At 72.2% G+C, this 46,747-nt stretch carries 43 protein-coding genes and 1 pseudogene; 18 read left to right on the forward strand and 26 right to left on the reverse strand.

Annotation, left to right across the window (positions count from 1 at the left end; all coding sequences use genetic code 11):
- Positions 1 to 135 precede the first annotated feature (135 nt).
- On the forward strand, positions 136 to 3,276 hold the full coding sequence (locus ACFXI4_RS34100) for an ATP-binding protein (protein ID WP_384998302.1): 3,141 nt from the start codon (positions 136 to 138) through the stop codon (positions 3,274 to 3,276).
- Here the strand turns inward: ACFXI4_RS34100 and ACFXI4_RS34105 are convergent.
- Together ACFXI4_RS34105 and ACFXI4_RS34110 are read right to left on the reverse strand one after the other, a co-directional pair.
- Complete coding sequence (locus ACFXI4_RS34105; RefSeq protein ID WP_362726151.1) at positions 3,254 to 4,063, reverse strand: ABC transporter permease; 810 nt, start codon at positions 4,061 to 4,063, stop codon at positions 3,254 to 3,256. The genes ACFXI4_RS34100 and ACFXI4_RS34105 overlap by 23 nt on opposite strands.
- Positions 4,060 to 5,046 carry an ATP-binding cassette domain-containing protein gene (locus ACFXI4_RS34110; protein ID WP_384998305.1) on the reverse strand — a complete coding sequence of 329 codons (987 nt, stop codon included), beginning with the start codon at positions 5,044 to 5,046 and terminating at the stop codon, positions 4,060 to 4,062. The genes ACFXI4_RS34105 and ACFXI4_RS34110 overlap by 4 nt, the downstream gene beginning before the upstream one ends.
- 468 nt (positions 5,047 to 5,514) lie before the next feature.
- On the opposite strand from ACFXI4_RS34110, the gene ACFXI4_RS34115 reads away from it, so the two are divergent.
- From ACFXI4_RS34115 to ACFXI4_RS34125, 3 genes are all read left to right on the forward strand, one after another.
- Entirely contained in the window at positions 5,515 to 5,883 is a 369-nt protein-coding gene (locus ACFXI4_RS34115) for a peptidoglycan-binding protein (RefSeq protein WP_384998308.1), read from the forward strand.
- A gap of 198 nt (positions 5,884 to 6,081) precedes the next feature.
- Complete coding sequence (locus ACFXI4_RS34120) at positions 6,082 to 6,552, forward strand: cation:proton antiporter regulatory subunit (protein WP_384998395.1); 471 nt, start codon at positions 6,082 to 6,084, stop codon at positions 6,550 to 6,552.
- Positions 6,553 to 6,559: 7 nt separating this feature from the next.
- On the forward strand, positions 6,560 to 7,801 hold the full coding sequence (locus tag ACFXI4_RS34125; protein ID WP_384998311.1) for a cation:proton antiporter: 1,242 nt from the start codon (positions 6,560 to 6,562) through the stop codon (positions 7,799 to 7,801).
- Between the two features lie 274 nt (positions 7,802 to 8,075).
- Here the strand turns inward: ACFXI4_RS34125 and ACFXI4_RS34130 are convergent, their stop codons facing one another.
- Entirely contained in the window at positions 8,076 to 8,807 is a 732-nt protein-coding gene (locus ACFXI4_RS34130; RefSeq protein ID WP_384998314.1) for a TIGR03943 family putative permease subunit, read from the reverse strand.
- A complete protein-coding gene (locus ACFXI4_RS34135; protein WP_384998317.1) occupies positions 8,804 to 9,847 on the reverse strand; it encodes a permease in 1,044 nt (347 codons plus the stop codon). Before ACFXI4_RS34135 ends, ACFXI4_RS34130 begins: the two co-directional genes overlap by 4 nt.
- 171 nt (positions 9,848 to 10,018) lie before the next feature.
- Between ACFXI4_RS34135 and ACFXI4_RS34140 the strand changes: the two are divergent.
- Positions 10,019 to 11,860, forward strand: a pseudogene (locus tag ACFXI4_RS34140) (NAD-binding protein); the annotation flags it as partial.
- Positions 11,861 to 11,965: 105 nt separating this feature from the next.
- Here ACFXI4_RS34140 and ACFXI4_RS34145 read toward each other — a convergent pair.
- On the reverse strand, positions 11,966 to 13,774 hold the full coding sequence (locus tag ACFXI4_RS34145) for a prolyl oligopeptidase family serine peptidase (protein WP_384998320.1): 1,809 nt from the start codon (positions 13,772 to 13,774) through the stop codon (positions 11,966 to 11,968).
- 146 nt (positions 13,775 to 13,920) lie between these two features.
- On the opposite strand from ACFXI4_RS34145, the gene ACFXI4_RS34150 reads away from it, so the two are divergent.
- The gene (locus ACFXI4_RS34150) at positions 13,921 to 14,715 is read left to right on the forward strand and encodes an SURF1 family protein (protein ID WP_384998323.1); all 795 of its coding nucleotides are present in this window, start codon (positions 13,921 to 13,923) and stop codon (positions 14,713 to 14,715) included.
- A gap of 37 nt (positions 14,716 to 14,752) precedes the next feature.
- Here the strand turns inward: ACFXI4_RS34150 and ACFXI4_RS34155 are convergent, their stop codons facing one another.
- From ACFXI4_RS34155 to ACFXI4_RS34175, 5 genes are all read right to left on the reverse strand, one after another.
- A complete protein-coding gene (locus tag ACFXI4_RS34155) occupies positions 14,753 to 15,292 on the reverse strand; it encodes a GNAT family protein (RefSeq protein ID WP_362715513.1) in 540 nt (179 codons plus the stop codon).
- Positions 15,293 to 15,380: 88 nt separating this feature from the next.
- Entirely contained in the window at positions 15,381 to 16,463 is a 1,083-nt protein-coding gene (locus ACFXI4_RS34160; RefSeq protein WP_384998326.1) for a hypothetical protein, read from the reverse strand.
- Positions 16,464 to 16,675: 212 nt separating this feature from the next.
- Positions 16,676 to 17,251, reverse strand: a complete 576-nt coding sequence (locus ACFXI4_RS34165) for a SigE family RNA polymerase sigma factor (RefSeq protein ID WP_362715523.1) — start codon at positions 17,249 to 17,251, stop codon at positions 16,676 to 16,678.
- A gap of 561 nt (positions 17,252 to 17,812) precedes the next feature.
- Positions 17,813 to 18,892 (reverse strand): aspartate-semialdehyde dehydrogenase, encoded by a 1,080-nt coding sequence (locus ACFXI4_RS34170; RefSeq protein WP_384998329.1) that lies wholly within the window; start codon positions 18,890 to 18,892, stop codon positions 17,813 to 17,815.
- Positions 18,889 to 20,160: an aspartate kinase gene (locus ACFXI4_RS34175; protein ID WP_362715520.1), complete on the reverse strand. Its 1,272-nt coding sequence runs from the start codon at positions 20,158 to 20,160 to the stop codon at positions 18,889 to 18,891. The genes ACFXI4_RS34170 and ACFXI4_RS34175 overlap by 4 nt, the downstream gene beginning before the upstream one ends.
- A 275-nt stretch (positions 20,161 to 20,435) precedes the next feature.
- On the opposite strand from ACFXI4_RS34175, the gene ACFXI4_RS34180 reads away from it, so the two are divergent.
- A complete protein-coding gene (locus tag ACFXI4_RS34180) occupies positions 20,436 to 20,747 on the forward strand; it encodes a hypothetical protein (RefSeq protein ID WP_384998332.1) in 312 nt (103 codons plus the stop codon).
- Here the strand turns inward: ACFXI4_RS34180 and ACFXI4_RS34185 are convergent.
- The 3 genes from ACFXI4_RS34185 to ACFXI4_RS34195 form a co-directional block, all read right to left on the reverse strand.
- Positions 20,734 to 21,393 carry a DUF5063 domain-containing protein gene (locus ACFXI4_RS34185; RefSeq protein ID WP_384998335.1) on the reverse strand — a complete coding sequence of 220 codons (660 nt, stop codon included), beginning with the start codon at positions 21,391 to 21,393 and terminating at the stop codon, positions 20,734 to 20,736. The two genes, ACFXI4_RS34180 and ACFXI4_RS34185, sit on opposite strands and share 14 nt — an antisense overlap.
- The gene (gene recR / locus ACFXI4_RS34190; RefSeq protein ID WP_362715501.1) at positions 21,386 to 21,985 is read right to left on the reverse strand and encodes a recombination mediator RecR; all 600 of its coding nucleotides are present in this window, start codon (positions 21,983 to 21,985) and stop codon (positions 21,386 to 21,388) included. The genes ACFXI4_RS34185 and recR overlap by 8 nt, the downstream gene beginning before the upstream one ends.
- A gap of 107 nt (positions 21,986 to 22,092) precedes the next feature.
- The gene (locus ACFXI4_RS34195) at positions 22,093 to 22,455 is read right to left on the reverse strand and encodes a YbaB/EbfC family nucleoid-associated protein (protein WP_362715498.1); all 363 of its coding nucleotides are present in this window, start codon (positions 22,453 to 22,455) and stop codon (positions 22,093 to 22,095) included.
- A 278-nt stretch (positions 22,456 to 22,733) separates the two neighbouring features.
- Here ACFXI4_RS34195 and ACFXI4_RS34200 point away from each other — a divergent pair, with 278 nt between their 5' ends.
- Both ACFXI4_RS34200 and ACFXI4_RS34205 read left to right on the forward strand, forming a co-directional pair.
- Positions 22,734 to 23,486 (forward strand): SLATT domain-containing protein, encoded by a 753-nt coding sequence (locus ACFXI4_RS34200; RefSeq protein WP_384998339.1) that lies wholly within the window; start codon positions 22,734 to 22,736, stop codon positions 23,484 to 23,486.
- A 167-nt stretch (positions 23,487 to 23,653) separates the two neighbouring features.
- Positions 23,654 to 24,808 carry a Gfo/Idh/MocA family protein gene (locus ACFXI4_RS34205; RefSeq protein ID WP_384998342.1) on the forward strand — a complete coding sequence of 385 codons (1,155 nt, stop codon included), beginning with the start codon at positions 23,654 to 23,656 and terminating at the stop codon, positions 24,806 to 24,808.
- Between the two features lie 158 nt (positions 24,809 to 24,966).
- Here ACFXI4_RS34205 and ACFXI4_RS34210 read toward each other — a convergent pair whose 3' ends face one another.
- Complete coding sequence (locus ACFXI4_RS34210) at positions 24,967 to 26,769, reverse strand: serine/threonine-protein kinase (RefSeq protein WP_384998345.1); 1,803 nt, start codon at positions 26,767 to 26,769, stop codon at positions 24,967 to 24,969.
- Between the two features lie 210 nt (positions 26,770 to 26,979).
- Between ACFXI4_RS34210 and ACFXI4_RS34215 the strand changes: the two genes are divergently transcribed.
- The 4 genes from ACFXI4_RS34215 to ACFXI4_RS34230 all read left to right on the forward strand — a co-directional run bounded on the left by ACFXI4_RS34215 (position 26,980) and on the right by ACFXI4_RS34230 (position 32,339).
- A complete protein-coding gene (locus tag ACFXI4_RS34215; protein WP_384998348.1) occupies positions 26,980 to 28,335 on the forward strand; it encodes an aspartate aminotransferase family protein in 1,356 nt (451 codons plus the stop codon).
- Between the two features lie 145 nt (positions 28,336 to 28,480).
- A complete protein-coding gene (locus ACFXI4_RS34220) occupies positions 28,481 to 29,179 on the forward strand; it encodes a GntR family transcriptional regulator (protein ID WP_362721835.1) in 699 nt (232 codons plus the stop codon).
- Positions 29,176 to 31,599: a dolichyl-phosphate beta-glucosyltransferase gene (locus ACFXI4_RS34225; RefSeq protein WP_362721832.1), complete on the forward strand. Its 2,424-nt coding sequence runs from the start codon at positions 29,176 to 29,178 to the stop codon at positions 31,597 to 31,599. The genes ACFXI4_RS34220 and ACFXI4_RS34225 overlap by 4 nt, the downstream gene beginning before the upstream one ends.
- 89 nt (positions 31,600 to 31,688) lie before the next feature.
- Positions 31,689 to 32,339, forward strand: a complete 651-nt coding sequence (locus ACFXI4_RS34230; protein WP_362721829.1) for a hypothetical protein — start codon at positions 31,689 to 31,691, stop codon at positions 32,337 to 32,339.
- Positions 32,340 to 32,382: 43 nt separating this feature from the next.
- On the opposite strand, the gene ACFXI4_RS34235 is transcribed toward ACFXI4_RS34230, so the two are convergent.
- From ACFXI4_RS34235 to ACFXI4_RS34255, 5 genes are all read right to left on the reverse strand, one after another.
- Positions 32,383 to 32,796, reverse strand: coding sequence for a hypothetical protein (locus ACFXI4_RS34235; RefSeq protein ID WP_384998353.1), 414 nt, complete (start codon positions 32,794 to 32,796; stop codon positions 32,383 to 32,385).
- Complete coding sequence (locus ACFXI4_RS34240) at positions 32,793 to 33,056, reverse strand: hypothetical protein (RefSeq protein WP_351317429.1); 264 nt, start codon at positions 33,054 to 33,056, stop codon at positions 32,793 to 32,795. Before ACFXI4_RS34240 ends, ACFXI4_RS34235 begins: the two co-directional genes overlap by 4 nt.
- A gap of 75 nt (positions 33,057 to 33,131) precedes the next feature.
- Complete coding sequence (locus ACFXI4_RS34245; RefSeq protein ID WP_384998356.1) at positions 33,132 to 33,479, reverse strand: hypothetical protein; 348 nt, start codon at positions 33,477 to 33,479, stop codon at positions 33,132 to 33,134.
- A gap of 7 nt (positions 33,480 to 33,486) precedes the next feature.
- Positions 33,487 to 33,978 carry a hypothetical protein gene (locus ACFXI4_RS34250; protein ID WP_384998359.1) on the reverse strand — a complete coding sequence of 164 codons (492 nt, stop codon included), beginning with the start codon at positions 33,976 to 33,978 and terminating at the stop codon, positions 33,487 to 33,489.
- A 176-nt stretch (positions 33,979 to 34,154) separates the two neighbouring features.
- Positions 34,155 to 34,880, reverse strand: a complete 726-nt coding sequence (locus ACFXI4_RS34255) for an SDR family oxidoreductase (protein ID WP_384998399.1) — start codon at positions 34,878 to 34,880, stop codon at positions 34,155 to 34,157.
- 128 nt (positions 34,881 to 35,008) lie between these two features.
- Between ACFXI4_RS34255 and ACFXI4_RS34260 the strand changes: the two genes are divergently transcribed.
- Positions 35,009 to 35,881 carry a LysR family transcriptional regulator gene (locus tag ACFXI4_RS34260; protein WP_384998362.1) on the forward strand — a complete coding sequence of 291 codons (873 nt, stop codon included), beginning with the start codon at positions 35,009 to 35,011 and terminating at the stop codon, positions 35,879 to 35,881.
- 66 nt (positions 35,882 to 35,947) lie between these two features.
- Here ACFXI4_RS34260 and ACFXI4_RS34265 read toward each other — a convergent pair whose 3' ends face one another.
- Complete coding sequence (locus ACFXI4_RS34265; RefSeq protein WP_384998365.1) at positions 35,948 to 37,777, reverse strand: bifunctional metallophosphatase/5'-nucleotidase; 1,830 nt, start codon at positions 37,775 to 37,777, stop codon at positions 35,948 to 35,950.
- A 163-nt stretch (positions 37,778 to 37,940) separates the two neighbouring features.
- Positions 37,941 to 39,224: an adenylosuccinate synthase gene (locus ACFXI4_RS34270; protein WP_362728012.1), complete on the reverse strand. Its 1,284-nt coding sequence runs from the start codon at positions 39,222 to 39,224 to the stop codon at positions 37,941 to 37,943.
- Positions 39,225 to 39,421: 197 nt separating this feature from the next.
- On the opposite strand from ACFXI4_RS34270, the gene ACFXI4_RS34275 reads away from it, so the two are divergent.
- The gene (locus ACFXI4_RS34275; RefSeq protein ID WP_384998368.1) at positions 39,422 to 40,264 is read left to right on the forward strand and encodes a diacylglycerol kinase family protein; all 843 of its coding nucleotides are present in this window, start codon (positions 39,422 to 39,424) and stop codon (positions 40,262 to 40,264) included.
- A 99-nt stretch (positions 40,265 to 40,363) separates the two neighbouring features.
- Here the strand turns inward: ACFXI4_RS34275 and ACFXI4_RS34280 are convergent, their stop codons facing one another.
- Positions 40,364 to 40,864 (reverse strand): GbsR/MarR family transcriptional regulator, encoded by a 501-nt coding sequence (locus tag ACFXI4_RS34280; RefSeq protein ID WP_384998371.1) that lies wholly within the window; start codon positions 40,862 to 40,864, stop codon positions 40,364 to 40,366.
- 74 nt (positions 40,865 to 40,938) lie between these two features.
- Here ACFXI4_RS34280 and ACFXI4_RS34285 point away from each other — a divergent pair, with 74 nt between their 5' ends.
- Both ACFXI4_RS34285 and ACFXI4_RS34290 read left to right on the forward strand, forming a co-directional pair.
- Positions 40,939 to 41,835, forward strand: coding sequence for an ATP-binding cassette domain-containing protein (locus ACFXI4_RS34285; RefSeq protein WP_384998374.1), 897 nt, complete (start codon positions 40,939 to 40,941; stop codon positions 41,833 to 41,835).
- Positions 41,832 to 43,400: an ABC transporter permease gene (locus tag ACFXI4_RS34290; protein ID WP_384998377.1), complete on the forward strand. Its 1,569-nt coding sequence runs from the start codon at positions 41,832 to 41,834 to the stop codon at positions 43,398 to 43,400. Before ACFXI4_RS34285 ends, ACFXI4_RS34290 begins: the two co-directional genes overlap by 4 nt.
- A 10-nt stretch (positions 43,401 to 43,410) precedes the next feature.
- Here ACFXI4_RS34290 and ACFXI4_RS34295 read toward each other — a convergent pair whose 3' ends face one another.
- From ACFXI4_RS34295 to ACFXI4_RS34310, 4 genes are all read right to left on the reverse strand, one after another.
- Positions 43,411 to 43,575 carry a hypothetical protein gene (locus ACFXI4_RS34295; RefSeq protein ID WP_384998380.1) on the reverse strand — a complete coding sequence of 55 codons (165 nt, stop codon included), beginning with the start codon at positions 43,573 to 43,575 and terminating at the stop codon, positions 43,411 to 43,413.
- 336 nt (positions 43,576 to 43,911) lie between these two features.
- Positions 43,912 to 45,117 (reverse strand): cytochrome P450, encoded by a 1,206-nt coding sequence (locus ACFXI4_RS34300; RefSeq protein WP_384998383.1) that lies wholly within the window; start codon positions 45,115 to 45,117, stop codon positions 43,912 to 43,914.
- An 89-nt stretch (positions 45,118 to 45,206) separates the two neighbouring features.
- Positions 45,207 to 45,635: an MHYT domain-containing protein gene (locus tag ACFXI4_RS34305; protein ID WP_384998386.1), complete on the reverse strand. Its 429-nt coding sequence runs from the start codon at positions 45,633 to 45,635 to the stop codon at positions 45,207 to 45,209.
- A gap of 54 nt (positions 45,636 to 45,689) precedes the next feature.
- Positions 45,690 to 45,944 (reverse strand): MHYT domain-containing protein, encoded by a 255-nt coding sequence (locus ACFXI4_RS34310; RefSeq protein ID WP_384998389.1) that lies wholly within the window; start codon positions 45,942 to 45,944, stop codon positions 45,690 to 45,692.
- Positions 45,945 to 46,060: 116 nt separating this feature from the next.
- Between ACFXI4_RS34310 and ACFXI4_RS34315 the strand changes: the two genes are divergently transcribed.
- Positions 46,061 to 46,591: a GNAT family N-acetyltransferase gene (locus ACFXI4_RS34315; RefSeq protein ID WP_362728474.1), complete on the forward strand. Its 531-nt coding sequence runs from the start codon at positions 46,061 to 46,063 to the stop codon at positions 46,589 to 46,591.
- Positions 46,592 to 46,747 lie beyond the last annotated feature (156 nt).

The raw sequence follows: 46,747 nt of genomic DNA on the forward strand, positions 1-46,747 counted from the left end.
GGCTCGCTGCTCGACGCGCTCGGCGCCGCCGGGCTGACCGTCGTACCGGCGCGTCGACCGGCGGTCGCGTCCGGGCGGCCCGGACCACTCCGTCGTCTCCGTACGGCGGTGCCGGGGGGTGGCTACTCTGCACGGGTGACCACCGAGCTGATCCTGCTGCCCCGTGTCTCCTGCCGCGGACGGGAGATCACCGCACCCCGGCTGCGCGGACTGCTGGCCCTGCTCGCGACGGATCTGCGCGGGGGGTGCAGCACCGGCCGGCTGGTGGAGGGGCTGTGGGCGGAGGAGCTGCCGGAGCGGCCCGGCAAGGCCGTGCAGATCCTGGTGTCGCGGCTCAGGTCGCAGCTGGGCGGCGAACTGGTCGTGAGCACACCGACGGGATACCGGCTGGCGCTGGAGGAGACGCAGGTCGACAGTTCCGCGCTGCTGGTGTGCGAGGCCGCGAGTGCCGAGCGCGCCCGGGCCGGGGACCACGAAGGCGCCCTGGCGCAGGCCGAGGCCGGGCTGGCGCTCTGGGACGGGAGCGTGGGCGCCGGTGCGGGTGAGGACCTGCACGATCCGCTGGTGGCGCTGCGCGCCGGGCGGGTCGGGGCGTATCGCGCGCTGGTCCGGGGCCGGGCGCTCGCGCTGGCCCGGCTGGGGCGGCGCGCCGAGGCCGTGGCACCGCTCGCCGCGCTGGCCCGGGAGCTGCCGCGGGACGAGCAGGTGCTGGCGGAGCTGCTGCGGTGCGAGGCCGAGACGGCCGGGCGGGCCGCGGCGCTGACCCGGTACGACGCCTACCGCCGCAGGCTGCGGGACGAGCTGGGGACCGATCCGGGGCCCGGGCTCGGGTCCGTGTACCAGGAGCTGGTGCGGGCGGACGTGCCGAGGGTCCGGCACGGGGTGCCGCACGAACCGAATCCACTGCTGGGGCGGGACGCGGACGTCACCGCCGTGGGCGGGCTGCTGCGGACGTCCCGGGTGGTCAGCGTCGTCGGTCCCGGCGGTCTCGGCAAGACCCGGCTCTCCCACGCGGTGAGCCGTGCGGCCGGGCAGCCCGTGGTGTACTTCGTCACCCTCGCCGGTGTCCTCGCCGACGACGACGTGGCCGACGAGGTGGCCTCGGCCGTCGGCGCCGGGGAGGGCGGCCGGTTCGGCGGCGGCGCGGACGCGGTCAGCGGCATCGTGGCCGCGCTGGGCGGCGGACCCGCGCTGCTGGTGCTGGACAACTGCGAGCAGGTGATCGCCGGTGCCGCCGGTCTCGTCCAGGCGCTGGTCTCGCGCTCCAGGGAGTTGCGGGTGCTGGTCACCAGCCGGGCTCCGCTGGGGCTGACCTCGGAGTCCGTGTACGCCCTGCCGGAGCTCTCGCCGACGACGTCGGCCGAGCTCTTCGGGCAGCGGGCGCGCGCCGCCCGGCCGGGTGTGGAACTGCCCGCCGACCGGGTCGCCGAGATCTGCCGGCACCTGGACGGACTGCCGCTGGCCGTGGAGCTGGCCGCGGCACGGGTGCGGGTGCTGTCCGTGGCCGACATCGCGCGCCGCCTGCAGGACCGTTTCACGCTGCTGCGCGGCGGTGCCCGCGATGCGCCCGAGCGCCATCGCACGCTGCACGCCGTGGTCGAGTGGAGCTGGAACCTCCTGGAGCCCGACGGCCGCGCCGCGCTGCGCGCCCTGTCGGTGTTCCCCGGCGGCTTCACCGAGGAGGCGGCCGGGTACCTGCTCGGGGAAGGCGGGGACGTGCTGGCCCTGCTGGAGCAACTCGCCGGTCAGTCCCTGCTCAAGGTGGGCGACAGCCCTTCGGGGGTGCGGTTCCACATGCTGGAGACGCTCCGGGAGTTCGGTGCCGTCCGGCGTGCCGAGGCCGGCGAGGAGGAGGCGGTGACCGGCCGGTTCCTGCTCTGGGCCCGGGACTTCGGGCGGGCCCACCACGACCTGCTGTTCAGCCACCGGCCGGGGGCCGCCTGGCGCCGTATCCGCACCGAGCAGGACAACCTCCTCCTGGCCCTGCGGCACGCGCTGGCCCGCGCCGACGGACCCACCACCGCGGCCGTCACCGCCGTCCTGTCCTCCCTGTGGTCCACCGGTTCCCACTACGGCCGGCTGGCCTCGCTGGCCACCGACACCGCGGGCCCCCTCTCCCGCTTCCGGCCCGAGGACCCCGCGGACGTGGAACCGGCCCGCAGCGCGGCGGCGGTGTGCGCGGCGAGCCTCTTCATGGGCCACGGTCCGCACGCCGTACGCCAGTTGGTGACCCTGCGACGGCTGCCGCCCGCCCGGCCGGACACCGTGCTGCGGGCCCTGGCCGTCGTCCTGTGCGCCGTACCGGAGATGAGGCCGCCGCAGTTCGCGCGGCTGAACGAGTTGTGCGAGGCCGACGAGCCGATGCTGGCGGGCATCGCCTCGGCCGTCGCCAGTTACGTCTGGGCGGCCGGGCACGACACGGAGCGGGCCCTGGAGAGCGCCCGCCGGATGCTCGACGCGCTCGCCCCGCTGAACAACCCGGCCATGCACCTGCTCAGCCACGGCCGGGTCAGCGAGCTGTGCCTGCAGTCCGAACGGGGCGCGGAGGCGTACGACCATCTGTGTGCCGCGCTGACCGCGCTCGACGCGTTCGGCGACGGGGCGGACACCCTCGGCGTCCGCTGGGGGCTGGTGCTGGCCTGTCTGCACAGGGGCGAGATCGACGAGGCCGAGTACTGGCTGGGCCTCGCCGTCGCGGACCAGCCGCTGGAGTCGGACCAGATATTCAGCCCCGAGCTGCCGGCCAGGGCGGAGATCGCGCTGGCCCGGGGGCTGACCGAGGTCGGGCTCGGGCTGTGGCGCCGGGCCGCGGAGCGGGTACGGGAGGCGGGCGCCCTGTTCGCCGACGATCCCTTCGTGGACTCGTGGGTCCTGCAGTTGCAGTCGGCGGCGGTGGCCGCGCACGCGCAGCACGGCCGGCCGGATCCGGTCGCCGCGCTCACGGCGGAGTTGGAGGGGTACCTGCTGCGGCTGCTGGCCGGCGGCCCGGCCGACGGGTCCCCGGTGGAACTGCCGGTGCACGGCACGCTGGTGCTGGCGCTGGGGCACGCCCGGCTGGCCCTGGGCGATCCGGCGGCCGTACGGCTGCTGGCGCTGTCCGAACGGATGCCGGTGGTGAGGGAGTTCCCCGCGCTGTCCACGGCCCGCTCCCGGGCGGCGGCCGAGCACGCGGACCGGGCCGCGTACGCCGACGCGAGGTCGGAGTACGCGGCCCTGGGGCGGGATCAGCTGCGGGTCGCGGCGCTGCACGAGCTCACTGCCGGGGCTCGCGGGTGAACCGCGCCCTGGACCACAGGTAGCCCAGCACCACCAGCCCCAGGCCCCAGGCCACGGCCAGCACGGCGTTCTTCGTGCCGATCTCGCTGCCCAGCAGCAGACCGCGCAGGGTCTCGATGAAGGGCGAGAAGGGCTGGTACTCGGCGAACCAGCGGAACCAGCCCGGCATGGCGTCCACCGGCACGAACGCACTGGACAGGAACGGCAGCATGACCAGCGGCGTCCCGATGTTGCTGGCCCCCTCGGGGTTGGGGCTGATCAGGCCGATGCCGACCGCGAGCCAGGTCAGCGCGAGACTGACCAGGGCCATCAGCCCGACCGCCGCGATCCACTCGACCGGCGTCGCGTCGGGCCGGAAGCCGATCGCCAGTCCGATGCCCAGGACCACCACCAGCGCCGCCATCGTCTGGATCACGCTGCCGATCACATGGCCGACGAGTACGGAGGCGCGGGAGATCGCCATGGTGCGGAACCGGGCCATGATGCCCTCGGTCATGTCGGTGCACACGGACACCGCGGTGCCCAGGGAGGTCATCGCCACGGTCAGGAAGAGGATGCCGGGGACGAGGTAGGCGACGTAGTCGGACCGGTCGGCGTGGCCGCCGGTGATGCCGGCGCTCATCACGTTGCCGAAGACGTAGACGAAGAGGAGCAGCAGGATGACCGGGGTGAGCAGGAGGTTCAGGGTGAGGGAGGGGTAGCGGCGGGCGTGCAGGAGGTTGCGCCGCAGCATGGTGAGGTTGTCGCGGAACGGGTTGGCCCGCAGGGGCTGGGGTGCGGTGCTCATCGGACGGTCTCCTTGTCGGTGATGGCGGTCTCCTGGCCGGTGACGGCCACGGGGTTGCCCGTCAGGGCGAAGAACACGTCGTCCAGGTCGGGCGTGTGCACGGAGAGTTCGTCGGCCTCGATGTCCGCCGCGTCGAGCCAGTCGAGGATGGCGCGCAGTTCGCGCTGGGTGCCCCCGCTGGGGACCTGCAGGGCGAGCGCCTCGTCGTCCCGGGTGGCCTCGCGCAGTGCGGTGGCCGCCTGCTCGTAGGCCCCCGGGTCGGAGAACCGCAGGCGCACGTGACCGCCGGGGACGAGCCGCTTGAGTTCCTCCGCGCTGCCCTCGGCGACGAGCCTGCCGCCGTTGAGCACCGCGATGCGGTCGGCGAGCTGGTCGGCCTCCTCCAGGTACTGGGTGGTGAGGAAGACGGTGGTGCCGCCGGAGACCAGCTCGCGGATGATCTGCCACATGGTGTGGCGGGAACGCGGGTCCAGGCCGGTGGTCGGCTCGTCGAGGAAGATGATCCGCGGGCTGCCGACCAGGGTCATGGCGATGTCGAGGCGGCGCTTCATGCCTCCGGAGTAGGCGGCCGCGGGCTTCCGCGCGGCCTCGGTGAGGTCGAAGCGCGCCAGCAGTTCGGCGGTGACCCGCCGCCCCTCGCTCCGGGAGAGATGGTGCAGGTCGGCCATGAGGAGCATGTTCTCCTCGCCGGTGATCAGGCCGTCCACGGCGGAGAACTGTCCGGTGACCCCGATGGCGGCCCGTACCGACTGGGCCTGCGCGCCGATGTCGTGGCCGCCGATCCGGGCCTGGCCGCCGTCGGCGGAGATCAGGGTGGACAGGATGTTGACCACCGTGGTCTTGCCGGCGCCGTTCGGCCCGAGGAGGGAGAAGATCGTGCCGGCCGGTACCCGGAGGTCGATGCCGTCGAGGACCGTCCTGTCCCCGTAGGCCTTGCGCAACCCGGTCGCCGCGATGGCGAGTTCGTCGTCTGTCGTCGTCATGCCGCAGAGCTTGCGGCCGCGGCGGTTCAGCGCGGCTTCAGCCGGGTTTCAGCGCTGGGCGGGCGGTTTCAGCGCGGTGCGGGAGGTTCCGGCGGACCGTCCGAGGGAGACGGACCGCGTGGTTCCATACCTTTCCCATAGGAATGGTGTCCAAGGTCCGCCGCATGGATTCCACCGGCCCGATCTCGGGTCCGTCGTCTCCAGCCGGGCCGCCGGCGGCGCGGCGCGCTGGGCGCCGGTCGTCCTGCTGACCGGGGCGGGGCTGTCTGAAGGCGTCGTCCACCGTCATCGTGCTCATCTGCCTGGGGACGGCCCTGCTCGGCGGAGGTCGCCATGACCGCCGATCACGGCCGCACCGGCCAGATCGTTCCGCCGGAAGCCACCCCGCCTCCCGCGCCTCCGTGTCCAAGTCGCGGAGGTCGCCGCCCGCGCGCGACCATGGCATGAGTCGGCCTTGAAGGAGCGCGCATGCGACGGAACCGACTGCTCACCTCGGCCGCGGCACTGAGCGCGGCCGCCGCACTGGGCCTGGCGGTGCCGCACACCGCCGCGGCCGCCACCGGGCACGGCTGTTCCTACGTGTCGTCGGATTACCGGCCCATGCTCACCTACGGCGACACCGGGGCCGCGGTCCGGCAGGCACAGTGCCTCAGCAACGCCTGGGGCGGCGAACCTCCCCAGCTCGCCTCCAACGGGCTCTACGGCGACCGCATGCTGAAGAAGATCGAGTGGATCCAGGTCTGCCACGGCCTCCCGGAGAGCGGTGTGATCGAGGGCCGCACCTGGCAGGTCCTGTACCACCCGCTGCTGGACTGTCACGTGCCGTACCCGAGCTGACGGCACCTGTCGCTGCCCTGCCCCGCCCTGCCCCTGCCCCTGTCCCCGCCGCCCGAATCGCCGGTCCCCCGCGCCTTCCCGCCCGAACCGACGGCCGGTGTCATCCGGTTCGGCCGTTAGGGTGTCGTTAAAGAAATCGCAAAGGGATCGCGGGACGAGACAGACGAGACAGGGGAGACAGCCTTGGGGGCTCCACGCCTGAGCAGGACGCCGTTGCCGGGAATCGGCGTGCGATACGACCTCACCACACGGGAGCAGCGCAGGCTCTCCGTGGTCGCGCACCGGGACGGTTCGCGGATCGTGAGCGCCTACCACCAGGACGATCCCGACGCCTGCGCCCTGTCGGTGCGGTTGTCCTCGGGCGAGGCGGACGCGCTCATCGACGCGCTGATGCCGACGCACCACAGCCCGAATCTGCTCTCCACCACCGATCTCGGCCTGGTGGCCGAGCGGATCGAGCTGGGCGCGACGTCGTACTGGAACGGCAGGCTCCTCGGCGAGACCCGGATGCGCACGGAGACGGGGGTGTCCATCGTGGCCGTGCTGCGCCGCGCCGAGGCGGTCCCCTCCCCCGCGCCCGACTTCCGGCTCGCCGGCGGGGACACGCTCATCGTGATCGGCACCCACGAGGGCGTCGAAGCGGCCGCCTCCATACTCGGACGGGAGTGAGGCCGCCGTGCACGACTCCGCCGTCTTCCTGATCGAGTTCGGGGCGATCATCCTCGGCCTGGGGCTGCTCGGCCGCCTCGCCGGACGCTTCCGGTTCTCGCCCATCCCCCTCTACCTGCTGGCCGGGCTCGCCTTCGGCAACGGCGGGATCTACCCGCTGGGCACCAGCGAGGAGTTCGTCGCGATCGGCGCAGAGATCGGTGTCGTCCTGCTGCTGCTCATGCTCGGCCTGGAGTACACGGCCAGCGATCTCGTCTCCAACCTCAAGACCCAGTACCCGGCGGGCCTGGCCGACGCCGCGCTCAACGCGCTGCCGGGCGCCGCCATGGCCCTGCTGCTGGGCTGGGGCCCGGTGGCGGCCGTGGTGCTGGCCGGTGTCACCTGGATCTCGTCGTCCGGGGTCATCGCCAAGGTCCTCGGCGACCTGGGGCGGCTCGGCAACCGGGAGACCCCGGTGATCCTGAGCATCCTGGTCCTCGAGGACCTGTCCATGGCGGTCTACCTGCCGATCGTGACCGCGCTGCTCGCCGGGGCCGGCCTGGCCGCGGGCAGCCTCACGCTGGCGATCGCCCTCGGGGTGGCGGGAGTGGTGCTGGTGGTGGCGGTGCGCTACGGCAGGCACATCTCCCGGTTCGTCTCCAGCGACGACTCGGAGAAGCTGCTCCTCGTGGTGCTGGGCCTGACGCTGCTGGTCGCCGGAGTGGCACAGCAACTCCAGGTGTCCGCCGCGGTCGGCGCGTTCCTCGTCGGCATCGCGCTCTCCGGCGAGGTGGCGGAGGGCGCGCATCATCTGCTCGCACCCCTGCGGGACCTGTTCGCCGCCGTCTTCTTCGTCTTCTTCGGCCTGCACACCGACCCGGCGAGCATTCCGCCGGTGCTGCTGCCCGCCCTCGCCCTGGCGGTGGTCACCGCGCTGACGAAGATCGCCACCGGCTACTGGGCCGCGAAGCGCGCCGGAATCTCCGCCAGGGGCCGCTGGCGGGCCGGCGGCACGCTGGTCGCCCGCGGCGAGTTCTCCATCGTCATCGCGGGTCTCGCCGTCACCGCCGGCATCGAACCCTCGCTCGGCCCGCTGGCCACGGCCTACGTCCTGATCCTCGTCATCCTCGGCCCGCTCACCGCCCGCTGGACCGAACCCCTGGCCCGCCGCCTCACCCGAGCATCCGGGACGACGGAGCCCCTTCCGGCCGAGGGCACGATCCCCGTCCAGGCCACCGCGGAGGAACCGGACCCGGTCCGCCGGGCGTGACGGTACGCCGCCCCGACGGTGTCCTCGCCGAGGTGCTCTCGGTGTGCCGGGCACCGGCCCGGTGACGCCGGGTCTGGAAGCGGAGGCACCGGCCCGGTTCGGCCGGGGCGACCGTGACGGTCGGCTTGGCCTCGGCCGTGTGGTGGCAGACGCGGTAGCGGGCAGCGCCGGGTCGACGGGAGTACCGTCGGCGGCTGCCATCGTCGCCGCGAGCGTGGCCGTCAGCGCGGCCGTCAGCGCGGCCGCCGGCAGCAGGGCCCCGTCACGGGACAGGTCACTTGTTCCAGGTCTCGTCGTACGGGTCGGCCGGTGTCGGGACGGGCTTGGCCTCGGAGACCGTGAGGAACGGGACCGGGCCGCCGTTCACCGGGTCGCGGGTCCGCCGGGCGGTGTAGGTGCCCGTCACCTGGAGCCAGGCGTCCGGCTGCAGGACCGGGGGGATCCTGCCGGTCAGCGCCACCTTCACCGGCTGGGCGTCCGCCGCGCAGCAGTTGAGGGCCATGCGCACCAGGTAGGGGGTGCCGGCGCCGTCCACGGCCACGAAGCCGGAGATACGGACACGGTGGCCGTGGAGCGAACGTCCGTGGTCGTACACCGCCCGGCCCGCGTAGTCGACCAGGTTGAGCGGGATCGGGTCCCCGGCGGGCAACGTGTCGTAGCCGTACGGCTGTTGCAGGGCCGTGCCCGCGCGCAGCGCGCTGTAGGAGCCGAGCGCGGGCGGGGCGATGAGGATCAGGGCCAGCAGGGGGAGGACCAGCAGCCAGGAGATCCGGGGTTCGGGGTGGCTGTGGCCGGTGGCGGCGGAGGCGGAGGCGGTACGCCGGCGGCTGCGGCGCCACTCGTACCAGGCCGTCGCCAGGGCCGAGACGATCAGGACGGCGCCCGCCGCCAGCAGCAGCGGGCGCAGGCCCGCCTTCACGTAGCGCAGATACAGGTCGGTGGCGCCCGCGTGCAGCAGGGCCACCCCGACCAGGAACATCATCGCCGCCTGGGCCTGCCGGTTCACAGCAGCACCGCCCCGGTCAGGACCGCGCCCGCGATCGCGGCGGCGAAGGTGGCCGGGGCGAAGCGCAGGGCGAAGCCACGGCCGAAGGTGCCCGCCTGCATCGCGAAGAGCTTGAGGTCGATCATCGGGCCGACGATCAGGAACGCCAGCTTCGCGGTGAGCGAGAACTGGGTGAGGGACGCGGCCACGAACGCGTCCGCCTCCGAGCAGATGGACAGGAGCACGGCCAGGACCGACAGGGCGAGGACGGCGATCACCGGGTTGGCGGCGGCCGTGCGCAGCCACTCCGCAGGGGCCACCGCCTTCAGCGTCGCCGCGGCCATCGCGCCGAGGACCAGGAAGCCGCCCGCGTGCACGGTGTCGTGGCGGACCGAGTCCCAGAACGCCTCCGCCCTGGTCTCGCCCTCGTGGTGGGCGTGGGCCGGCAGGCGCAGCCAGTCGGTACGGCCCAGGCGCTGCCACAGCCAGCCCATCCCGCACGCCACCAGCAGGCTGCCGGCGAACCGCGCCAGCACCATCTCGGGGTCGCGCGGGAACGCCACCGCCGTCGCCGTCAGCACGATCGGGTTGATCGCGGGGGCGGAGAGCAGGAAGGCGATGGCCGCGGCCGGGGTGACGCCCCGGCGGACCAGGGCACCGGCCACCGGCACGGACGCACACTCACAGCCCGGCAGAACCGCGCCGGCCAGCCCCGCGACCGGCACGGCCAGAGCGGGACGGCCGGGCAGGGCGCGGGCGAAGAAGGACGGGGGCACGAAGACCGCGATCGCCGCCGAGAGCAGCACACCGAGGACGAGGAAGGGGAGCGCCTGGACCACCACCGCCACGAACACCGTCATCCAGCTCTGCATCACCGGCGTCGACAGCGCGCCGCGCACCGGGCCCTGGAACACCACGACCAGGAGCAGCAGCAGGGTCAGGGCCAGGGGGGAGCTGAGATGCCAGCCTTCCTGGCCGGGCGGGGTGCGGGTGCCGTCGGCGCCGGGGGTCCCGTCCTCGGGCGCGCCGCCGGGCGGGGCGGCTTTCTCGGTGATGGCCACGGGTCGGATACCTCCGGCACTTCGGTCAGATCCGGGATTGTGCTCCCTCCCCTTCCCTACGGGCGGTCAGGGGCGGCTGTTCACTTCGTTGCTGGAACCATGCGTCCCGTTGAGGCAGTCTTTTCCCTTGTGGCGAGCGTTCCGTATCAGGGTGGTGGCGCCCCGGCTCACATGGTGGTCTGCGGCGACGACGGGCTCGCGCACCGGCTGGCGGCCGAGTTGCGCGTGGTGTACGGCGAGCAGGTCGTCCTCGTCGTACCGCCGAACGTGCGGATCGCCAGGCCCCCGGTGGTCGGACGGGCCCGGGCCGCCTCGGCCGCGCTCCTGGACCGGGTGGTCAGCGCCGCCGTCGGACGGGCCAACGGGAACGGCGGCGGTGCGGGCGGCGGTACCGGGCAGACCGCCGGTGAAGGCCCGCGCGGGGAGCGGGTGCTGGAGGCCGTCGAGGCGACCGAGGCCGTGCTCGCCGAGGCGGGCGTGGAGCGGGCCGCCGCGCTCGCGCTGGTGTACGACGACGACGAGACCAACATCCGGGCCGCCCTCACCGCCCGACGGCTGAACCCCCGGCTGCGGCTGGTGCTGCGGCTGTACAACCGGCGGTTGGGCCAGCACATCGAGGAACTCCTGGACCAGGCAGCCGTGTTGGCGGTCGGTGACACAAACGGCGGTGCGGGCGACACGTCGACGACCGTGCTCTCCGACGCCGACACCGCCGCACCCGCGCTGGCCGCCACCGCGCTTGCCGGTACCGGCAAGGTCGTCCAGACCGACGGGCTGGTGCTGCGGGCGGTGGACCTGCCGCCGGGGGCCCTCGCCGGGCCGGACGCCGACCGGGGACTGTGCACGCTCGCGCTGTTCTCGGCGAACAACAACGGTCCCGAACCGGGCGAGAGCGCCGGGGAGCAGGGGCCGCGGCTGCTGCCCGACGACGCGGAGGTACGGGCCGCGGGCGAGCGTGGCGTGATGGTGCTGGAGCAGGTGTCCTCGTCCGCGTCCGCCGCGGCGGCGCAGGACCGGCGCCGGATCGGGTTCCTGCCGCTGCTCGCCTCGCTGTTCTCGCGGCGTCTGCGGTGGTCGCTGGCCGGGGTGGTCGGGTGTGTGGTGGCGCTCGCGGTCGCACTGTCGGTGGTGACGGGTATCGATCCGGTACGGGCCTTCTACTACACGCTCCTCGATCTGTTCGCCATCGACGATCCCGCGATCGGGCAGTCGCTCGGGCGGCAGATCCTTCAACTGCTCTCCGGTCTGATGGGGTTGCTGCTCCTGCCGGTCCTGCTGGCCGCGGTCCTGGAGGCGCTCGGCACCTTCCGGACGGCATCCACGCTGCGCAAGCCCCCGCGGGGGCTGAGCGGGCACGTGGTACTGCTCGGGCTGGGCAAGATCGGGACGCGGGTGCTGACGCGGCTGCGTGAGCTGCACGTGCCCGTGGTGTGCGTCGAGTCCGATCCCGAGGCCCGCGGGCTGGCGGTGGCACGGCGGCTGCGGGTGCCGGTGGTGCTGGGGGACGTCACCCAGGAGGGCGTCCTGGAGGCCGCCAAGATCCATCGGGCGCAGGCGCTGCTCGCGGTGACCAGTGCGGACACGACGAACCTGGAGGCCGTCCTGTACGCGCGGGCGGTACGGCCGGACCTGAAGGCCGTGCTGCGGCTGTACGACGACGACTTCGCGACGGCCGTGTACCGGACCCTGCGGGCCGCGCATCCGCGTGCGGTCACCCGGAGCCGCAGTGTGTCCTATCTGGCCGCGCCGTCCTTCGCGGGGGCGATGCTGGGCCGGCAGATCCTCGGGGCGATCCCGGTGGAGCGGAAGGTGCTGCTGGTGGCGGCGGTGGACGTGGGCGGGCATCCGCAGCTGGAGGGGCGGACCGTCGAGGGCGCGTTCCGGGCGGGGGCCTGGCGGGTGCTGGCGCTGGAGGGGCGGCCGGGGGTGGTGGCCCAGGACCATGTGCTGCAGAGCGGCGACCGGGTGGTGGTCGCGGTCACTCGGCGGGGGCTGGCGGAGTTGTCCGGGCGGGTGGGTGGGCGGGTCACGGTGATCTCGTTCCGTGCGCGTGCGTCGTCGCCGGTCGCACGGTTCCCCGCGCCCCTGACGGGGCGCCGGGTGAGGATCGGGGCCGGTTCAGTCCGTCGGTGTGGCCGCCGCGGGCGTGAGGTGGCTTTCCGCGAACTCCATCTCCAGTCTCAGCTGCTTGATCCGTTCGTCGACCACCAGGGAGCCGTGGCCCGCGTCGTAGCGGTAGACCTCGTGGGGGGCCGAGCGGGCCGCCAGCCGGGCGACGTAGTTGTCGATCTGGCGGATGGGGCAGCGGGGGTCGTTGACACCGGCCGAGATGTAGACCGGGGCCTTCACGTCGTCGACGTAGGTCAGCGGCGAACTCGCGGCGAAGCGGTCCGGGACCTCCTCCGGCGTGCCGCCCAGCAGCGTGCGGTCCATCGCCTTCAGTGACTCCATCTCGTCGTGGTACGCCGTGACGTAGTCCGCGACCGGGACGACCGCGATGCCCACAGCCCAGGACTCCGGCTGGGTGCCCAGGCCGAGCAGGGTCAGGTAGCCGCCCCAGGAGCCGCCGGTCAGGATCAGGCGGTCGGGGTCGGCCAGGCCGGACTCCACCGCCCACTGCCGGACCGCCGCGACGTCCTCCAGCTCGATCAGGCCCACCCGGTGCTTCAGCGCGTCCGTCCAGGCCCGGCCGTAGCCCGTGGAGCCCCGGTAGTTGACGCGGACCACCGCGTAACCGTGATCCACCCAGGCCGCCGGGCCCGCCGCGAAGCTGTCGCTGTCGTGCCAGGTCGGACCGCCGTGCAGGTCGAAGACGGTCGGCAGCGGCCCCTTCGCTCCCACCGGCTTCTGGATCAGCGCGTGGATACGGCCGCCGGGGCCCTCCACCCACGCGTCCGAGACCGGGACTGACGGGGGGCACCTCATGCCCGGCGGGTCCAGGACCACCTCACCCGTCGTCGAACGGACCACCGGCGGCTCGGCGGCGGAGGACCAGAGGTACTCGACGCTTCCGTCGGGGCGGGCCGTCGCCCCGGAGACCGAACCGGCCGGGGTCGGGATCCCGGTCAGCGCGTGCGTCGCCAGGTCGTAGCGGAACAGTTCGCTGCGGGCCTCGTGGCTGTGGGCGATCAGCAGCGCGCTGCCGTCCGGGAACCACTCCGCGCTCACGTCGCCCGGCAGGTCCAGGGTCAGGTCGGTCTGCTCGCCGGTGACGACGTCCCAGACCAGCGGCTCCCAACGGCCGCGCCGCTGATGGCCGATGAGCAGCCGCGGATCGCCTTCGACGGGGGCGAAGCCGAGCACCTCCAGGCCGAGTTCCTCCGCGCCGCCCCGGGTGTCGTCCAGTTCGGCGACCGGGGTGGCGTCCGGGCGGATCACGCGCAGCGCCGAGTGCATCGCGTCGCCGTGCTCGGTGTGCTCGATGGCGATCAGCGAGCCGTCGTGGGAGAGGTCGCCGACACCCGCCGACTCGGGGTGGCGGTAGATCTCCCTCGGCTCCTCCCCCACTCTGACCAGGTAGATCGTCGTACCCTCGTCGTCGGTGGAGCGGCCCACGACCGCCGTACTGCCGTCCCTGCCCAGCGCCAGGCCCGAGGGGTACGACGGCTCCAGGCCCGGGGTCGCCTCCTCGTCGGCGCCGCCGCCGAAGGGCTGGCGCCGCCAGACGCCGAACTCGTCGCCGTCCTTGTCGTCGAACCACCAGATCCACGCGCCGTCCGGGGAGAGCAGCCCGTCCGTCGTGCCGTTCGGCCGGTTCGTCGCCTGACGCTGCTCTCCGCTCGCGCGGTCCCAGGCGTACAGCTCATACGTCCCCGTCGCGTTCGACACGAACAGGGAACGGTCGGGGGCGTCCTCCGCCCAGTCCGGCAGGGAGACCCGAGGGGCGCGGAAGCGCTTCTCCCAGTCCGGCATGTCGCTCTCACTCATGGCCGCAGTCATGGCCCCATAGTGCCCGCACCCGCCCACAACGCGCTGGCGGGCGGCCCCAGCCTGTGGACAACTTTGCGGCCGGCCGCCCGCGTCGGGCCGACCCCGCTCCCAACCGACGCAAAGCGCCCCGTACCGTGGACGGCGTGTACCGCTTCCTGCTGACACCCCGCTGGTGGGGCATCAACGTCTTCGTGCTGCTCGCCATCCCGTTCTGCATCTTCATGGGGTCCTGGCAGCTGAGCCGCTTCGAGTCACGGGTCGAGGCGCACCGCAGCGCCGACAAGCAGGTCGAGGACGCCCGGACGGAACCGGCCCGGCCACTGGCCGCCCTGCTCCCCGTCGACCAGTCGACCTCCGGCAAGCGGGCCACCGTCAGCGGCCGGTACGCCAAGCAGCTGCTGGTACCCGGCCGGCAGCTCGACGGCAAGGACGGCTTCTACGTCCTGACCCTGCTGCGCACCGGCTCCGGGCAGGCCCTGCCCGTCGTCCGCGGCTGGCTGCCCGGCAGGGCCGACGCGGCCGAGGTGCCCGCCCCGCCGGCCGGCGAGGTCACCGTCACCGGCGCGTTGCAGGCCTCCGAGACGCCGGGGGACAACGGCGTCAGCAACCAGGGCGGGCTGCCGTCCGGGCAGACGGCGGCGATCAGCGCTGCCTCGCTGGTGAACCTGGTGCCGTACCGGGTGTACGACGCGTGGATCACGCTGGACAAGGCCGACTCGGGGATGACGCCCGTACCGGCGACCGCGCCGGACAACTCGGGGCTCGACCTGAAGGCGTTCCAGAACCTCGGCTACACCGGCGAGTGGTTCGTGTTCGCGGGCTTCACGGTGTTCATGTGGTTCCGGCTGCTGCGCCGCGAGGTGGAGTTCGCCCGGGACGCGGCGCTCGGCCTGGTACCGGACGAGGAGAGCCCGGACCGGCAGCCGACCGCCGTCTGACCCGGACACCGGCAGCGCCCGCCGGCCCTCGCGGGACTCAGCCGCCCGGGGAGACCGGGGACCGCATGCCGAGCCACTGTTCACAGCCCCAGGCCTCGAACCGCTCCACCTCGGTGAACCCCAGCCTCGCCGCGAGACGCATCGAACTCACGTTGGCACTCTGGGTGGTGAGCACCACCGGCTCGCCGGGAAGCACGCCGGCGAGCCAGCCCAGTGCCGCCTCGCACGCCTCCGCGGCGTACCCGAATCCCCACGCCCGCGGCGAGAACAGGTAGCCGAGATCGGCCTTTCCCGCGGCGGCCGGACGACGGTGACCCGTGGCCCTCCTGAGCAGGATGTGGCCGATCATCGCCCCGTCGAGATCGACGACGAAGCTCCCCGGCCACCGTTCGGGCGTCTCGGGCAGCTCCCGTTCGAGGTCGGCGCGCGGCCGGGGGCCGCCGAGGTAGGTGTGCACCTGCGGCGAGGCGAGCAGCTCGACGAAGGCCGCGCGGTCCCGGCTGCCGGGCTCACGGAGCACGAGGCGCTCGGTCCTGATCGGTTCGGGCGGCCATGCGACAGATCCCAGATCGTCCATCCCGGCACGCTAACAGCGTGACCGGACGGCCGGACGGGATGCGTTCGGATCCGGCCGGACCCGCACCCCGCACCGCGTCTGCCGCCGGTCACACCGCCGGCAGGACCCCGGTCCAGTAGACCGTCCCGGCGCACGCGTTCGTCACCGTGGCGGAGCCGGTCGGGGACCCGGCCTCGGGGGTGTACGAGACCGCGACCCCGCCGTCGGCCGTACCGTCCTCGGTGAGCATCTGGGTGGTGACGCCCTCCGACCCGGAGGTGGTCGTACCGGTGGTGGCGCCGGGGTCCGTGGAGGGACTCGGGGAGGTCGTGGGGGTGCCGGTGTCGCCGGAGCCCCCGGTGCTGGAGCCGCTGGTCGGGCAGGTCGTCAGGGGGACGAAGCCGAACTTCTCGTCGTAGGCCGCGCCGGGTGCCAGGACCAGGCCGGTGAGCTCGGTGGACGGGTCGGGCAGCGCGGCCGCCGCGTCGCCCGAGGTGTGCCGGACGGCGCTGAGCTTGGTGGCGTCGGCCGCGCCCTGCGCGAGCAGGCCCACGCTGCCGGGGCCGCCGACGGTACAGCTGGTCTTCGAGACGTTCACGATCCGGAAGGTGCCGTAGACGACGCCGGTCGAGTCGGGGGCGTCGACGGTGGCGGTCGGGGTGCCGAGCTGGTCCGAGGTGCAGACCGGGGCCGTGGTGTCGGCGCTGGTCGAGGGGACGACCTTGGTGCCCCCGACGGTGCCGGCGCTCTGGTCCTTTCCGCCGTCCTTGGTGCCGCCGGGGTGCTGGTCGGTGCTCTGGCCGCCGCTGCCGCCCGCGGTGCCGGAGCCGCCGTCCGGGTTCTTGCCGCCGGCCGAACCACCCTGGGCCTGGGAGGCCTGGGCGGCCATGGAGGTGTTGGGGTCGGTGCCGCCGGAGTGGGAGACGTGTACGAGGGCGGGGATCGCGGTGCCGATGAACAGGGCCGCGGCCGCCATGCCGACGGCGGCCTGGCGCTTGCGGGCCCGGCGGGCCGGGACCGCGCGGTGCAGGTGGTCGAGGACGCCGTCACGCGGTGAGAGGTCGTCGACCGCGGAGTGCAGCATCCGTCGCAGGGCCAGCTCGTCCGGGCCGAGCCCGTCGTGGTCGGGGCCGAGCCCGCCGAAGCCCTGTCCGAGCTCCGTGGAGCCCTTGTCGTCGGGGCCGTGGTTCACAGTTCCGTTCCCAGCGTGCGATTGCGTGTGCTCTTGCTCGTGGTCCCGCGCCGAATCTCTCCGGCCGGCAGACCCGTGGCCCGGGTTCCGCTCCCCCGGACCGTGAGAACCGTGCGCCGCCGGACCGGGAGGTGGCGCACCGTGCCGTGTCGGCTCGTGCCAGGCGTAGGGCTCGTGGCGATCATGTGAGTCGCCTCCCTCGGGGCTGCCGGTCATGCGGCCGACTCCATCGCCACCCGTAGCGCCGCGATGCCGCGCGATCCGTAGGCCTTCACGGAGCCCAGCGAGATGCCGAGCGTCTCGGCGACCTGGGCCTCGGTCATGTCGGCGAAGTAGCGCAGCACGAGGACCTCGCGCTGGCGGCGCTGCAGGCCCTTCATCGCCTTGATCAGGTCGCGCCGCTCCAGCTGGTCGTAGGCGCCCTCCTCGGCGCTCGCCATGTCGGGCATCGGCTTGGAGAGGAGCTTGAGGCCGAGGATGCGGCGGCGCAGCGCGGAGCGGGAGAGGTTGACGACCGTCTGGCGCAGGTAGGCCAGGGTCTTCTCCGGGTCACGGACGCGTTTGCGGGCCGAGTGGACACGGATGAAGGCCTCCTGGACGACGTCCTCGCAGGAGGCGGTGTCGTCGAGGAGGAGTGCGGCAAGGCCGAGCAGCGAACGGTAGTGCGCCCGGTAGGTCTCGGTGAGGTGGTCGACAGTGGTGCCGGCCGCCGCCGTCTCCTCGGCTCCGTCGCGCTGGCTGGGTATGCGGGTGGGCCGCGCTGCGGGCATGGGCGCGATCACCGGCATGCCGCCGGGCACGCGGGGGCGCAGACCCGCGCGGGGCGGCCGCAGGGCCGTCGCGCCGAGGGGCGCACTGAGTTCGAGTACCTCTGCCACGTCAGTTGGACACGCCTGACCCCGTCGGGGTTGTACGTGCCGGGCATCACTTTTGCGCCGGGCGCGCCGGGCGGGGTCGCGCCGGGCATGCCAGATCGGCCGGCCCGCGCGGTCGAGACCGTTCTCCGCGCGTCCGGCACTACACCCGACGGTGCCTCACATGCCGTCATGCGTCCCGCTCTTCCCTTGTGTCCCATTTGAACGGGCGTCCCCACACCCAGATCACGGCGTCCCCACGCCAGGATCGTGCGCCCCCGGCCCGAGGGCCGACCGCGTAAGCACTCCATAAGGGAGCGACGGCAAAGACGCTCCCCGCCGCCCGCGTGGTTGCGGAGGACGGGGAGGGAAATCTTCGAACGCCAAGGGGTCGCGGTTCAAGTGGTTTGGACCATGCTCATGGCCACATTTCTCACTCGAACCTCATGTGTGGGCTCGCTCCCACACAGGACGTTTACCGTGGTCACCGGCTGTTCACGCAAATTCCGCCGCGCCTGAACGGCCGGTCAGTTCCGCCGCCACCAGCTCGGCGATCTGCGCGGTGTTCAAAGCGGCGCCTTTGCGAAGGTTGTCCCCGCAGACGAAGAGTTCCAGCGCGGTCGGGTCGTCGAGCGCCCGCCGCACCCGCCCGACCCAGGTCGGATCGGTGCCCACCACGTCGGCGGGGGTCGGGAACTCCCCGGCGGCCGGATTGTCGAAGAGGACGACGCCCGGGGCGGTGTCCAGGATCTCCCGGGCGCCCTCGACGGTGACCTCGCCCTGGAAGCGGGCGTGCACGGTCAGGGAGTGCGTGGTGACGACCGGGACCCGGACGCAGGTCACCGCGACCGGCAGCTTGGGCAGCCCGAGGATCTTGCGGGACTCGTCCCGCACCTTCATCTCCTCCGACGACCAGCCGTCCTCACGCAGCGACCCGGCCCACGGAACGACGTTCAGCGCGACCGGCTCGGGAAAGGGCCCGGTGCTGTCCCCGACGGCCCGCCGCACGTCACCGGGCTTGGTGCCCAGTTCGGTGCCGGCGACCATCGACAGCTGGGCCCGCAGCGTCTCCACGCCGGCCCGCCCGGCCCCGCTCACCGCCTGGTACGACGACACCACCAGCTCGCGCAGCCCGAACTCGGCGTGCAGCGCGCCGAGGGCGACGATCATCGACAGGGTGGTGCAGTTGGGGTTGGCGACGATCCCGCGCGGCCTGCTGCGGGCGCAGTGCGCATTGACCTCGGGCACCACCAGGGGCACCTCGGGGTCCATCCGGAAGGCCCCGGAGTTGTCCACGACGACCACGCCCCGGGCGGCGGCCACCGGCGCCCAGCGCGCGGAGATCTCGTCGGGCACGTCGAACATCGCGACGTCGACCCCGTCGAAGGCCTCCTCCGACAGGGCGACGACCTCGACCTCCGCCCCGCGCACGGTCAGCTTGCGGCCGGCCGAGCGCGGGGAGGCGATCAGGCGGATCTCGCCCCAGACGTCCGCCCGCTGGGACAGGATCTGGAGCATGACCGTGCCGACGGCCCCGGTCGCCCCCACGACCGCGAGCGTCGGCTTGGCAGTCATCGGCCGGTGCCTCCGTAGACCACGGCCTCGTCGCTGTCGGAGTCGAGCCCGAAAGCGGTGTGCACGGCGCGCACGGCCTCCGGCACGTCGTCGGCGCGGGTGACGACCGAGATACGGATCTCGGAGGTGGAGATCAGCTCGATGTTCACGCCCGCGTCGGACAGCGCCTCGAAGAAGGAGGCCGTGACCCCGGGGTTGGTCTTCATACCCGCGCCGACCAGCGAGATCTTGCCGATCTGGTCGTCGTAGCGCAGCGAGTCGAAGCCGATGCCCGGCCGGTTGCGCTCCAGGGCGTCGATGGCCTTGCGGCCCTCGGTCTTCGGCAGCGTGAAGGAGATGTCCGTCAGGCCGGTGGCGGCGGCGGACACGTTCTGCACGACCATGTCGATGTTGACCTGGGCGTCGGCGATGGTCCGGAAGATGGCGGCGGCCTCACCCGGCTTGTCCGGCACACCGACGACCGTGATCTTGGCCTCGGAGGTGTCGTGCGCGACACCGGAGATGATGGCCTGCTCCACCTTCTTGTCCCCAATCGGCTGGCTGCTGACCCACGTGCCCTGAAGTCCGCTGAAGCTGGACCGGACGTGGATCGGGATGTTGTAACGGCGTGCGTACTCCACACAGCGGTGGAGCAGCACCTTGGAACCGGAGGCGGCGAGCTCCAGCATGTCCTCGAAGGAGATCCAGTCGATCTTCCGCGCCTTCGTCACCACGCGCGGGTCGGCGGTGAACACACCGTCGACGTCGGTGTAGATCTCGCAGACCTCGGCGTCGAGCGCGGCGGCCAGCGCCACGGCCGTGGTGTCGGACCCGCCGCGCCCCAGCGTGGTGATGTCCTTCTTGTCCGCGCTGACGCCCTGGAACCCGGCCACGATGGCGATGTTGCCCTCGTCCAGCGCCGTCCTGATCCGGCCCGGCGTGACGTCGATGATCCGGGCCTTGTTGTGCACCGAGTCGGTGATGACGCCTGCCTGGCTGCCGGTGAACGACTGGGCCTCGTGCCCCAGGTTTTTGATCGCCATGGCCAGCAGCGCCATGGAGATCCGCTCTCCGGCGGTCAGCAGCATGTCGAACTCACGCCCGGCAGGCATCGGGGACACCTGCTCGGCCAGATCGATCAGCTCGTCCGTCGTGTCGCCCATCGCGGAAACGACGACAACCACCTGGTTGCCGTTCTTCTTCGCTTCCACGATCCGCTTGGCGACGCGCTTGATGCCCTCGGCATCGGCAACGGAGGAACCTCCGTACTTCTGCACGACAAGGCCCACGTGCGCTCCTCGCTCGGTTTGTCTGTGTCGGCTCAGTTTAACGAGCGGCCGAACTCCACCGGCCTGCTCCCGCATGGTGAGACGTCCTGGCGGGGTGTTCCGCCGCTCGCTTCCGGGACGGAACATGCCCAGCCCACGGCACACCACGCAGAAAGTGCGGTGGCTCACAGTGACGACGGCGGGGTAGGCAGGTCCGCCATGACGACGTCGGTCCTTCTCCCGCTTCTCTCCGGGATCGTGCTGCTGGGCGCGAGTGTGCACAGTGGCCGACCGGCATGGGCTTCGCGCTGGTCGCCGTACCGGCCCCGGTGCTGCTGCCCGGTCCCGCCCAGGGGGTCGCCCTGGCCAACTGCGCGGCCGGTGCGGTCGGTGTGGCGGGCCCGGCGGGCGGCTGGCTGACCCACCGGCTCCCGCCGCCGGCCCTGCTGTCGGCGGCGGGCGTGGGCGGACCGCCGGTCTCCCCGCAGTGGGCGGCGGTGGTCGGCTCGATGGTGGCGGGCGGGGTGACGGCCATGACGAAGGGGCTGTGGCCGCGGTGGCCGGCCGGGCGTCGCGGTGGGCCGGAGCCCCGCCTCACTTGGCCTTGAGGCCCAGCTGTCCGCCGATCTCCTCCTGCATGACCTGGCCCGCCTCGAACTCCAGGGTCTCGTCGCCCAAGGTCGCGTGGTCGGTGTCCAGACCGTCCAGCTCCGCCAGGGGCTGGTTGAGACGCACGTGGATGAGGATGGACTGGAGGGCGCGCAGGGTGGCGGACGCGGTCGGGCCCCAGTTGGAGAAGTAGGAGAACTGCCACCACCACAGCGCCTCCGTGGTGCGGCCGGCCCGGTAGTGGGCCATGCCGTGCCTCAGGTCGGTGATGACATCGGCCAGGTCGTCGGAGATACGGGCCGGTACGGGCGCCCTGCGGGGCTCGTACGGGTCGAAGACCTCGGAGTAGACGTCGATGGGCTCCAGCATCCGGGCGAAGTTCTCGCGCAGCCCGTCGACGTCCGGCTCGGGGCCCAGGTCCGGCTCGTAGCGCTCGTCGGGGACGATGTCCTCGTGCGCGCCGAGGCGGCCGCCGGCCAGCAGCAGCTGGGAGACTTCCAGGAGGAGGAAGGGGACCGCCGAGTCCGGCTCGTCGCCCTTGGCCACCTCCGTGACGGCCACCAGAAAACTCTCGACCTGGTCGGCGATCTGGACCGCGAAGTCGTCGGGGTCCGGGGCGGTCGCGTGCAGTGTGGCGTCAGACATCTAGGAGTCGTCTCCCCTCGAAGGCGCGGCCGAGGGTGACCTCGTCCGCGTATTCCAGGTCGCCGCCCACCGGGAGGCCGCTGGCCAGGCGGGTGACCTTCAGGCCCATGGGTTTGATCATGCGGGCGAGGTAGGTGGCGGTCGCCTCGCCCTCCAGGTTCGGGTCCGTCGCCAGGATGAGTTCGGTGACCGCGCCGTCGGCGAGCCGGGCGAGCAGCTCCCTTATCCGCAGGTCGTCGGGGCCGACGCCCTCGATCGGGCTGATCGCGCCGCCGAGCACGTGGTAGCGGCCGCGGAACTCGCGGGTGCGCTCGACGGCGACCACGTCCTTGGGCTCCTCCACCACGCAGATCACCGACGGGTCGCGGCGCGGGTCGCGGCAGATGTTGCACAGCTCCTCCTGCGCCACGTTGCCGCAGGTCGCGCAGAACCGGACCTTCGCCTTGACCTCCAGGAGGGCCTGGGCGAGCCGCCGTACGTCGGTCGGCTCCGCCTGCAGGATGTGGAAGGCGATCCGCTGCGCGCTCTTCGGACCGACGCCGGGCAGCCGCCCCAGCTCGTCGATGAGGTCCTGGACCACGCCTTCGTACAACGGACTGCCCTTCCTGGAGTCTTCCGGTACGTACCGTAGTTGGCCGCCGCCCGTCCTAGGAAGGCGGTGCGGGTGTCGCGTGGGCGACGAACATCAGAACGGCGAGATCAGAACGGCAGACCGGGGATGCCGCTGCCGCCGCCCAGACCCTGCGCCAGCGGGCCGAGCTTCTGCTGCTGGAGCGCCTGGGCGTTCGCGTTGGCCGCCTGGACGGCCGCGACGACCAGGTCGGCGAGGGTCTCGGCCGTGTCCTCGAGGGACGCGCCCTCCGGGTCCACCGCCTTCGGGTCGATCTTCAGCGTGCGCAGTTCGCCGGCGCCGGTCACGGTGGCCGTCACCAGGCCGCCGCCCGCCTGTCCGTCGACCTCCGTGTTCGCCAGCTCCTCCTGGGCCCGCGCCAGGTCCTCCTGCATCTTCTGGGCCTGCTGGAGCAGCTGCTGCATGTTGGGCTGGCCACCACCGGGGATCACGATCAGCTCCTGGGTCCGCGTGTTGGATCGGTTCTGCTCTGCTGTGGATGAGCCTACGTGGTCGACGCAGCCATCGCCCCGCCACTCTTTCGAGTGAGAATCCCGGGGACCCTATACCTGATCAAGGCCCACTTCCGAGCGGAAAAGTGACGAAAGCAAGGCCTTCGCCACCCATTGGGCGGTAGGAAGGGTGCCCGTCGTCAGCATCCATTGTCACGTGCACCATGTCGATCCGATGTCACGGAACGTGACCGGTTGTGATCAGTAGGGAGTGCCGGGTGGGCCAGCCGGAGATGCAGCCCGAGGGACCGCCTCAGGACGGGTGGAGCGAGGGTGCGGCCGGACTGCGGCCGGGTGATCTGACCGGGCGGCCGTTCCCGCTCGGGGACTGGGGTGAACCGGCCGAGCGGCTCGACGAGCTGTACCGGTGGGTGGAGCGCGGGGCGCTGGGAACCGCCGAGTGGTACCTGTCGGACCGGGCGGGGAAGCGGCGGGGCGCGCGGGCGCTGCGGTGCGGGGCGGCCGTGGGCGCGGTGCTCGGCGCCGCGCTGCCGCTCCTCGACCTCACCGGGGTGATCGGCGGCGTCGCGCCCTGGGGGTATCTCGCGCTGCTGATGGCGGTGGCGTGCGTCGGCGTCGACCGGTTCTTCGGGGTGACCTCCGGCTGGATGAGGGACATGGCGACCGCTCAGGCCGTGCAGCGGCGGCTCCAGGTGCTCCAGTTCGACTGGGCGTCGGAGAGCGTCCGGGAGGTGCTGGGACCGGCGGAGGGCACGGCGAGCGAGGCGGCCGAGCGGTGCCTGGCGGTGCTGCGGCGCTTCTCGGAGGACGTCACCGAGTTGGTCCGCACGGAGACGGCGGACTGGATGGTGGAGTTCCGGACCGGCCTGGCACCGCTCGGCATGCAGGCGACCGTGACGGCCGGACAGCGCACGGACACGGGCCATCTGAACAGCCGTTTCCCGCTGCCGCCGGGCACGAACGGCACCCGTCCGAACATGCCCCGACAACGGCCACCGGAGCCGCGCTGAGTCCCGGCGGGTCCCGGGGTGTCCCAGCGGGTCTCCGCGGACCCCGGCGGGACTTCGAGCGTCCCGGCGCGTGGATTTGTCACGACGCCCTAATGTCTTGACATCGGTGGAAGCGGGCCCGCATCGTGAGCGGACAGTTGCACAACGGTCCGAAGAGGGGCAGCCACATGGTGCGTACGCTCGGCGTCGCCGTCGTCGGGTTCGGCTGGATGGGGCGGGTGCACACCCAGGCCTACCAGCGGGTCCCCCACCACTTCCCGCAGCTGGCCGTACGTCCCGAGCTGGTGACCGTCGCCGAGGAGGTGCCCGGCCGGGCGGAGGAGGCCGCCGGCCTGTTCGGGTTCGCGTCCACCACCCGGGACTGGCGTGAGGTCGCCGCCGATCCGCGGGTCCACGCCGTCAGCATCACCGCGCCGAACTTCCTGCACCGGGAGATCGGCGTCGCCATGGCCGAGGCCGGCAAGCACATCTGGATCGAGAAGCCGGTGGGTCTGACCGCCGAGGACGCCGGCGCGGTCGCCGACGCCGTCGCCAAGGCCGGCGTCCAGGGCACGGTCGGCTTCAACTACCGCAACGCGCCCGCCGTCGCGTACGCCCGTGACCTCGTCGCCTCCGGCGAGCTGGGCACCGTCACCCATGTCCGCATCCGCCTCCTCAGCGACTACGCGGCCCACCCCGACTCGGCCCTGACCTGGCGGTACGAGCGGGCCCGCGGCGGCACCGGGGTCCTCGGCGACCTCGCCTCGCACGGCGTCGACCTGGCCCGCTTCCTGCTCGGTGACATCACGGCGCTCGCCGCCGACACCGCCGTCTTCATCCCGGAGCGCGCCCGCCCCACCGGCGCCACCGCCGGCCACACCCTGGCCACCGGCGGCGCCCTCGGCCCGGTCGAGAACGAGGACTACGTCAGCTGCCTGCTGCGCTTCGCGTCCGGCGCCCGGGGTGTGCTGGAGGCCTGCCGGGTCTCGGTCGGCGAGCAGAACAACTACGGCTTCGAGGTGCACGGCACCCGCGGCGCCGTCTTCTGGGACTACCGGCGGATGGGTGAACTCGGCGTCAGCCGCGGCACCTCCTACCAGGACCAGCCCGTCAGCACGGTCCACGTCGGCCCGGGCCACGGCGAGTACGGCGCCTTCCAGCCCGGCGCGGCCAACGCCATGAGCTACGACGACCTCAAGGTCGTCGAGGCCCGCAACTTCCTGCGCTCCATAGCCGAGGACACCCCGTACGGCCCGACCCTGCCCGACGCCGTGCACAGCGCGGCCGCCCTCGACGCGATGAGCCGCTCGGCCGCCCAGGGCACCTGGGTGAGCCTCGGCTGAACCCCCGCCGCTCAGGGGGACGCACCGGCCTCACCGGCAGAGCTTCATCCCCACCGGGGTGCAGCAGGCCACGTGGCCGTGGGTGCGGCGTGACGGGATGATTCGGACGTCCGGTCGAATGTCCGCCGAGCGTTCCGCCACCGCGGGGCAGCGGGCGTTCACCGCTTGCTGTACGTGAGGCTCTCCTCGCCGTCCTTCCGGACCCGCTTCAGCCTGCCGTCCGGCAGCAGGGTCACCTCGGTGGCCTCTCCCGCGCTGCACGAGGAACGGGGCTTGCCCGTCGTGACCGTGGAAGGCCCGATCTCCAACGGACCTCCCGTGCCGGGCTTCTCGGCGAGCTTCGCGACGAACTCGCAGTGGTAGCCGGGTCCGTCGGCGACCAGGGTGAGGACCGGGTCGCCCACCGCGCCCTGGCGGATGGTCAGTTCGCGGGTGTTGTGGCCGGTGGAGTTGTCTATGGCCGTGGCCCAGGTGCCGAGGAAGGCGGTGGGCACGGGGCCCGCCGAGGGGGCGGAGGAGGAGGGTGACCCGGTGGGCGCCGGGTCCCCGGCGGAGGTCCGGGCGGTCGCCGACGGGGTGGGGGGCGCGGCGCCGCCCGCCTTGTCGTCGTCACCGCCGTTGTTCATGAGCGCGTACACGGAACCGCCGGCGGCCAGCATGACGACCAGCGCGACCGTGACGAGGAGCGCGCTGGAACGGCGGGTGCGGCCCGGTTCCTCTTGGGGGGCGTACGGCGGGGGCGGCGGGGGTGTGTAGAGCGGCGGGGCGGGCTCGGGGGCGGCGACGGTGGCGTGGGGGGCGTGGTACGGGTTGTAGGCGTTGTACGGCTGCGGGTGCTGGTGGGGCTGGTTCTGGTAGCCGTAGGCCGGGTGCGCGGCCGGAGCGTGTTCGGGGGAGGGCGGGTCGGGCACCGGCTGCGGCTGCGCCCCCGCGGCGGCAGCCGCGGATTCGGCACCGCCCCGGGACCCCGGGCCGGCCGGCCCCCGCACCCACGGGTCGGGCGACCCGCCGCGGGGAGCCCGGGCCACGGTCCCGTACTCCGTCGGGTCCTCCACCTCCAGCAGTTCCACCGCGTGCCGGCCCAGCTGGGCGACCAGCGAACCGGGCAGCCAGGGGTCCCTGGAGCGGCCCTCCTCGACCGTGTCGACCGCCCCGGTCCTCGCCAGGATCGCGTCCAGGGACGGGCGGGTCGCCGGGTCCTTGCGCAGACAGTCGCGGACCACGTCGGCGATGCCCTCGGGGAGCCCGGACAGGTCGGGTTCCTCCTGGGCGATGCGGAACAGCTGGGCGTGCGCGCCGCCCTCGTTCGCGCCGAAGGGAAGCACGCCGGTGGCCGCGTAGGCGAGCACCGAGCCGAGGCTGAAGACGTCGGAGGCCGGACTGATCCGCTCGCCGCGCACCTGCTCGGGGGCCATGAAGCCGGGCGAGCCGACGAGCGACCCGGTCGTGGTGATGCCCTCGCCGGGGAGGGTCTCCAGGGCCCGCGCGATCCCGAAGTCGATGACCCGGGGTCCCTCTATGGTGAGCATGACATTGGACGGCTTGAGGTCACGGTGGACGATCCCGGCCGCGTGGATGTTGGTGAGCGCGTGTGCCAGCCCGGCGGCCAGGATCCACACCGACCGCTCGGGCAGCGGCCCGTGGTCCTGCTCGACGACCCGCTGGAGGCTCGGCCCGGCGACATAGCCGGTGGCCACCCACGGCACGGCGGCCTCGGTGTCGGCGTCGAGGACGGGCGCGGTCCAGAACCCGCCGACCCGCTGGGCGTTGCGCACCTCCTGCCGGAAGCGGGCCCGGAAGTCCTCCTGCGCGGCGAGTTCCGCCCGCACCAGCTTCACGGCGACGGTACGGCCGCGCTCGGACCGGGCGAGATACACCTGCCCCATGCCGCCCGCGCCCAGCCGTGCCAGCAGCCGGTACCTCCCGATGTGCTGCGGATCCCCGGGCCCCAGCTTCTCCATGGCAGATCCGCCCCTTCTCCACACTTGTGATCCAGCCGAGAATATTCCGGCCGCTCCGGTGGCCGGGACCCGCCTTGTCTACGGTTCCGTAACAGGTACCGGTCGCTCCGTTATATCCACCGGCCGTGGACAAACTGTCGCGGAATCCCCCTGACCATGGAACATGTCGCCGATATCGCGTCGGCACCGGGCGCTCCTAGGCTCGGCGCCATGACCCCTCAGCCCAATCCCCAGGCCGGAGCCGCCGTGAAGGCAGCCGACCGTGCGCATGTCTTCCACTCCTGGTCCGCGCAGGACCTCATCGACCCGCCGGCCGTGGCCGGTGCCGAAGGGTCGTACTTCTGGGACTACGACGGCAGGCGATACCTGGACTTCACCAGCGGGCTCGTCTTCACCAACATCGGCTACCAGCATCCGAAGGTCGTCGCCGCGATCCAGGAGCAGGCCGCGCAGATGACCACCTTCGCGCCCGCCTTCGCGGTGGCGGCCCGGTCGGAGGCGGCCCGGCTGATCGCCGAGCGGACCCCCGGCGACCTGGACAAGATCTTCTTCACCAACGGGGGCGCGGACGCGATCGAGCACGCCGTGCGCATGGCCCGGCTGCACACCGGCCGCCCGAAGGTGCTGTCCGCCTACCGCTCGTACCACGGCGGCACCCAGCAGGCGGTCAACATCACCGGCGACCCGCGCCGCTGGCCCTCCGACGGAGCCGCCGCCGGGGTCGTGCACTTCTGGGCGCCCTTCCTGTACCGCTCGCGTTTCTACGCGGAGACCGAGGAGCAGGAGAGCACGCGGGCGCTGGAGCACCTGGAGACCACGATCGCGTTCGAGGGACCGGGCACGGTCGCGGCGATCGTTCTGGAGACGGTGCCGGGAACCGCCGGGATCATGGTCCCGCCGGCCGGATACCTGGCGGGCGTCCGCGAGATCTGCGACCGGCACGGGATCGTCTTCGTCCTGGACGAGGTCATGGCCGGGTTCGGACGCACGGGTGAGTGGTTCGCCGCCGACCTGTTCGGGGTCGTACCCGACCTGATGACCTTCGCCAAGGGCGTGAACAGCGGGTACGTGCCGCTCGGCGGTGTCGCCATCAGCGAGCGGATCGCCGCGACCTTCGCCCGGCGGCCCTACCCGGGCGGGCTGACGTACTCCGGGCATCCGCTGGCCTGTGCCGCCGCCGTCGCCACCATCGACGTGATGGCGGACGAAGGTGTCGTCGAGAACGCGAAGCGGCTCGGCGCGGACGTCGTCGGGCCCGCCCTGGCCGCGCTGGCCGAGCGGCACCCGAGCGTGGGCGAGGTGCGCGGCACCGGCATGTTCTGGGCGCTGGACCTCGTGAAGGACCGGGCGACCCGGGAGCCGCTGGTGCCGTACAACGCGGCCGGGGAGGCCAACGCGCCGATGGCCGCGTTCACCGCCGCCGCCAAGCGGCAGGGTCTGTGGCCGTTCGTGAACATGAACCGGACGCATGTCGTGCCGCCGTGCAACGTCACCGAGGCCGAGCTGAAGGAGGGCTTCGCCGCCCTGGACTCCGCCTTGAGCGTGGCCGACGAGTACACGGTGTAGGGGCGCCGCGGGCGGGGCGGGACGCGGGTCCGGCGGGGGCCGGTCGCGATCCCCGCGCCCCCGGGGGAACGCGTAAGGTGGCGTGCTCGTAGATGTACACGTAAGCGAGCACGTCACCCGAACGCGTGAGGAGAGGCACCCGACCATGCCGGGCAACGGCGCTGTGACCCGCAGTACCCTGCGCCAGCAGATCGCGGACGCGCTCCGTGACGAGGTGCTCGCCGGGCGCCTCCAGCCGGGCCGGGAGTTCACGGTCAAGGAGATCGCCGACCAGTACGGGGTCTCCGCCACGCCGGTCCGCGAGGCCCTGGTCGACCTGTCCGCGCAGGGCATCCTCGAAGCCGACCAGCACCGCGGTTTCCGGGTCCCGGAGTACACCCTCACCGACTACCAAAACATGATCGAGGCCCGCAGCCTGGTCGTCGACGGTATGTTCCACGCCCTCGACGAAGGCCGTCACCCCGCCTTCAAGGACCCCGGCGAGCCGCGGGTCGCGGCCGCACTGGCGGCGGTCCGCCGGCGCGGCGAGGAGGCCCAGCGGGCCGCGACCGCCGGCGACCTCTCCGTGCTGATCGGCTACGACCTGCGCTTCTGGCGCGAGCTGTCCACCCTGTTCGGCAACCCCTACCTCGGCGACTTCCTGCACCGGCTGCGCGTGCAGTCCTGGGTGTGCGCGGTGCGGCACCTGCGCCGGCTGCCCGATCTGCGCGGGTACCTGTGGTCCCGGCACACCGAGTTGGTCGACGCGCTGTCCCGGCGGGACACCGAGGCCGCCCGGGGGATCGTCACCGCGTACAACGCACACTCCCTCGCCCTCATCGAGCGTCTGTCGGAGAACGGATGACCGCGCCCTCGGAGACCGTCGACCTGTCCGTGGTCGTTCCCGCGTACAACGAGGAGGCACGGCTCGGCCCGACGCTCGACGCCGTCACCCGGTACCTCGCCGACAACGAGTCCCGTTTCGGCACCTGGGAAGTGATCGTCTCCGACGACGGTTCCACCGACGGCACGCGCGAGGTCGCCGCCTTAGGGCATCCGTGCGTCCGCCTGGTCACCGGCGACCGCAACCGTGGCAAGGGCAACGCCCTGCGCCTCGGGGTCGCCGCCAGCACCGGCCGCCGGGTGCTGGTCACCGACGCCGACCTCGCGGCCCCGATCGAGGAGCTGGAGCGGCTCGACAAGGCGCTCAGCGAGGGAAACGCGGCCGCGATCGGCTCGCGCGCGGTACCGGGCGCGGAGATATCCGACCACCAGCACCGGCTGCGCGAGCTGCTCGGCCGTGCCGGGAACCTGCTGATACGGGCCACCGCGGTGCCCGGCATCAAGGACACCCAGTGCGGTTTCAAGCTGTTCGACGGCGACCGGGCCCGGGAGGCCTTCGCCGACTCCCGTCTGGACGGCTGGGGCATCGACGTCGAGGTCCTGCAGCACCTGCACCGCGAGGGCGGCTCCATCGCCGAAGTGCCGGTCCGCTGGAGCCACCAGCCGGGCTCCAAGGTCGGCCCGCTGGCCTACCCGAAGGTCCTCGCCGACCTGGCCCGTCTCCGGCTGCGCCGGCTGCGCCCGGTCGACCTGCTGGTCCCGGTGCTCTTCCTGGCCCTGTCGGTCGCGCTCTACTCGGGCCGCTTCTTCGACCCGGGCCACCGCTATCTCGTCGACTCCCTCCAGGACCAGAACCAGTGGGAGTGGTTCTTCGCGGTGACCGCGGACAACCTGGCGCACCTGCGCAACCCGTTCTTCTCCGACCTCCAGAACTTCCCCGACGGCGTCAACCTGATGGCCAACACGGTCATGCTGGGCGTCTCCGTCCCGTTCGCCCCGCTCACGCTGCTCGCCGGACCGGCCGTCTCGCTCTCCGTCTGCATGGCGGTGGGCCTGGCCGCGACCGCCGTCGCCTGGTACTGGCTGATCGTGAAGCGGGTGGTACGGCACCGGGGTGCCGCCTTCCTCGGCGCGGCCCTCGCGGCCTTCGCGCCGCCGATGGTCAGCCACGCCAACGCGCACCCCAACTTCGTGATCCTGTTCATGATCCCGCTGATCATCGACCGCGCCCTGCGCCTGGCCGCGGGCACCCGCGTCCGGCGGGACGGGGTCGTGCTCGGCCTGATGGCGGCCTACCAGGTCTTCCTGGGCGAGGAGCCGTTCCTGCTCGCGGCGCTGGGCATGGTCCTGTTCGCCGCCGCCTACGCGGCCGTACGACCGCAGGTCGCGAAGGAGTCCTGGCGTCCCCTGGGCAAGGGCCTGCTGATCGCGGGCGCGGTCTGCCTCCCGCTCGTGGCCTACCCCCTGTACTGGCAGTTCAGCGGCGCGCAGAGCTACCACAGCGTCCTGCACGGCGACAACGCGGGAAACAGCCCGCTCTCGCTCCTCGCCTTCTCCGAACGCTCGATGCTCTTCGGGGACGCGGGCCGCGCCAACGAGCTGTCCCTCAACCCCACCGAGCAGAACGCCTTCTACGGCTGGCCGCTGGTCCTGCTCGCCTTCGCGGTCGTGGTACGGCTGTGGTCGCGGCCCCTGGTCAGGGCGCTGGCGTTCACGTCCCTGGCCGCGGCGGTCCTGTCCTTGGGCCCGAAGATCCGGATCCCGCTGACGGACACGGTGTATCCGGGCCCCTGGGCGCTGGTGCGGAAGCTGCCGCTCTTCGAGTCGGTGATCGAGGGCCGGGTGGCGATGATCTGCGCCCCGGCGCTGGGCGTGCTGCTCGCGCTCGCCCTCGAAAGGGTGCTGGGCGCCCGCCGGGTCGGCACCCAGTACTTCGGCCTGCTCGCCATCGCGCTCGCGCTGCTCCCGATCGTCCCCGCCCCCCTCAAGTCCGTGCCGCGGACGCCGGTCCCGGAGTTCGTCACGAGCGGGATGTGGAAGTCGTACGTCGGCAAGGGCGAGTCCCTCGTCCCGCTCCCGCTCCCCGATCCCGGGTCCGCGGAGGCGCTGCACTGGCAGACGTCGGCGGACCTCGGCTTCAAGCTCCCCGGCGGATACTTCAACGGCCCCTACGGCGAGGACCGCATCGGCATCTACGGTGCCGTCCCCCGCTACACCTCCACCCTGCTGCGTGACGTCCGGTACAGCGGCAAGGTGCCGGTGATCGGCAAGAACTGGCGGGCGCAGGCGGCGAAGGACTTCGCGTACTGGAAGGCGGGCGTCCTGGTGGTCGCGCCGCAGCCCAACGACGACAAGCTGCGCCAGGCGGTGCAGGCTCTGACCGGAAAACCCGCCAGGTGGACCGGTGGGGTCTGGGTATGGGACCTGCACGAGGGGCGCTGACCGGCGCCGCACCGATTACTCTTCCCTGACCACCTAGCTGAACACTTGCCGTGAACGCGCAGATATCGCGCCGATACGAGGAGCCCTCTTTGGCCTGTGACCTCTGGCTGGTACCGCTCGTCGACGTGTTGTGCCACACGCCCGACAACCCGTTCGCCGAGGAACTCGCGCAATACAACAAGGTGCTCGCCGAGGCCGGGCTGCCCCCGGTGCCGGTGTACCAGTACATGCCGGGACTGTCCGGCGAGGTGGCGCCCGTGGCCGGCTTCGACTACGACGCGCTCCACTTCCTGCGCCGCGCCTATCTCCTCCAGGTCTGCGGCCTGCCCGTCGCCCCGGTGGACGACCTGGGCGGCGACTACGAGCAGCTCCTGGAGATGTTCGAGTCGACGGCCCAGCAGTCGCACCTCGTCTGGCACTACGACCACGCGGGCGCGTACGTCCCGCTCGACTTCCCGAACCCGCTCTCCAGCGACGAGCTCCTCGCGAGCGGCGGCCCGCTGGGCTCCTCGCAGAGCCTGCTGCGCGAGCTGGAGTACGTGGCCCCGTCGATCGGCATCGACCCGGCGAACCCGCCGGCCGCCCCGCAGGCCCCGTCCGCACCGACCGACCTGGAGGAACCGGCCGTCCCGGCGCCCTACGACCCGAGCCCGTTCGCCCGGGAACGGCACGTCTGGCTGGGCCTGCACGCCGCCGCGACCCGCAGCCTGGCCCAGGGTTCGATGATCGTGTTCAGCTGACGGGCGGGGCGCCCGGTGCACAGACGCCCCGCCCGGTGTGCGGTCACCGCTGGTGCGGCAGCCTGATCGTGCGGACGAGGGGCAGGTCGGCGTAGAGGCCGGGCTCGACGGTCACCACGTGACGCCCGTCGGGCCAGCCGACCGTCGGCCGGGACAGATGGACCGCGTGCCCGAGCCGCCATTGCACGCCGTCACGCAACAGTGCGCCGACCGTGCAGGCGCCGGCGAAGTCCAACTCCACGATCTCGACGGCGGGAAGGGCGCCGATGTGCTCCGCGACGCCCTTGCGCATGCCGTCGGCGGCGGCCAGGCAGAGTGCGGGCACATAGACGTGCCGGGTGGGTCCGTGCTCCGCGTTCGCCACGAAGTGGGAGGCCAGCGAGTTCCCCGAGCCGAGCGCCAGCAGAGCGGACTCGTCGAAGACGACGCCGGTGGAACCGGCCCTCATGGCGGTCACAGACTGTCCACGGGCCGGCCGGCCTCAAGGTCCTGCCAGACCTTCTCCACCCGGTCGTGCTCCTCGTCGGTGAACGTCACACCGAAGTGCGTTTCGCAGTACGCCCTCGTCTCCTCGTACCGCTTGCGCAGTTCCTCCTGCGTGGGCGTGGCCCCCGCGAGCTCGGCGATCAGGTCGCGCATGGTCATCCCACGCTCTCGGGCGAGCACCATGAGGCGGTCACGAACGGCAGGGTCGACCTTGACGGTGGTGTCAGCCATGACGCAAGTATACCTCTGGTATACCGTCTCAGGCCGGTCGAGCAAGGCAGTCATCCACGTTCCTTCTTCTGGTCCTTACGCGGCCGCCGGGTGAACTTTCCGCAGTTCACCCCTTGGTGACCCGTATTCGCACGACCTCTCGAACACCTCGCAGGTCGTCGAGTACTGCCGTGTCACCGGATCCCGTTGCACCACCCGCCGCAGATAGCCCCGTTCCTCCAGCTCACGCAGGGAGGCGACTACCGTCATGCACCCTTCCCGGCGCCGTGCCGCGAGGATGCGCTCCGTGACCCACGAGCCGCTCGGAAGACTCAGGAGGTACGCCAGTACGCCCGCGGCCGCCCAGGACAGACGACGCTCCCCGAAGCGGGAGTTGGCGAAGGCTGCGAAGGCGCGCGGAGGCGCCGTACGATGAACGCGCACGGGAGGTCTAGCTCCTTGTGTCGAGCCCCCGGGTGTTGGCGCACCGCGGGGGCAATCTGTTGATCGTGACTTTAGGGCCACGCAAAGATGCGAGCGCAAGTCGGAACGCCCTTTTCCTGGGCTTTAGTTCACACATTTCACTCCGGGGAGTGAAACACGGTGCGCGGCAGCCGGGCATCAACGGCCCCGTCGTCCAACCGAACACGCTGAACAGGGCGAGCGCGGGCCCGGCCGCGTAGACCGGCACGCCCAGTACCAGGGCGGTCCACGGCCGCCGGACCCACACCGCCCCGAGGACGGCCGTGGCCGCCGCGGCGGCCAGCGCGACCGACGGTCCGAACATCGCGACGAGCATCCACACGCCGGAGTCGTCGCAGAACCGCTGGGTCCCCGCCGAGGTGCCGCAGCTGTCACCGGCGAAGGCCATACCGAAGAACAACAGCCCGTTCACGGTCACTGCGACCGCGAGCAGCAGCGCGGCCACCACGGCGAAGACCACTCCGAGGGTCCCGCCCGGCCGGGTCCGCCCCGGCGGGACCGCGGGGCCGTACGACGGCGGGCACGGCGGCGGACAGGGCGGCGGCGGAAAGCTCATGCCTTCCATCTCACCCCCGCCCGCACGCCCCCGCCTGAGTACGGCTGCTCAACAGGGCTGAGCCCGTGCCACCGTGCGGGTCACCAGGGAACCACCCCGTCGTCCTCGAAGAAGCCGCCGGTGGGGCCGCCGTCCGGCAGGGTCGCGAGGCGGATCGCGGTGGCCGCGCCCTGCTGCGGTGTGCGGACGCCCCGGAAGCCGTTGAGGTCGGTCGCGCAGTAGCCGGGGCACGCGGCGTTGATCAGGATGTTCGTGTCCTGCAGTTCCCTGGCGTACTGGACGGTGACGCCGTTGAGGAACGTCTTGGACGGCGAGTAGGCGACGGCGATCGGTCCCATGTCGGCGCCGGGCGCGGACTGGCGGGTGAGGGAGCCGACGCTGCTGGAGACGTTGACGATCCGCGGGGACGGCGAGCGGCGCAGCAGCGGGAGCATCGCGTTGGTGACGCGGATGACGCCGATGACGTTGGTCTCCACGACGGCCCGTACCGTCGCGACGTCGACGGTCGTGGGCGCCTGCGGCGCGCTGCCGGTGATGCCGGCGTTGTTGACGAGTGCGTCGAGGCGTCCCGCGCGGTCCTCCACCAGCCCGGCCGCGGCGGTCACGCTCGCGTCGTCGGTCACGTCGAGCGGCACGCCGAACGCGTCGACCCCCGCCGCGCGCAGCTTCGCGACGGCGGCCTCCCGGCGCTCCGCGTCCCTGGCCCCGACGCCGACGCTCCAGCCGAGGGCGCCCAGGCCGGCCGCGATCTCGTATCCGATGCCCTTGTTCGCGCCGGTCACCAGCGCGGTCTTCTGCTCGGTCATGTCTTCGGTCATGTCGTCGGTCATGTCGTCGATCCTGGCGCGGACCGGGCAGGCCGGGCCAACACCGATCGGGTGCGCGGCGATACCGCACGGGTATCGATCCCGGTCGGATCGGTAGCATGGAGGGCGTGGAGACACGCGAATTGCGGTACTTCGTGGCCGTCGCCGAGGAACTGCACTTCGGGAAGGCGGCGCAGCGGCTCGGCATCGCGCAGCCACCGTTGTCGCGGGCCATCCGTCAGCTGGAACGACGGCTGGGGGCGGCCCTGCTGGAGCGCACCAGCCGTGCGGTCGCCCTGACCGAGGCCGGTTCGGTGCTGCTGCGGGAGGCACGGGCGGCGCTGGACGCCGTCGAGGCCGCCGAGCAGCGCACCCGGCGTGCGGCCCTCGCGGCGCACGGCCAGGCCGGTGTGGTCCTCGCCACGAAGGCGGGCGCGTCCGGCGACCTGCTGGCGAAGCTGCTCGACGCCTACGCCGCCGAACCCGGTGCGGTCACCGTCGACCTGCTGCTGTGCGGGGTCGGCGAGCAGGAACGCATGCTGCGCGACGGCCGGGCCGACGTGGCCCTGCTGCCCCTGCCGTTCGACAGCACGGCGGGGTTCGACACCGAGGAACTGCAGACGGAGAGTCAGGTCGTGGTGGTGCCGGCCGGGCACGCGCTCACCGCCGGCGACCGGGTGCGGATGACCGATGTCACCGAACTGGCCGACCTGCCCCTGGCGCGATGGCGGGGCCGCGACGGCAGGTACCCGCAGGGGCCCGGTCCGGAGGTCCGGGACCAGGCCCAGCTGTACCAGCTGGTCGCGCTGGGCCGCGCCTGCTGTGTCGTGCCGGAGTCGGTCCGGTCCCAGCTGCGCGAGGACCTGGCCGCCGTACCGGTGCCGGACGCGCCGCCGGTCACGACCGTGATCGCCTGGCCACCCCACAGCCGCTCCCGAGCGGTCGCCGGTCTCGTCCAGGTCGCGACCCGGCTCTGCGAACCGGCCGGAACGGCACGGTGAGGCGACCGGGCTGACGTGCGGGGGGGCGAGTTCGCCGGACCCGGTGAACTCGCCCCCCGCACCGGGCTACGCGAAGACCGGCGTCCCGCCCTGCGTCAGCTTCCAGTTGGTCGCCGCGAACGTCGACGGGTCGATGGTGCCCTTCGCTGTGGCGTAGGCGACCATCAGGTCGCGGACCTGGTTGGTGGAGCTGTAGGCGATCTCGGCGGCGGCGATGTGCGGGTAGCCGGAGCCGCCGTTGGCGCGGTAGTTGTTGACGGCGACGACGAAGACCTGGTCGTCGGCGACCGCGGTGCCGTTGTAGGTCAGGTTCTTGATGCGCGAGCCCTCGGCGGCCGCGATGTCGATCTCGTAGTCGACGCCCGTCGCCATGTCGTACATGTAGTCCCAGAAGCTGTTGGCGTTGGTGAGGGTGGCGGTGTCCACCGCCGTGCCCGCCGGCACCTGGTGGTAGTACTTCGCCGCGTACTCCAGGTAGTCCTTGACCTGGGCGCCGGTGAGCTTCTTGCCGTACAGGGTGTTCTCGTAGACGTACAGGCCCGCCACGTCGCGGATCGTCACGTCACCGGCCGGGATGGTGGCCGTCCGGCTGAAGCAGGCGGCCACCGAGATCAGCGGGAGCGCGGCGTCCGCCGCCGACAGGCCCGCCTTCACCGCGTCCATCTGGACCTGCTGGATGAAGTCGATGGCGGGGACGTCCTTCCAGCAGGCCTCCGCCGTCGACATCGCCACGGTGCTGGTGCCGATCGCGGTGTTGACGTACTTGACCACCAGCTCGTGGTCGGCGGTGAGGAGTTCGGTGATCCGCGGGTCCTCGGCGACCGTGTTGCTGTTCAGGGTGGTGGCGGTCTTCTTGGTGATCTTCCAGGAGCCGCGCACGTGCTCCAGCTCGAAGTCGAAGACGGAGAGGCGGTAGCCGTAGCAGTACGGCTCGGAGAGCAGCACGTCCTCGCCCGTCTCCGCGTTCTTCACCGTGTACGTCGGGACGTCGACGTGGGTGTGGCCGACGAGGATCGCGTCGATGCCGGGCACCTGCTCGGCGACCAGGTTCGACGCGTTCTCCACGTAGGGGAGTTCGTCGCCCCACGACGTCGAGCCGTCCAGGCCCGAGTGGTCGGTGAGGAAGACGACGTCACAGCCGAGGGCGCGCAGCCGCGGCACGTACTTCTTCGCCTGCTCGACCAGGCCGGTGAAGGCCATCTTCCCGGAGACGTTGTCCTTGTCCCACAGGGCGATGCCCGGGTTGGTGAGGCCGAGGATGCCGACCTTGATGTCCGGGCCGTGCGGGACCTTGATGTGCTTGACGGTGTAGGGCCGGAAGGCGGGCTTGAGCGTCCTGGCGTCCAGGGCGTTGGCGCCGAGCAGCGGGAAGTCGCACTGCTTCTCGAAGGTGCGGACGGTCTCGATGCCGTAGTTGAACTCGTGGTTGCCGAGGGCGGCCGCGTCGTAGCGCATCTCGTTCATGGCGATCGCCATGGGGTGCTTGGGGCCGCGCTTGCCGTTCCTGCCGGTGATCGGGTCGACGCTCGCGTAGTACGAGGCGAGGGAGGTGCCCTGGATGATGTCGCCGGCGTCGACGAGGAGGACCCGGCCCTCGCCCTTCTCCTTGCGGAGGTTCTTCACCAGGGTGGCTATGCGCGCGATGCCGTACGTGTTGCCCTTGGCGTCCACCGGCGCCGCGTTGGTGTAGTAGTCCCAGTTGAAGACGTGGCTGTGCAGGTCGGTGGTGCCCAGGATGGAGAAGCTCCAGGTCTTCGGCGCCTTCGGGGGCTTGGCGTGGCCGCGCTCGGCGGCCTCGGCGGTGCCGGTTCCGACGGTTCCCGCGACGGCCACGGCCGCTCCGGTGACGGCCGACTTCTGCACGAACTCGCGGCGGTTCATGGGATTGACGGGCATTCAGGGCTCCTGGAAGGGCGATACGGACGGGAGTTGCGTGCGGGAGGCGGCGGGCTACCCGCGTAGATGCTGACCTCCGACCGTTACCGGCGTAACCACGGATGACCCAAGGGCCGGTCAAGGATTCCCAAGACCGGCCCAAGAGGCGCTGTGAACCGGCGGCCTACAGGAACGAGTTGATCTCGATCGTCTCGTTGCGGCCCGGGCCCACGCCGATCGCGGAGATCGGGGCGCCGGACATCTCCTCCAGGGCCTTCACGTACGCCTGCGCGTTCTTCGGCAGGTCCGCGAAGGTCTTGGCCTTGGTGATGTCCTCGGACCAGCCGGGCAGGGTCTCGTAGACCGGCTTCGCGTGGTGGAAGTCGGTCTGCGAGTAGGGCAGTTCCTCGACGCGCTTGCCGTCGATCTCGTACGCGACACAGACCGGGATCTGCTCCCAGCCGGTGAGGACGTCCAGCTTGGTGAGGAAGAAGTCGGTCAGGCCGTTCACGCGGGTCGCGTAGCGGGCGATCACCGCGTCGAACCAGCCGCAGCGGCGATCCCGGCCGGTGGTGACACCGCGCTCGCCGCCGATCCGGCGCAGCGCCTCGCCGTCCTCGTCGAACAGCTCGGTCGGGAACGGGCCGGCGCCGACGCGGGTCGTGTAGGCCTTGAGGATGCCGATGACCCGGCTGATCTTCGTCGGGCCCACGCCGGAGCCGGTGCAGGCGCCGCCGGCCGTCGGGTTGGACGAGGTGACGAAGGGGTACGTGCCGTGGTCGATGTCCAGCAGCGTGCCCTGGCCGCCCTCGAACAGGACGACCTTGTCCTCCTCCAGGGCCTGGTTGAGGACCAGGACCGTGTCGGCGACGTACGGGGCGAGCTTGTCCGCGTAGGTCAGCAGTTCCTCGACGACCTGGTCGACGGCGATCGCGCGCCGGTTGTAGAGCTTGGTGAGGACCTGGTTCTTGACGTCGAGGGCCGCCTCGACCTTCTGGGTCAGGATCGACTCGTCGTAGAGGTCCTGGACCCGGATGCCGACGCGGTTGATCTTGTCCGCGTAGGTCGGGCCGATGCCGCGCCCCGTCGTACCGATCTTCCGCTTGCCGAGGAAGCGTTCCGTCACCTTGTCGACGGTCACGTTGTACGGCGTGATGATGTGCGCGTTACCGCTGATCATGAGCTTGGACGTGTCGACGCCGCGCTCGTTCAGACCGCTCAGCTCGGAGAGCAGGACCGAGGGGTCGACGACGACGCCGTTGCCGATGACCGGAACACACGTAGGCGAGAGGATTCCGGAAGGGAGGAGGTGGAGCGCATACTTCTGGTCGCCGACGACGACCGTGTGGCCGGCGTTGTTGCCACCCTGGTATCGCACCACGTAGTCGACGGAGCCGCCTAGCAGATCCGTCGCCTTTCCCTTGCCTTCGTCACCCCACTGAGCACCGAGCAGCACAAGTGCGGGCACGCGCGTACACCCCTTCCGGGCGGGGCATGTCCAAGGTCAGGGGCGTACGCGTAAGGTTCGTCGCCGCGTACCACCGCGACCGTCGTTGGCCGCACAACCGTCGGACCGGATGCCCCGGAATAGACGAAGCCCCTGGCGCAACAGCGCAAGGGGCTCTTGCACAGTGATGCTACCCGAGGAAGCGAGGCACGACCGAGGTGGCGACATTCGCGCGGTCCGATCAGCTGCTGGTGATCATCGATCCGGCGGCACGGCAGACGGACGGTGAGTCCGTCCGGATCGCGAAAGACGTGCTCAGCGCGGGTGCGACCACGAAGGTGTGTCTGCCGGACAGTCCCGAGGAATTTGCCCGGGTGCTGGCCCGGAGGGGGTCGCGGCGGCCGGTGGTGGTGGGCGACGACGGTGCGCTGATCCGTGCGGTGACCTTTCTGCACCGGCAGCGGGAGCTGGCCGGATGTGTGCTGTCCGTGGTCCCGGTGGGGGGTGCGCTGGGCGTCGCGCACGCGCTGGGGGTGCCCACCGGTGCGGTGGCGGCGGCGCGGGCCGTCCTGGACGGCGTGGAGCGCCGCCTGGATCTCCTGGTCGACGACAGCGACGGGGTGGTGCTGGGCGCGCTGCGGATCCCGCCGCCGGCGACGGCGGCAGCGGCGGCGGCGGAGCCGGTACCGGCCCGGGGGTGGCTGCGTCCGTACCAGACCCTCGTACGGTCTCTGTCCGCCCGCCCGGCCCCGGCCGTGACCCGTCCCGGACCCGCGCGGCTGCGGGTCGAGGTCGACGGGTTGACGGTGGTGGACCTGGACCAGCCGGTGGAGGGGATCTCGGTGATCCCGGGCGGCCGCGACGGGCTGGCCGAGGTGGAGGTACGGCCGCTGTCGGTGGGCGCGGAGGCGACGCCGGTACGGGCCGCCGGGCGGACGGTGACGGTGACGGGCGCGGACTTCCGGTACCGGGCCGACGTGGGGGTGACCGGTCCGGTACGGCGGCGGACCTGGCGGGTGGTCGAGGGGGCCTGGGGGCTCACGGTGCCGGGGGTTTCGTAGCGCCGGTTCCGCGGCTCGGCCGCGACGCCCCCGCGGGTGCGCGTGCACCTGCGGCCCGGCGGGAGGCCGGTCGCGCAGTTCCCCGCGCCCGCGGGGCCCCTAGACGGGCTCGGTGCCGAACCGTTCTGCCCGGTGGACCCGCCAGCGCTCCATCATCGGGGCGATCTCCCCGTCCACGAACTCGAAGAACGCGAGTGTCTCGGCCATCCGCCGCCCCGCCGGGGTGTCGGCGCCGAGGCTGCTCACGCCCTCCCGCAGCGCCCCCTCCCAGCGCTTGAGCACGGTCTCCCGGTTGGTGAGGGCCTCGTACCACTGGTCGCTGTGCACCCGGTACCGCTCCCGCCGGGAGCCCGGTTCCCGCTCGCGCGCGACCATGTGCTGCTGGGCCAGGTAGCGCACCCCGCCGGACACCGCCGCCGGGCTGACCTGCAACTTCTCCCCCAGTTCCGCCGAGGTCAGGGTGCCCGGGTCGGACGACAGCAGGGCCGCGAAGATCCGGGCCGGCATGCGCTGCATCCCGGCCTCGACGAGCTGCGCCGCGAAGCTCTCGACGAACTTCGAGACGGCCTCCTCGTCACGTCCCGTCGCATCCGTAGTCATGGTCACCACCCTAGCCGCGGTTTCTGCACTTCCTTAACTTCACAAATTTCTGAAGACAGCGTACGTTCGGAACCATGACGAAGGCAATCAAGGTCGCCGGGCTGCACAAGTCCTTCGGCCGCACCCACGCCCTGGACGGCCTCGACCTGGACGTCGAGGCCGGCGAGGTGCACGGCTTCCTCGGCCCGAACGGCGCCGGGAAGTCCACCGCCATCCGGGTCCTGCTCGGCCTGCTGCGCCCCGACTCCGGCGCCACGCAGATCCTCGGCCGCGACCCCTGGAAGGACGCCGTGGAGGTGCACCGCAGGATCGCCTACGTCCCCGGGGACGTCGCCCTCTGGCGCAACCTCTCGGGCGGCGAGGTCATCGACCTGTACGGCAGGCTGCGCGGTGGCGTCGACGCCCGCCGCCGGGCCGATCTGCTCGACCGCTTCGAACTGGACCCCACCAAGAAGGGCCGCACCTACTCCAAGGGCAACCGCCAGAAGGTCGCCCTGGTCGCCGCGTTCGCCTCGGACGTGGACCTGCTGATCCTGGACGAGCCGACCTCCGGCCTCGACCCCCTGATGGAGGAGGTCTTCCAGCGCTGCGTGGCGGAGGAGCGCGACCGCGGCCGGACCGTCCTGCTGTCCTCCCACATCCTGAGCGAGGTCGAGGAACTCTGCGACCGCGTCAGCATCATCCGCAACGGCCGTACGGTCGAGTCCGGTTCACTCGCAGACCTGCGTCACCTCACCCGCACCAGCGTGACCGCCGAACTCGCCGGGCCGCCGAACGGGCTGGCCCACCTCCCCGGCGTCCACGGCCTCGACGTCCAGGGCCACCGGGTCCGCCTCCAGGTCGACGCCGGGCAACTCACAGCCGTACTCAGCTCGTTGAGCCGGACCGGCGTGCGGTCCCTGACCTCCACGCCGCCGACCCTGGAGGAGCTCTTCCTCCGCCACTACGCGGACGAGGCGGTCACCCGATGACCACCCTCAGCGGCACCGGCACGCTCCTGCGCTTCGCGCTGCGCCGCGACCGCGTGACGACACCGGTCTGGATCGCGGTGAACGCGCTGATGGTCCTCTCCATGCCGAACACGCTGAAGACCCTGTACGGCACGGAGTCCGAACGTACCGATCTCGTCCGTCAGTTGCAGACCAACGCCTCCTTCCGGGCGCTGATCGGCCCGCTCCACGACACCTCGCTCGGCGGTCTGACCGCCTGGCGGGTGGGCGTGTACGCCGGTCTCCTCGCAGCCGTCACCGGCCTGCTCGTCGTCGTACGCCACACCCGCGAGGAGGAGGAGACCGGCCGGGCCGAGCTGCTGGCGTCCGGCGCGGTGGGCCGCCGGGCGGCGCTGACCGCGGCCCTGCTGGCGGCGGCCGTCGCCAACGGCGTACTGGCCCTGCTGATCACGGCGGGCCTGGCCGGACAGGGGATCGCCGGGGCCCTCTCCTTCGGGCTGGGCCTGGCCGGAACCGGCATGGTCTTCGCGACGACGGCCGCGGTCGCCGTCCAGCTCACCGAGAGCGCACGCCTGGCCCGGGGCCTCACGGCGGCGGTGCTCGGCGCGGCCTTCGTGCTGCGCGCGGCGGGCGACTCGGCCCGTGCCGACGGATCGTCGCCGCTGACCTGGCTGTCGCCGCTGGGCTGGCTGGAGAATCTCCGCCCCTTCGCCGCCGAACGCTGGTGGGTACTGGTGCTGTTCACGGCCGCGGTGCTGGTGCAGGCCGGGGTGGCCTACGTCCTGGCCGGCCGCCGTGACCTGGGGATGAGCTTCTTCCCGGCCCGTCCGGGCCGGGCCACCGGAGCCCTCGGCTCGGCGGCCGCGCTCGCCTGGCGGCTCCAGCGGGGCGCGGTGCTCGGCTGGTCGCTCGGCTTCTTCCTGTCGGGCGTGGTCTTCGGCGGGCTGGCGGAGGGCGCGGCCGACCTGGTCGGGGACAACGAGAACGCCCGCGAGATCTTCGAGCGGATGGGCGGGCACGGGGCGCTCACGGACGCGTTCCTCGCCTCGATGGCCGGCATGCTGGGCCTGGTCGCGGCCCTGTACGTGGTGTCGTCCGTGCTCCGGCTGCACGGCGAGGAGACCGCGGGCCGCGCCGAACCCCTGCTGGCCTGCGCGGTGGGACGACTGCGCTGGGCGGCCGGGCACCTCGTGATCGCCTTCGGCGGCTCGGCTCTGATCATGCTGCTGGCCGGAGTGGGCCTAGCGGCCGGCTTCGGCAAGGAGGTGGGCCCGGTGCTGGGCGCCTGCCTGGTCCAGCTCCCGGCGGTCTGGGTGATCGGCGGCCTGGCGCTGCTGCTGTACGGGGTCACGCCCCGGCTGGCGCCCGCGGCCTGGGGAGCGGGGGTGGCGGTCCTGCTGATCGGCTGGGTGGGCCCGGCCCTGAACGCTCCCCGCCTCGTCCTGGACCTCTCCCCCTTCGGCCACCTGCCGAAGCTGCCGGGCGAGCAGATGGCGTGGGGGCCGGTTCTGATCCTGCTGGGGCTGGCCGTGCTGCTGGCGGGCGGCGGCCTCGCGGGACTGGGACGCCGGGACATGACCGCCTGACGGCAGGCTCTCAGTCGACGTACTGCTTGATCTCCTCGGTGTCGGGGGCGATACCGACGGGGCCGGGGAGAGTGACCTTGCCCCCGAGCTTCACCACGTGCACGTCCCGGTATCCGCCCTCCGGGTCCGGGTCGCTGTGCACGAGGACCGGGAGGTTGTCCCGGTCGATGAGCAAGCAGACCGGGATACCCGCCTCGGCGAGGCGCGGGGTTTCCCGACCCGGTCCCCGTTGTGGGTGTCCGAGTCGTACGAGGTGACCTCCACGACCATCAGCACCCCAGGGGTATCGGCCCAGTCCCCCTGCCCCGCGAAGTGCCCCACGGGTGGAGCCTGACGGTGTCGTCCACGCGCTCGGCGAATTCAGCGATCCGATCGAACACGCCGACCGACATCTGGGACGAGGTGCGCTCTGCCATAACCGTCACGGTGCCTCCCTGCGCAGGCACGCACGGCTTGACCCGTCAGCCGCGATCGGCCGTCGGAATCGGTCGGTGATCAGCCGAACGGTTGATCACTCGACGCGGACACCCAGGCCTTCCAGGCCCCGGATCACGAAGTTCGGCTTCCGCCGCGGCTCCGCGGCCAGGCTCAGCGTCGGGGCCTTCTCCAGCAGGGCCGTCATGGAGGCCGCCAGCTCGATGCGGGCGAGGGGGGCGCCGATGCAGTAGTGGATGCCGGCGCTGAAGGAGATGTGCGGGTTGTCGCGGCGGGTGAGGTCGAGTTCCCCGGGACGGCCGAACACCTCGGGGTCGTGGTTGGCGGAGCCGAAGAGCATCGCGATCTCCGCGCCCTTCGGGATCGTCGTGCCGTCGACCTCGATCTCGTCCAGCACCCAGCGTTCGAAGAGCTGGAGCGGGGTGTCGTAGCGCATCAACTCCTCGGCGGCGGTGGGGACCAGGGAGTGGTCGGCGCGCAGGGCGGCGAGCTGGGCGGGGTTGCGGAAGAGGGCGTACCAGCCGTTGACCGTGGCGTTGACGGTCGCCTCGTGGCCGGCGTTCAGCAGCAGGACGGCCGTGGAGATCATCTCCTGCTCGGTGAGCCGGTCGCCCTCGTCGTGTGCGGCGATCAGTCCGGAGATCAGGTCCTCGCCCGGCTCCGAGCGCCGTTCGGCGATCAGCCCGCGCAGGTAGTCGGAGAACTCCACCGAGGCCCGGACCGCCCTCGCGGCCGTGTCCTCGGAGGGGTTCAGCTCGTACATTCCGCAGATGTCCGCCGACCAGGGCCGCAGCGGGGCCCGGTCCGCCTCCGGGATGCCCAGCATCTCGGCGATGACGGCGACGGGCAGCGGTTCGGCGACGTCGGCGAGCAGGTCGCCGCCGCCTTCGTGGACCAGACCGTCGACCAGCTCTCCGGCGAGTTTCGCCACGTACGGCTTGAGCCGCTCGACCGTGCGCGGGGTGAACGCCTTCGACACCAGGCGGCGGATGCGGGTGTGGTCCGGGGGTTCGAGGTCGAGCATGCCGTGGTCGTTGAGCGTGTGGAACGGCTCGTGCTCCGGCGGCGGGGCGGTCCGCCCGAAGTCCTCGTGGGTGAAGCGGTGCTGGTAGGTCCGCCCCAGCCGCCGGTCCCGCAGCAGCGCCGAGACGTCGGCGTGGTGCGGGACCAGCCACTGGTCGGTGGGCTCGTAGTACAGCACCCGGCCCCGGGAACGGAGCTCGGCGTAGGCGGGGTACGGGTCGGCGAGGAAGTCCGGGTCCCAGGGGTCGAAGGCTGCCATGGACGGACGTTAGACCGCCGGTCCCCCTCCTGACCAGGGGTGTCTCAGGGATGACGGGTCGGGCGGGGTCCACCACCGCCAGGTTGGCGTCAGGAGGTGAAGGGTCCGGTCGCCGCGGGCTGCGGGTGTTCGGCCGGGTTCCGGTCGCGCCGGCCGCCCCCGGCCTCCGGGTCGGACATGACGATCGCTGCGGCCAGGACCGGGGCCATGACCGGGCCGGCCGGCATGACCAGGAGGAAGGACAGCAGGCTCGTCGAGGACTGGCCGCCCGCCTGCATCTGCCAGACGTGGACGCTCACCGCCGCCATGCCGGTGTGGTGCATGGCGGACACGGCCGCACCCGTCACGAGGCCGGCTCCGACGGTCGCCCGGACCGCGCTGATCGCCACCGCCGCCCAGAGTGCCGCGGTGGCGGCGATCACGGCGATCACCACGGACAGCGCGACGACCGTGGCGTCGTAGTGCACGGTCCCACCGATATACATCGCGCTCATGCCGAGGTAGTGCCTCGCCGCCACCCCGAGACCGGTGACGACGCCGGCCGCGCCCAGGGTGACGGGGCCCGATCCCCGCTAGCCGACCAGGAAGACGCCGCAGGCCACCACCGCGATGGCGACGACGAGCCTCAGCAGCGTGCGGGCCGCGTCGTAACTCACCCCCGTGCCGTCGACGCTGAATCCGATCATCGCGATGAAGTGCGTGGTCCAGATGCCGCAGCCGAGGGAGACCGCCCCGAGGGCGAGCCGGCCCAGCCTCTTCTCACCGCGGCGGCGGCCCGTCGAGCGGGTGGTGCGGCGCAGGGCCGGCACGGAACCGAGTAACGCCATCAGGCAGGCGACCATCGGGGTGACCAGGCCGTAGTGGCATGTGCGTCCCGGTTCAGCCCGGTGAACCGGGAGAAAAGGGATTGCCCCGGGAGCGGAAGCCCTCTTGGCTGGGCGGCATGGCCGAACTGCGCACCGATCGCCTCCTCCTGCGCCCCTGGCGCGACTCCGACCTCGCACCGTGGGCGGCGCTGAACGCCGATCCCGAGGTGCGGGAGCACCTGGGCGATCCGCTCACCCGTGAACAGAGCGACGCCTCCGTGGCGAGGTTCCAGGCCGAGTTCGACCGGCGGGGCTACGGGTGGTGGGCGGTCGAGGTGCGGGCCACGGGCGAGTTCATCGGCTTCGCGGGCCTGGACGAGGTGGACGAGGACGTGCCGTTCACGGGAGTGGAGATCGGCTGGCGGCTCGCCCGCGCGGCCTGGGGGCAGGGCTATGCCACCGAGGCCGCGCTGGCCGTCCTGGCGCACGGCTTCGACACGCTCGGGCTCGGCGAGATCCTCGCCGTCACCACCGCCGCCAACCTCCGTTCGCAGGCGGTGATGCGCCGCATCGGCATGACCCGCGACCCGGCCGGCGACTTCGACGACCCCACCGCACCCGAAGGGCCACTGCGCCCGAACGTGCTCCACCGCATCGCCCGGCCCTAGCTGTTCTGTCCCGGGAGGTTGTGGACGGTGACAGGGCTCACGGCTGACTGATCTTGAAATGGGTGAGGGCCTTCTGGCTCGGTGTGGATTGCGACGTCTACACCTGACCGAAAGGCCCTCGTGTCCCACCGTAATGCACCCCTGACCGAGACCGGA

The sequence above is a fragment of the Streptomyces sp. NPDC059224 genome (assembly GCF_042754285.1).
In the GTDB taxonomy this organism is placed as follows: Bacteria; Actinomycetota; Actinomycetes; order Streptomycetales; family Streptomycetaceae; genus Streptomyces.

Coding starts and splice junctions, on each gene's coding strand:
- ACFXI4_RS34105 (WP_362726151.1), bottom strand. CDS start 4,063: ATGAGCACCGCACCCCAGCCCCTGCGGGCCAACCCGTTCCGCGACAAC.
- ACFXI4_RS34110 (WP_384998305.1), bottom strand. CDS start 5,046: ATGACGACGACAGACGACGAACTCGCCATCGCGGCGACCGGGTTGCGC.
- ACFXI4_RS34115 (WP_384998308.1), top strand. CDS start 5,515: ATGCGACGGAACCGACTGCTCACCTCGGCCGCGGCACTGAGCGCGGCC.
- ACFXI4_RS34145 (WP_384998320.1), bottom strand. CDS start 13,774: ATGAGTGAGAGCGACATGCCGGACTGGGAGAAGCGCTTCCGCGCCCCT.
- ACFXI4_RS34155 (WP_362715513.1), bottom strand. CDS start 15,292: ATGGACGATCTGGGATCTGTCGCATGGCCGCCCGAACCGATCAGGACC.
- ACFXI4_RS34165 (WP_362715523.1), bottom strand. CDS start 17,251: ATGCCGGTGATCGCGCCCATGCCCGCAGCGCGGCCCACCCGCATACCC.
- ACFXI4_RS34170 (WP_384998329.1), bottom strand. CDS start 18,892: ATGACTGCCAAGCCGACGCTCGCGGTCGTGGGGGCGACCGGGGCCGTC.
- ACFXI4_RS34180 (WP_384998332.1), top strand. CDS start 20,436: ATGGGCTTCGCGCTGGTCGCCGTACCGGCCCCGGTGCTGCTGCCCGGT.
- ACFXI4_RS34185 (WP_384998335.1), bottom strand. CDS start 21,393: ATGTCTGACGCCACACTGCACGCGACCGCCCCGGACCCCGACGACTTC.
- ACFXI4_RS34205 (WP_384998342.1), top strand. CDS start 23,654: ATGGTGCGTACGCTCGGCGTCGCCGTCGTCGGGTTCGGCTGGATGGGG.
- ACFXI4_RS34210 (WP_384998345.1), bottom strand. CDS start 26,769: ATGGAGAAGCTGGGGCCCGGGGATCCGCAGCACATCGGGAGGTACCGG.
- ACFXI4_RS34215 (WP_384998348.1), top strand. CDS start 26,980: ATGACCCCTCAGCCCAATCCCCAGGCCGGAGCCGCCGTGAAGGCAGCC.
- ACFXI4_RS34220 (WP_362721835.1), top strand. CDS start 28,481: ATGCCGGGCAACGGCGCTGTGACCCGCAGTACCCTGCGCCAGCAGATC.
- ACFXI4_RS34225 (WP_362721832.1), top strand. CDS start 29,176: ATGACCGCGCCCTCGGAGACCGTCGACCTGTCCGTGGTCGTTCCCGCG.
- ACFXI4_RS34240 (WP_351317429.1), bottom strand. CDS start 33,056: ATGGCTGACACCACCGTCAAGGTCGACCCTGCCGTTCGTGACCGCCTC.
- ACFXI4_RS34255 (WP_384998399.1), bottom strand. CDS start 34,880: ATGACCGAGCAGAAGACCGCGCTGGTGACCGGCGCGAACAAGGGCATC.
- ACFXI4_RS34265 (WP_384998365.1), bottom strand. CDS start 37,777: ATGCCCGTCAATCCCATGAACCGCCGCGAGTTCGTGCAGAAGTCGGCC.
- ACFXI4_RS34280 (WP_384998371.1), bottom strand. CDS start 40,864: ATGACTACGGATGCGACGGGACGTGACGAGGAGGCCGTCTCGAAGTTC.
- ACFXI4_RS34285 (WP_384998374.1), top strand. CDS start 40,939: ATGACGAAGGCAATCAAGGTCGCCGGGCTGCACAAGTCCTTCGGCCGC.
- ACFXI4_RS34290 (WP_384998377.1), top strand. CDS start 41,832: ATGACCACCCTCAGCGGCACCGGCACGCTCCTGCGCTTCGCGCTGCGC.
- ACFXI4_RS34300 (WP_384998383.1), bottom strand. CDS start 45,117: ATGGCAGCCTTCGACCCCTGGGACCCGGACTTCCTCGCCGACCCGTAC.
- ACFXI4_RS34310 (WP_384998389.1), bottom strand. CDS start 45,944: ATGGCGTTACTCGGTTCCGTGCCGGCCCTGCGCCGCACCACCCGCTCG.
- ACFXI4_RS34315 (WP_362728474.1), top strand. CDS start 46,061: ATGGCCGAACTGCGCACCGATCGCCTCCTCCTGCGCCCCTGGCGCGAC.